The following is a 57671-nucleotide window of genomic DNA, read 5'->3' as shown; positions in this document are numbered from 1 at the left end:
GATCATATGCATATGCTGGGTAATACCCTTACAGAAATAGCAGGAGAAAAAGCAGGCATTATCAAAGCAGGAGTTCCCGTAGTTATTTCTGAGACACAGACAGAAGTACAATCTGTCTTCGCGGAAAAAGCTACTGCTATGAAAGCAGCCATACACTTTGCCGATAAGGAATGGCTGGTACAGGAGAATGAACTCTCCGGCAATCATCTGCAACTGGGGCTGGTACCTCATGGCTCGGGCGATAATGCAACGCTCAGGCGCATACGTACTGATCTTACCGGCGGTTATCAGACCAGGAATATCATGGGAGTGCTGAGTGCTGTGAAAGTAATGCAGAAAGCGGGATGGGAACTTCCTGAAGCGGCTGTCAATACAGCGTTACAGCATGTTAAAAAGCTGACAGGGCTGCGCGGGCGCTGGGAAACGATCGCTCATCATCCGCTTACCATAGCAGATGTGGGACATAATGAAGCAGGTATTACAGAGATCGTTGAACAGCTGCGGCATATGGTATACCGTCAGCTGCATATTGTAACCGGTTTTGTAAAGGATAAAGAGGTTGATAAAGTGCTGACGCTCTTCCCTCCTGCAGCAACATATTACTTTACCAAAGCGCCATTGCCAAGAGCTATGGATGAGAAAGAGCTGGCGGAAAAAGCGCATGCGAAGGGGTTAAAGGGGCATGATTATCCCACCGTGCAGCAGGCGTATATGGCTGCGAAGCAGCATGCGCATGAAGATGATCTTATATTGGTTTGTGGTAGTTTTTTTATAGTGGCTGAGATTCTATAAAGAAAATTAACCGGCCTTTGGCCGGTTAAGGTAATCTCAGTTCTTTCAGTTTCAGCAACGCATAAAACAGACATGTAACGTGCAGGCTCTGTAAGATCTTATTCTCCTTCAGCAACTGCTCCACATCTTCCAGCTCCATCAATACTATTTCAATTTCTTCATTTTCATCAAGGTCCTGTTCCTGTACTTTCTTACCACCTGTTGCCAGGAACATATGCGTAAGGTTATTACTGGATGCAGGATTAGGCGCCACGCTACCCAGGTTGATAAGCTTTTCGAAATCATAACCTGTTTCTTCCAGCAACTCCCTGCGCATAGCAAATTCCGGGGAAGGATCTGTATTATCCATAGTACCACCTGGTATCTCAAGAATAGTTTTACCTATTCCCTGGCGGTACTGGCGTACCATCACTATGCGGCCATCTTCCGCTATAGCAACACAGTTTACCCAATCGTTATATTCCAGTACATAGTAAGGCTCAACGATCTTTCCCTTAGGCGTCTGGCAGGTATCACGGCGTGCCGTCAGCCAGTTATCCCTGAACAGGTATTCAGAGCGCAGCAACTTCCAGTCTAATGATGACATATCAACAGTTTGATGATTATTTCCAGTTATTTCTTTCCTTGAGTCTCTCTATATGCGCAAGATGATGCTTACCATGCCAGGAGTAATTGGCAGCTACGGTACGCAATTCAAAGGTCTTTTTGGTTTCCGGATGAACGAAAGTACGTGTCCATTGCTGGTCTGTCAGGTTATCCATCAGGTTTACCCAGCGGGTGTGCAGGGCATGCAGTAGAGTGATGGAAACGTTGACAGGGGTATTGGCCACATCCGGCAATTCTGCCCAGGCAGCCTCGTCATAAGGCTTGATAACAGGATTGTCTTCTGTCAGCGCCAGTTTGAAACGTGTCAGCGCATTGGTATGGCTATCTACCAGGTGATGTACAACCTGGGTTATAGTCCAGCCATCAGGACGGTAAGGAGTTGCCAGTTGCGGGGCATCCAGCGTCTGTATGGCAATTTCTACCAGGGAAGGCAGGTAGCGGATATCGTTGATATATCCTTTCAGGGCCTCTGCCGGGATAGATGCCGGGGCTTCGAAACGCCCGATGGGATACTTAAGTTGTTCTAAGTCCATGTATAATGATGCTTGATTCTAATACCTAACTTTCTCTCAGCGCTTTTCCTGTCATATGGATGAATACATCTTCCAGGTTGGCTTTCTTCACTTCTTTTTTGCGCTCAAACCCACCAGCTACCAGCTGGTCTATCAATGTATCCGGCGATTCCAGGGCAATTATACGGCCGCTATCCACGATAGCACAGCGATCGCACAGGAACTCGGCTTCATCCATATAGTGTGTGGTGATCACAACCGTTGTTCCCTGGGCACGTACCTGCTGGATAAGGTCCCAGAGGTTACGTCTTGCCTGGGGGTCAAGACCGGTAGTAGGCTCATCCAGGAAAATGATCTTAGGTTTGTTGATGAGTGTAGTGGCTATGGAGAAACGCTGTTTCTGTCCGCCGGAGAGTTCCTTGAATTTAGCTTTCGCTTTATCTTCCAGGTTGAAGAGTTTCAGAAGCTCTTTTGGATCTGCTTCCTCGTTATAGAGGCCGCAGAAGAGGATGATCAGTTCTGTCAGGTTCAGACCGGGGTAATAACCGGAGCTTTGAAGCTGTACACCTATCACTTTCTTTATAGCGCCCGGATCTTTGTCAAGGTCTATACCGTCTACAAATACTTTACCGGAGGTCTTTTCCCTGAGCGTTTCGATGATTTCCAGCGTAGTAGATTTTCCGGCGCCATTGGGGCCTAACAGTCCGAATATTTCATTTTCGTATACATCAAAGCTGATGCCTTTCACTGCTGTAAAATCTCCATACTGCTTTACAAGGTCTTTTACTTCAATAATCTTCCTCTTTTCCATAGGACTAAATTAATGCAAGCGGGGAAAAACTGCTCAAAAAAATTGCTTTTGCCTCCGGCAAAAGCAATTTTTTTGAGCAGTGGCCTGCAGCCAGCAGAAAATCCTTTTTTATTTTTTGACAAAGAACTGGGTAAAGAAGGTGATTCTCCCTTTATCAGCAGTTCCTATACCTATCAGGTTATAGTCTCCCAGCATGTTCTTCCTATGGCCGGGGCTTTTGATCCAGCCATCTACCACTCCTTTTGCGTCCAGGGTACCATAGGCAACATTCTCTGCCGCAGCTTTTACGCCGCCCAGTTTCATTGAAGCGGCATCCATGCGTATTTCCATGTCTTCATGTCCGAAGCCGGTCCTTCCTGTAGCCATGTTCTTGCTGTGTTTGGCAGCCAGCATGCAGCAGTAGGATTCCAGTTTCAGTGGCGCAAGGCCATGTTTAGCACGGAACTGGTTGGTATAATAGAGAATGTCCTTCACCAGCTGGCTTTCACCATCCCCGTCCTCATCTCTTATAGAGGTGGTATGTGCCGCAGATGTACTGTCTGATGGTACGGTACTCCGGTGACAGGCAAATAAATGGAAGGTTAAAAAGGTCGAAAATACCAGTAATGTAAGCTTGCGTGTCATAATGTTTATAATAATGAATAAAAATTGGATATGGTCTCTGTTTAAATCATTAGACTCAAATAACCAGTGCTGGTTTAGCAATAGTTATACCAAAAACTTACACTTCAAATATTTCTGATAATGAACCTTTTAGCCAAGGCGTTATTTTCAACTATTAACTATCCGCTGCCACACGTCCATCATATTTTTGGAACCGAGGAATACAGGTACGCGCTGATGGAGTTTGGAAGGCTTCAGTTCCAGCAGTCGCTGTCTGCCGGTAGCCATTGCCAGTCCGCCGGCTTTTTCCATAATGAACGACATGGGATTGCACTCATAACATAAACGTAAACGTCCTCCTGCATATTTTCCAAAGGCAGGATACATAAAAATTCCTCCCTGGATAAGTGTACGGTGTACTTCTGCTACCATACAGCCCACAAAGCGGTGGCGATAGATCTTGCCGTGTGCATCTTTAGCCAGGAAATATTCAATGGCTTTGCGTATTTTCTCTTCATAGAGGTAGTAGTAGCCAATGTTGACAGAGAAGATGTCACTTTCCGGCGGGCATTTCAGGTTGGGATGTGACAGACAGAATTCCCCGATGGAAGGGTCCAGCGTGAAGCCCTGTACACTGCGGCGGGTAGCATATACCAGCATAGTGGAAGAACCATAGATGATATAGCCTGCTGCTATCTGTACATACCCGGGCTGCAGGAAATCTTCCAGCTCACACAGGCTGCCTGAAGGTGTGAGGCGGCGGTAAACAGAAAAGATAGTGCCGATAGACACGTTAACGTCAATATTACCCGAACCGTCCAGGGGGTCTATCAGTACTACATACTTGGAGTTGCGGGAATGCTCATCGTCAAAGGCGATGAAGTTCTCGTTCTCTTCCGATGCTACACCACAGCAATAGATGCTGCTGCGGAGGGACCCGATAAACTGGTCGTTCGCAAATTCGTCCAGCTTTTTGACCGATTCTCCCTGTACATTCACTTTACCGGCTTCACCCAGGATATCAGCAATACCTGCCTTGTTCACTTCTACATTCACCCGCTTTGCGGCGAGTCCTATATCTCTCAGTAATCCAGACAACTGTCCGGTGGCTCCGGGGTAGTTCCTCAACTCCTGGATGGTAAATTCATCCAGGGTCATTACTTTTCTGTTGTTACTCATGTATATTGGATTAGTTTACTCATAATTATACCTCCACAGTACCGGGCTAAAACATCTATCTAATTTAGCAAAATAGGGTTATTTTAATGGAATTGTCATTTTCACGTAAACAAATTTTTAAACAAATTTAAAGTTGTCTTACTTTGTCCCGTATTTTTTTAACGGAAGATTATATCACATATGAAGGTTTTCAAATTTGGTGGTGCAAGTTTAGAAAGTGTTGAACGTATACAGCAGGTAGCAGCAATTGTACAGTCATTCTCCGACCAGCAGCTGCTGATCGTTATTTCGGCCATGGGAAAAACCACCAATGAACTGGAAAAAGTGGCGCATAACTTCTATCTCCGTAAACGTGAAATTGCCGCCCAGCTCCTGTCTAACATTGAGCAGCAACACCTGGAAATAGCAGAAAAGCTACTGGGCAACAGGGAAAATCCCTTATTTGATCAGCTGCAGCAATTCTTTACGGAAGCGGAATGGACGCTGGGAGAAAAACCGGTCCGCTCTTATGACTATTATTATGACCAGCTGGTAAGCCTGGGTGAGTTGCTGAGCACAGCTATTGTAAGTGCTTATTTCAACCAGGCAGCGATAAATAACACCTGGGTAGATGTCAGGGATGTATTCCGTACAGATGATACCTTCCGCGAGGCTAATATCAACTGGGAAGTAACACAGCAACAGGTAAACGAAAGGATACTACCTCTTTTCAAACAAACCAATATTGTCATTACACAGGGTTTTATTGGCAGCACAGATCAGAATGAAAGTGTTACCCTGGGCCGCGAAGGCAGTGACTATTCTGCTGCAGTATTTGCCAATATGCTGAATGCAGAAAGCCAGACCATATGGAAAGATGTGGAAGGGCTGAAGAATGCCGATCCGAAGCTGTTTCCGAATACTATCAATATTCCTGAGATCAGTTTCAGTGAAGTAATAGAGATCTCTTATTATGGTGCACAGGTGATACATCCTAAAACTATTAAACCTCTGCAGAATAAACAGATCCCGTTATATGTCAAGAGTTTTCTGAATAAGGACCTGCCTGGCACAGTGATCCGTGAAGAAGTTGATAACAAACACCTCCCTCCTATTATTGTACTGAAAAAGAACCAGGTGTTGCTTACTATTACGTCCCGTAATTTTGATTTTATTACAGAAGACAGGATCAGTGATATCTATGAGATGTTTCACAAGCTGAAGATCAAGATAAATTTGATGCAGAATGCTGCTATCAGTTTTTCCTGTTGTATAGATCATAACTCTGAAAAGATTGAGCTGCTGATGAAGGCCCTGCATAATGACTTTAAGATATCTTATCATGAGGGGCTGGAGTTACTGACTGTACGGTATAACCAGGATGGGATGCTGGAAGAGTTGAGTAAAGGCAGGAATGTGTTGCTGGAGCAGCGTTCGCCGGTCACGATCCAGCGGGTTTTGAAATGAGGCTTAATACCCTGCCTGACCGGCATGCGGCCGGTTAAATTGTTTAAAAAGCGCTTTTGCCGAATTGGCAAAAGCGCTTTTTTGTTTTAGAAAAGGACAGCCCTGCGGTCAGCCAGGAATATTTGATGAGTGGCAATGTTAACCTGATTTATTAAAGCTAATTTTGAAACGGAATATGAACTGTAGCCTGATGAAATTATTCTTGCAAAAAGAGACGGGGAATAATTTTTTTCGTTTTCCTGCAACCTTTTTCCGCGTAGATCGTCTTTTAAAAAACAACCTGCATGAAAAAGGTATCCATATTTGCCATTATAACCCTGGGTATCCTTACCATTATTGCACTGGAGGGCAGGGCTTTACAATGTTACAAGCAGTGCGGGAAGAAATATTCTCCTGAGATGCTCACATTATACCTGCTCAGCCTTGGATTTGAGCCGGTAGTACAGACAGAGTATAAGCCTTTCCACCAAGCCGAGATTTAAGCTTATGAAACAACTAATCCTGATTGTATTGCTTGCTATTGCGAGCTATTCGACCTCTTTTGCCCAGCAGATTAATGGAAAGGTCACCATTAAGATAACGGAAACCAATGGGCAGCCCCTGCCTTTTACCAACGTATTGCTCCGTCAGGTAAAAGATTCCAGCCTTGTTAAAGGCGAACTTAGTACTGTAGATGGTACCACTACCTTCGAAAAGATAGAAGCAGGAAAATACTTTATCCAGGCTTCATTAATGGGTTATGCCACCGTTAACACTGCCTCCTTTTCCATAGATGCCTCTCACCGGCAGCTCAACCTGCCGGCCATTGCCCTACATCCATCTACACAGACATTACAGGGAGTAACAGTATCTGCCCAGAAACCTTTTATTGAAAGAAAAGACGGCGCTACCGTGCTGAACGTGGAAAGCAGCCTGGCCGCCTCCGGCGGATCAGCCCTGGACGTACTGAAAAGAGCTCCCGGTGTACAGATAGACAAAGACGATAACATCATTCTGAAAGGCAACCAGGGAGTAACTGTTATGCTGGATGGCAAACTTACTTACCTGTCTGGCGAACAGCTGGCCAACCTGCTGAAAAGCCTGCCTGCTGAAAGTATTTCACAGATAGAGATCATTACCAGTCCTTCCGCCAAATATGATGCCGCAGGTAAAAGCGGCATCATTAATATCAAGACGAAGAAAGGCGTTATTACAGGGATCAACGGATCTCTCAATGCGGGAGGCGGATTTGGCCGTTATGGCTTTTACAATGCTGGTGGCAACCTGAACTGGCGTACACAGAGATTCAACCTCTTCGGTACATATAATTATGCCAACCGCAAATTCTTTAACAGCCGTTTGCTTACACGTAACATTGAAGGAGATGAGCCACAATTCTTTTCTTCTTCAGTTTATGGTAACAGGAATTTCATCAACAACAGTTACAAAGCGGGGATGGATTACTTCATCACCCAAAAGCATACTGTAGGCGTACTGGTAAATGGCTACAGGAATTCTTTCTATGCCAATAACTGGAACAGGACAGATATCAGCAGCGGACGTTATCCTCACAGGGTACTGGACTCTATTCTGAATACTTTTTCTACCAGCAACAACCGTTTTAACAATACCACGGTGAACCTGAACTATAAGGGTCAGCTGGACACAGTAGGCACAGAGCTCAGCGTGGATGCCGACTATGCAGATTTTAAATATCAACGGCGCATACATCTGCGGGACAGCATGTACTATGTAGATCACCAGCAGAATGTCAATCCGCATGCTATCCGCAATTTTACAGTGACCGCTTTTACCATCAAGAGTATTAAGGCTGATCTTGTACTACCTGTCAATAAAACCACGAAGATAGAAGCCGGTTTCAAAGGCAGCTTTGTAAAAACAGATAATGACCTGTCTTACGATTCTCTGCAGAACGGTCATTATGAGCATGCAGTTACACAAAGTAACCGGTTCATCTATACTGAGGATGTGCTGGCAGCATATGGCATCATCAAAAAGAATTTTAAAAAGACCGATATGCAACTGGGGCTACGTATGGAACATACAAGCTCTGACGGGTATTCCGTTACATTACAGTCCCATGTAAAGCGCAATTACCTGAATCTCTTTCCCAGCCTGTCTGTCGATCATACCTTCAGTGAAACGCATAAACTTGGTCTGTCCTATTCAAAGCGTATTACACGCCCCTCCTACGATGATCTGAACCCTTTTGTATACTACCTGGACAAGTATACCTATTTCAGAGGGAACCCTTATCTGAATCCGGAATACATACATAAGGGAGAGATCACCTATACGCTGAAGCAGAAGTATATCTTAGCGGCCGCCTATACACTTACCAAAGATGTGATGCTGGAATATCTTGACCAGAACGACGAGACCAAGGTGACCACCAGCTATGACAAGAATTTTAAGCGTAGCTATGGATACAATGTTTCCATGACAGTACCGCTGGATCCCTTTAAATGGTGGAATATCACCAATAACGTGAACCTGAACTACAATAAATTTGATGTACAGGACAGCATGGTGAATACCGGCACCAGTGCGCTGGGAGTAAGTTATCAGAGTACACATACGTTTACTTTACCGGACAACTGGAAGCTGGAGCTGAACGGGTATTATGACAGCCCGTTCTCCTGGGGTATCTTTAAGTTCAAATCTTCTTATGCTGTAGGGTTTGGTGCGCAGAAATCACTTTTCAGCAAGAAGGTAACTGTGAAGCTGAATGTAACCGATTTCACTAATGGAGAGCAGTTCCGTGGTGTTGCCAGATACAACAACCTGGATATGAATATCCATAACCGCTGGCAGAACAGGCGCGCTAACCTGGCTGTTACATGGAACTTCGGCAACAGTGCGGTGAAAGCTGCGAGGGAAAGACAAACAGGAACTTCTGATGAGGAACGCAGAACGGGAAGCTGATCAGCGGGTCCCTTTTATATATCCTTCCAGATTATTGATGATATACTGCTGCTCATCTATTATATGCTTTACTACGTCGCCAATGGAGATCATACCTACCAGGCGGTTGTAGTTGTCTGTAACCGGTAAATGGCGGATATGTTTATCCGTCATTTTTACCATACAGCTTTCGATGGTATCATTTTCATTTACGGTAAAAGGATTTTCCGTCATGATCTCCCGGATCAGGGTTTCTTTGGAGGCTCTGCCTTTAACGATCACCCTTCGGGCATAATCACGTTCTGAAAAGATGCCCAGGACCTTCTCATTATCCTTTTCCAGAACAACAAGCGCACCTATGTTCTTGTCTACCAGCACACTAAGTGCTTCAAAAACAGTACAATCCGGCTGGATGGAATAAACTACATGCCCTTTTACCTGCAATATATCTCGCACTGTTCCCATAACGAGGTCTTTAGAATTGAACAAATGAAGGAATGTGGAATTAACGTATCTACCTAAGATACGGATTTCCACTACGTATTCCCAATAATTTTCCCCTTAATCCTTGCATGTAGGATTTTTATATATTACTTTACGCAATCGTTCGTCAAAAACTCATAACTACAACCCTGATAACAAGCATTATATGCACACAAAAAGAATACACCTGGCAATTTTAGTCTTAACGGGGCTTCTTACTCCGTTTACGGCCGTATTCGCACAGAAATCGTTCAAAGACTGGCCAATGGGGACAGAGCCAGCAGTAATCGGTCTTTTCGTAGCTAATCACTTTGTCGCTTCACCACACAGCAACTTCGGCCAGCCGGAGCCACCTGCCTCTATCACCTATCCTGAAGTATGTACATGGTATGGGGCATTAAAATTAGCCAAAGCTACCGGCAACAGGGAATTGCTGCAAAAGCTGGCGCTACGTTATGACCCGTTCTTTGCACAGTCAGAAAGCCTGGTGCCTAAGCCTGACCATGTAGATCACAGTGTTTTTGGCGCTATCCCGCTGGAGCTGTATCAGCAAACCAGTCAGACCAGGTACCTCACAACAGGAAAAGAATTTGCGGATAAACAATGGGAGCTGCCGGCCAGTCCGCGGGACGGTCAGCAGGAGCTGGCCAATAAAGGTCTTTCCTGGCAGTCGCGCATGTGGATTGACGACATGTACATGATCACTATCCTCCAGGTAGAGGCTTTCCGCGCCACCGGTAACAAAGATTACATCAACCGCGCGGCAAAGGAAATGGTAGTGTACCTTGATGCTATCCAGCAACCCAATGGCCTGTTCTATCATGCTACCGACGCTCCTTTCTTCTGGGGAAGAGGTAACGGCTGGATGGCTGCCGGTATGACTGAACTGCTCAGCGCCCTGCCGGCAGAAAATCCGGACAGAGCAAAGATCATGGATGGCTACAAAAAAATGATGGCAACACTCAAGCAGCTACAGGACAAAAACTATTTGTGGCACCAGCTGCTGGACGATCCTACCGCCTGGGCAGAAACATCCTGCAGCGGGATGTTCGCTTTTGCGCTTATCACAGGGGTGAAGAAAGGATGGCTGGAAGAAAAAGACTATGGTCTTACCGCCCGTAATGCGTGGACTGCGCTCGTTAAATATATCAATGAAAGCGGCGATATAAAAGATGTTTGCGAAGGCACTAATAAGAAAAATGATCAGCAATATTACCTGAACCGCCAGCGTATTACCGGCGATATGCATGGCCAGGCGCCTATACTCTGGGCTGCCGCAGCCTTGCTGGGCAACTAAAAAGAAAAGGGTTCGCCTCCTGCGAACCCTTTTCTTTTGAAGGGAATATTATCTTACTTTTATCCATTCAAGATCTTTTCTGCGATTCTTGTAAGTAACCAGCTTCGTTCTTTCGTCCTGCTTATAAATAACCAGTTTTAAGGGTGCTTCCTTAATATAAAGCTTCTCTCTTGTTTCCAGGTAGAGTTTAGCTCTTGGAAGATGGGCATCCGGGTTGGTGGCCCTGACGAAAAGCTCACCGTATTCCATATTGATAACTATCTGGTTCTCTTTATCGTATTCATACACACCTACATATTTCTGCAACTCATCCTCTGTCAGGTTAAGGTTTTCAGAAGGCTTGCCTATAACGGCCCTGGCTATATCATTTGTCAGCACTTCCCAATCCATATCCTGTTCATAGCAATTGAACATAGTGGCAATAAAAAGATCTTCTTCCGGTACATAAAGCATATCACACTGATACCCGTCTGTAGAGCCACTGCTTTCTATTGTCCAACTATCTTTCAGTGCTTTCAGGTACCATCCGTAACCATATGTGGATGTTGCTCCATCTGCCAGTATATAGGGAGTGAATGCTTTATAAAGCGCATCCTGTTTCAGCAATGTACCTGCATATAAAGCCTGGTGCCACTTAAAGAGATCATCTGCATTGGAAAGCAGTCCGCCGGCGGCATAGAGTGTTGTTACATCTTCCAGCACAGCGTTCTGTAAACGTTTGTTAAAGCGGGAGTATGGGCCTGCCTTATTAGGGACGATCTTTTCGGGGTCAATATAATGTGTATTGGTGAGTGAAGCTTTATCCAGTATCTGTTGCTGAATGTAATCTGCGTAACTCATACCCGTTACCTGTTCTATGATATATCCGAGCAGGCAATAGTTTGAAACACTATAGTTGAACTTTGTTCCCGGCTTAAACTCCAGTGGTTCATCCCTGAAATATTCAACCAGTTCTGCCGGTTTATAGACAGGCTTTTCCTTGGCGGGATTGGAAAACTCATAAAAGCTTCTTATACCCGATGTTTGAGAAAGCAGGTGTTCTATAGTAATAGTATGATCTTTTACAGGGAAGTCTTTGATGTATTGCTGAATGCTGTCCTGCAGATGAATACGCCCCTGTTCAACCAGCTGTAACACAGCTACTGCTGTGAATTGCTGGGTGATAGCGCCAATGCGGAAGAGCATTTCAGGCTGCATGGGTACGTTGAGCAACTGGTTTGTTTTACCAAATGCTTTTCTGTAGATGATCTCCCCACGTTTAGCTATTAATACAACGCTGCCTGGCGCAATGGAAGGCAGCTGATTCTCTACCAGCAGGTCTATCCGGGTTTCCAGTGGTTCTTCTCTTTTTTGTCCATAGGCGGCCGTAAGTGTTATTACGGCTATCAGTAAAGGGAATAAAGGCTTACACATGTTCAAATAAGGATTTCCGATCAAAATCGCATGATAAATATACTTAATTTATTATTTGGGGGTAAAAAAAGCCCCGGAAATTGCCTGAGGCAATTTCCGGGGAAAGAATTTCCGGCCATAGGCCGGTTGATCATTACAAACTATTCCAAAGCCTTTTCACCTTGTATGGTAGCTGCCTCCAGCTGGTGCTGATCAAAAACCACAATTTCATTCTCTCCTTTTTTCAGCCATGGTGCAGGGCAGTACAGGCGTTTCTGCGGACCAATCTCCCAGTAACGTCCCAGGTTATGTCCGTTTACCCATATCATACCTTTTTTAAAGTTGGACAGGTCCAGGTAAGTATCACCGGTACTGGTCAGTGTGAAAGTACCCTTGAAGAACTGCCCCGGCCTTGCTTCACTTTCTTTTTTAGCAGGCAGCTTTTCTATGAAACCGTTCTCCATAGGTAAACCGTAAACGTCCCAGTTCATGAGGGTCATACCGTTCAGTGTAACGCGGTCGGTAATACCTTTACGATCTATCAGGCCCTGTGCAAAGTTGATACGTCCCATACCTTCTACCAGGATTTCCAGTACAGGATTCTTTACATCTGACTTTGGAAGTTCTATGCTGCGTTCTCCCAGCCGGCGGTCTATCTTGCCAACATATTTACCGTTCAGGAATACAGTGGCATAATCATGCAGTTCTGTGATCTCCAGTTTACCGCTTTTATGTCCCACCAGTGTTGTTTTATATACCATGAAACCATAGTCCTGTCCATAGGCTTCAAATGTTTTAGGCTGTATGGAATGTACTGCTGCCGGCAGGTTGCTCCATACGTCGGTAAATGGAGTGAGTTGTATTGCCGGAATGGTAATAGCAGGAATTGCAGCGGGAATAGCAGGCAGTTTCTTTTTGCTGTAGGAACCTATCAGTTCACGCAATGCCATATATTTTTCTGTAGCTGCGCCCTGCTCGTTGATGGGAGCGTCATAGTCGTACGAGGTCAGATCAGGTTCATATCCTTTGCCACCGGAGTTAGCGCCGGCAGTGAAGCCGAAGTTTGTACCGCCATGGATCACATAAAGGTTCAGGGAGCGTTTGGTGTCCAGCAGGAATTTCACTTCTTTGAGGATACCTGCTTTATCAGGACGAGCCCATTTCTCGCCCCAGTGGGTCAGCCAGCCGGGATAAGATTCACTGCTGAACGAAGGTACATCCGGATTCTGCCTGGCCGCAGCGGCAAAATCGGCTTCTGAGCCGCCGGAATCCAGCCCTACAGCTGCTCCGGGTACAACGCCTGCTTCCAGCAGCGGGTCTGCCGGACCGTCTGCCGTATAGAATGGTACATCGATGCCATTCTGTTCCCAGAGCTCTTTTAATTTATAGAGGTATTGTTTGTCGTTTCCGAAGCTGCCATATTCATTTTCCACCTGCACCATGAGGATTGGTCCGTCATTGGAGACCTGCAGCTGTTTTACCTGTTCTGACAGTGCTTTTACGTAACGTTCAGCAGCTGCCATATAACGGGGGTCCATGCAGCGTACTTTAATGTCAGGGATACGCAGCAGATAGGGAGGTAATCCTCCGAATTCCCATTCTGCACAAACATAAGGGCCGGGGCGGAGTAATACCCACATTCCTTCTGCCTGTGCCAGTTTAATAAATTCAGCGATATTCCTGTTCTCAGACGAGAAATCAAATTTTCCTTCTTCCTGCTCATGATAGTTCCAGAATACGTAAGCGGCAATGGTATTGCAACCCATTGCTTTTGCCATCTGGATCCTGTGCTTCCAGTACTCTTTCGGGATACGGGCAGGATGCATCTCTCCGCTGATGATCTGGTAGGGTTTGCCATCCAGCAGAAATTCCTTCTTCCCCAGTGTGAAAGTATGTTTGGATTGGGCCTGTATCGTAGCTGTATAGCCGAACAGTGCCAATGCACTCATTAAGACAATCTTTTTCATTAAACCTGTAACGTTGATTCAGCAGGTAAATTAAGCAATGCAGCGGGGAATGGGAAGGGGTTGACAAGAAAGTACGCTGATGAAGGAAAATAATATCAGAGGGCCAAAGGCCCTCTTTCAGTTCTTATATGAAGGGATATATTCCCCTAAAATATTGGTTACCCAGGTGTTTTCTGCCAGCGTACGGTTTACCATGAATACAGAGGATTTAGCTACTCCCCATTCAAACTCAGAGACGATCACAGCATCTTTGTTATGCCCCTGCTGGAAAGTAGTGCGAAGGCCTTCCAGTCCTTTGCTGACATCTACTTTCAGGTCTCTGGTAATGCTTGCCGGCATCCAGGCATTGCCGGTCTGTTCGTATACATAGAGTACCGCCTGGTCTGCATTGGTGACGTCAAGTATAAGGGCCATATTGGCTTTTATCTCGCCGTCTGTGGTTGTTTCCACGATAAAGTATTTCCCGAAAAGGTCTGGGTAGAAGAGTTTCATGGCATAAAAAAGCTCGCATCTGGCGGCTCTTCTCTGCTCACGGAGAGTGGTTGTGTCTCCGGGACCGGAAAGTAGTCCCTGGAAATATTCTTTTTCTTGATTCCCGGTATGTTGCAACTGGTACTTAATATCGGATACTGTTGATTTTTCCCAATCCAGGCAAGTAGAGTCGTTTACGGATAATGACATTGCCAGGAGGCAGATGTTTAGAAAGCTCATAGGTATCAGGGTTTTAGTATAAAGATAGGGATTCTTGTAATATGTTGGATCACTGGAAGAAAGAGAGTGACAGATCATAATTTCTGTTTTCCGGAATCATGATCTGTTAGATCTCAGGTATTATTTTTTTCCTTCAAGCCGCTGCAAGCGCTTATCCATTGCTTCATTCTCTTTTTTCAGTTCAATGATGTACAATGTCAGCTCTTCTATCTTTTGCAACAATACTTTATTCATTTCTCCAACATCTATCCCATTTTCTTTTACCTCTTTGGCAGAGGGAACTTCCGGCAAATGTTTGTTTGTTTTTACATAGCTCTCCACTTCCTGTAAGGAAGGTAATTTATAAGCAGAGTCAAATACGAAGTCTGCCCATGTAGACGATGTTGTTACTTTTATCCTGCGGGCAGCGACAGATCCTTCAACAGCCAGCCTATGCTCACCAGGGTTGGTAGTGCCGATGCCTATCTTTCCTCCAAAAAAGTTAACGCCAGGATCATTGAAGTAAGCGGTATTCTGGTAGCTCATACCCTGGGGATTAACGTATTCATCAGGAGTTGTTTTAAACGTAAGAACCGGACCGTTTACTTCCTGATACGTAACCGGGTTGGCAACACCATCATATACAACAGGATTAACTGCATAATCAGATTTATAATAATAGGGAGTACTACCACGCAACCAGATCATTATCTGATGACCACCATTACCCGCAGTTATATCTCTCCAACCTCCTACCAGGGCAATATTCGGGTTACCGAATTTCTGACGGATATCTGCATCAATGAAGTTGGACCCATGTCCCCAGGCAGTTACGTGATACCTGAACTTTGCAATGATAGTTCCCCACCAATCGTTAGGGTTCTTGTGAATAATAGAACGGCCTATTTCCAGTTCGGAGGCGATGTTATTATCCCATCCACCATCATAAAATATAACCGGATAAAATTTCGTTCCATCACCCTGTACTGTGAATGTACCTGTAACCTGGGCAAAAGTTGACTGGCTGGCGCAAAGAGCTAACAAAATGATAGCATAGCTTAAAAATCTCTTCATAGTATGTACATGTTACTTAAAATCCAAAAGAAGTCGTTAAAAGGTATATCCCATTCTCAGTTTAAGAGCGTTTGTAGCCGGGACATTCCGTCCCGCAAGGAAGTCGTACAGCAACATAATGTTTCCTTTCATTTTACCACTGATCTTATACTTCTTGCTGATACCCAGCAAGGCACTCCCCTGCCAGCCGCTCCAGTTCTTCAGATCACTGGCCTGTGCAAAGGCAGACATATAGTTCTGTTCAAAACCTCCGTTGGCATAAAAGGTCCCTTTCAGTTTCCAATCCATAAATGAACGAACTCCTACTCCCCTATGACTGAACGCAATATGGTCCCAACCGGTACCCATGCCCAGCTTATAGGCAATGCCTATACCTATACTGCCATTCTTATGGAATTTGTAAGCTACCTGTCCTGCAATATCTGTTGTGGTAGGATAATAACGGCTGGATTTCTGGAACTGTATGTTACCCCCGAATTCCAGCCTTTGCAGGAAGCTTTTGGTTTTCATTTCATTGGGTTTGAAGTCGGGCATATCTCCTGCATTATCCAGGTCGGGGAATTTACTTTTCAGTTCATTGAACTGAGAACGCGCCTGCTCCATCTGCTGACTTACCGCCTGCTGTGCCGCAGGATTATTTCCCAGGCGCTGCTGTACCAGCTGTTCTACCTGTGAACGGGTCTGTAATCCCTCCAGGCTCTGTGCACTGCTGCTGCCAGCCAGGTTAAACAAGCTTGCCAGCTGGGAGTTCTTTTTGATAAAATCATTATAGGCAGGGACTTTTTTCAGCATCTCCATTGCTTTTGCCTCTGCCTTCTTTTTATCTTTCAGGACTGCTTTATATTCATTTATCTGCTGACCGTAGTAATAAGCTTCCTTATTGTATTTCTGCAGGTCTTTTGTGAAACCTGTATATTGGGATAACTGCTGTTTCAGCTCCTGTTTATGTTCACGGATATAAGCCTTGATCTGGTCTGCCTGCTGTAGTTTCCCCTGCAGGTCCTGCACGCTTTGTGAAGCCCGTCCCAGCTTATCTTTCGATACCCCTAGTTTGCTATCGGCACCATTCAGGAATTTCAGTGAGTTCTGCAGGGTATCCAGGTAAGCGCCACCAGCGCCACTGCCTAAAGGTAATTTACCCATCACTTTATTTTTCAGCCCTGCTTTCAGACTTCCCATACTATCAATGGAGCGGGTGAAAATATTCTTTGCTGCTACGGAATCTACCTTCCATAATCTGGCCTTCATCTTCTTCTCCTGACGGATCATGCGATCAAGGGCCTTTGCAGAGCGCCTGTTCACCTGCTCTTCTACACGTTGTGATTTATTAGTGACCTGCGACAGATATTTATCCGGCACCTGTACTGTTTTCTGCACAGTGCTGTCCCCATTAAAACAGGTTGCTAAAGACACACACGGTGTCATCAAAAATAAAAAGCCAATAATGTAATGGTACATATAGGGTTGATTACAATGCAAAAAAACTATACTGTTTCTGAATTATAGCCGGAACAAGGTAGGTATAGAAACGTTTACAATGATAGGGCTATAAGCTTTTCTCGTACATCTGCTTACGTTATCGCAAAAGTATAAATCATTTGGCCGCCGCTTGATAACACAATCGTGCTATATATCAGTCATTAATGCTTAAAAAAATGCTTTTGCCAGCTGGCAAAAGCATTTTTTAAGAGGAGGGCCCGGCCAGAGGCCGGATAAAAGAAGTTCAGCAAAAGGATTACAGATTTCCCTTTTTCAATTCGCTTACTGCATGATCACAAGCTCTTGCTGTCAGCGCCATATAAGTGATAGACGGGTTCTGGCAGGCAGAGGAAGCCATACATGCTCCGTCTGTAACGAATACATTCTTTGCAGCATGTACCTGGTTCCAGCCGTTCAGTACCGATGTTTTAGGATCGCGTCCCATGCGGGCTGTACCCATTTCATGGATACAGTGGCCCGGAGGCGGCATTCCATCGTATGTCTGTACATTCTTCAGTCCGCCGGCTTCCAGTATTTCTTTCGCACTTTCCGCCATATCCTTACGCATAGCCAGTTCATTTTCTTTGAATGAGCAATCTATATCCAGGGTTGGCAGTCCATACTTGTCTTTTTTATTCTTATTCAGTGTCACCTTGTTTTCGTAATAAGGCAGGTGCTCTCCCCAGGAGCCAATTCCCATGCTCCATTTGCCTGGTACAGAGAGCGCATCTTTAAGCCCGGCGCCTATACCTTCATATGGTAATCCACGGTCACGGTCTGCTCCACCCTGGTAACCGAAACCACGTACATAATCTTTACGTTTAGTGGCTTCACTGATGTTACGGAAACGGGGAATGTAAATCCCGTTGGGCCGGCGGCCGCTGCTGTAATACTGGTCTTCAAACCCTTCAAACTCTCCCCAGGCGCCTACACCGTAGTGGTGGTCCATCAGGTTATGCCCAACCTGTTCACTATCGTTACCAAAGCCGTTAGGGAAACGGTTGGATACGGAATTCAACAGTATGTGCGCGGTACCTAACGTAGAGGCGTTCAGGAAAATGATATTAGCATAATAATCAACAGTCTGGTTGGTATGTGCATCCAGGATGCGTACCCCGCTGGCTTTACCTTTCTGTTCATCATACAGGACTTCCAGTACAATGGAATCAGGACGCAGAGTGAGGTTGCCTGTTTTAGCTGCTGCCGGCAATGTTACTCCATTACTGCTGAAATACCCGGTGAAAGGGCATCCTCTGGCGCAGAGATTACGGAACTGGCAGGGCCCTCTGTCATTATGTTTTTCGGTGACATGCGCCGCCCGGCCGATAGTTATAATGCGATCGTTAAAGCGTTCTTTTATCCTGGCGGCAACATGCTTTTCCACGCAGTTCATTTCCATTGCTTTCAGGAACTTACCGTCCGGTAGCTGTGGTAGTCCTTCCGCCTGTCCGCTGATGCCAATATATGTTTCCACATAATCATACCAGGGAGCAATGTCTTTATAACGTATTGGCCAGTCTGTACCGAATCCGTCTTTAGCATTGGCTTCAAAGTCGATATCGCTCCAGCGGTATACCTGCCGGCCCCACATCAGGGAACGGCCTCCTACCTGGTATCCTCTGAGCCAGTTAAAGGGCTTCACCTGGTTGTAGGGGTTTTCCTTATCGTTTACCCAGAATTGCTGGGTAGCTTCGTCAAATGCGTAGCACTGACTCTGAATGGGATAGTCTTCCCGGACTTCCAGCGTATTCCGTAAACGGTGTGGAAACTCCCAGGGAGCAAGCATTGCGGTGGTGTAGTCTTTTATATGTTCTACATTCCTGCCGCGTTCAAGCACCAATGTTTTAAGGCCTTTCTCACACAGCTCTTTCGCTGCCCATCCTCCACTTATGCCCGATCCTACAACAATAGCGTCGTAGGTATTTTCTTTTTCTGCTCTGATGTTGAGATGCATAGGATCTGCTTAAAATGAAAAATGACGAATGATGGGGCTGCGAATAAAAAATATCCTGACAGCTTTCATCATCCGTCATTTTGTTATGGAAGAGAATCAGATATTTCCTTTTTTCAGTTCTTTTACGGCATAGTCTGCTGCCCTGGCGGTCATGGCCATATAGGTCAGAGACGGGTTCACACAGGCGGCTGAAGTCATGGACGCGCCATCTGTAACAAACACGTTCTTCACTGAATGTACCTGGTTCCAGCCATTGAGGATAGATGTTTTAGGGTCACGGCCCATACGTGCGGTACCCATTTCATGGATAGCCATACCCGGATAAGAACCGCCATCATAAGTGTGTACATCTTTCAGACCTGCTGCTTCCAGCATTTCGGCAGCATCGTTCATCATATCCTTACGCATCTTCATTTCGTTCTCCTTGAACTCTGCATCGAACTTCAGGATTGGTTGTCCCCAGGCGTCTTTCACGGAATTATCCAGTGTTACCTTGTTATCTTCATAAGGCAGACATTCTCCGAAGCCTCCCAGTCCCATTGACCAGGTACCTGGTTCTGACAGCATATCTTTAAAGTCTTTACCAACACCCATTTCTGCGATACCGCGGGACCATCCGCTTCTGCTTGCGCCCCCCTGGTAACCGAAACCACGCAGGTAATCGCGCTTATCACCGCCAATGTTGCGGTAACGGGGAATATAGATACCGTTGGCACGGCGACCGAAGAAATATTTGTCATCAAAGCCTTCCATACGACCGGAAGCACCTGTACGGAAGTGGTGGTCCATCAGGTATTTACCCAGTACGCCGCTGTCATTGCCCAGACCGTTAGGGAAACGGCTGGAGGTGGAGTTCATCAGCACGAAGGTGGTACCCAGGGTAGAGCCGTTCACGAAGATGATCTTCGCGTAGTATTCTACCATCTGCTTGGTATGCTTATCGATTACGCGAACGCCGGTGGCTTTGCTTTGTTTTTCATCATAGATGATGGAGTTCACGATGCTGTCAGGTCTGAGGGTCAGGTTGCCGGTAGCTACTGCTGCGGGCAGTGTGGATGACTGGGTGCTGAAATATGCACCGAAGGGACATCCGCGGCTGCACAGGTTGCGGTACTGGCAGTTGGTACGGCCAGGCAGCGGCTGGGTAATGTTGGCAACACGGCCCATCGTGATCCTGCGTTCCTTGAATTGCGCTTCTACGCGTTTCTTCACTTCTTTCTCCACGCAGTTCATTTCCATGGCCGGCATGAAATGTCCGTCCGGCAGCTGAGGCAGACCTTCTGCCTGTCCGCTGATACCGGCAAATTTCTCAACATAATCATACCATGGCGCCAGGTCCTTATAACGGATAGGCCAGTCAACAGCAATCCCGTCTTTCAGGTTGGCTTCAAAGTCTATATCGCTCAAACGGTAAGACTGGCGGCCCCACATGATGGATTTACCACCCACAATGTCCGGACGGTACCAGTCAAAGCGTTTTACTTCATTATATGGGCTCTGGGAATCGTTGATCCAGAATTTCTCGTTATGTTCACTATATGGATAGTCACGGCTCAGTTTAGGGTGGGTTTCACGCTGATCTACCGTGATCCTGCCGCGATGAGGGAATTCCCATGGGTCTTTTGTTGCGGTATCGTAATCCTTAACGTGTTCCAGTGGTTTACCCCTGTCCAGCATTAATACTTTCAGTCCCTTTTCTGTGAGCTCCTTTGCTGCCCATCCGCCGCTTACACCAGAGCCTATAACGATTGCATCGTAGGTATTCTGGTCCTGCGCTTTGATATTCAAATTCATGGAATTTTGATTTAATTGATACACACTAATACTTCCTTCATAACGGGGGCATTATACAGCCCATGCTTTTTCCCCCTTTGTATAAGGGATACAGCCTTCAAACTTGCCCGGAACAGGTACATAGCGAAGCGCCTTGGTAGCACCTGGTTCGGAAGTGAAATAACCTGTGAGGGTCAGTTCTTTCAGGATCTGGAAGTAATGTGCAGGATCTCCTTCCTTTTTGTTCTCCCGTTTATTGTAGTCCACTCTTTCCTTATCTACAGCGGTAAGCAGTTCTGTTTTCTGTTCTGCTGTCAGGTCAACGAATGGTTTTTTGTACTGTTTATCACTTGCTTCGTTAAGCTTCTTGAGCCCGTCCAGTACAAGCTGCTGATCTTCCGGTTTATAGCAGTCGTTCAGCATCAACACAATAAACTCGTCCACTTTGGCAGCTTTTGCGCCGGGAGTGGTTGTTTCCGGAATGATGGTCTCCGCAATTTCGGCCAGGATCTTCTTCGTTTCGGGCGCCTTCAGGGCATAGTTGTCAGGGCCCTTTGGGTTACAGCCTTCCAGGGCTGATAACGTGGACGCGGAAATGGCGGTGCCGAGCAAAATGGCAACGTTCCGGATGGCATCTCTTCTGTTCATAATAGTAAATTGATTTGACCTTTAGCCCAAGTTTCGAAAAAAAATTGACTTTTCATAAAAAAAATAATTAAATGGAAGAAAAAGAAGGAGCAAAGGGGAAAAATGTGAAAGGGCGTTTCGCAATAAACGAAACGCCCTTTCTATCCATTTTGTTGAGATTGATCAGAGAATGTATTTGCCTTTGCTGTCTACAGTTACTACAGGGAGCTTATGATTCTTTTCGAAATATTCATAAGCGCCTTTCAGATCAGCCCATAGGCTCTGGGAGGAGCTGTCAGCATTCGGGAAGTTGTTGAGATACTCCATAGAGCGGAAGTTGCCGAATTTTACCGGGAATACATGTACGGGAATAAAGTCCTGTCCTGCATTCTTAGCGTTTACCGCCAGGATATATACTTCTTCAATAAACTCGTCTGTCAGCGGAATACAACCTATGGTCAGGCAACTGCCATGAATATAGATTTCACCTCCGGGCTTTTTGGCATCGCTGAGTATCTTATCGGCAAAGTTGGGATAATTGATTCCCAATGATAAATGATAGTTGCTGTTGGGATTGAAGTCGTTAATGTAATAGAATCCTTCCGGTACCTGTCTGTCCCCCTCTTTACGTTTAGGCCCCATTTTTCCGGAAAGCGTGCATACACGGTAGGATTTAAACAGGCGGAAAGTGTCGGTGACACTGTTCTTTACCCAGATCTCCAGTTCACTGTCCAGCTTAAAGGAACGCAGGAAAATATATTTTGCCGGGTAGGTTAATCCTTTCTTTTCAAATTCTTTCTTCAGTTGTTCCTCTTTTTCACGGTAGGCAACGCCTACCTTTGGAAACATCTTCTGATTATCCAGGAACGATTGCTGAGGCTGAGCATGCAAACTGCCTACTCCCACCAGCATGAGTATGGCTAAAACGACCTGCTTCATAGATATTTTAACACAATTTTACAATTTCACATTACTGTTAAGCCGCTCTTACGGGAACACTTTGCGAAGGTTGCGCATTAAATGTTGTATAAGCAAGGAAGAACAGTAATAGTGCAAAAATAATATATATAACCATACCAACCTTCCTGTTTGCGAACCTTAAAATATAATGACGATGGCCCTGGTAGATCAATATAGCTGTTATGCACTGAAATATCCCGCCTAATGCAAATAAAACGCCCAACAATGTTTGTACTCTCATAGAAAACGAACTCTTATGCAAATTATTTTAAATTCCTGAAGAATTGCATACCCTTAAAGTGGGAGAAAATAAAAAAAACGGCTTTAGCCAGTAGCTAAAGCCGTTTTAATGATATGTTAAAATATAGCGAGTGAGAGGTTTTTACAGGTTGCCTCGCAGCGCCTGCTCTCTTTCAATGGATTCAAACAGTGCTCTGAAATTACCTTTACCAAAAGACTTAGCGCCTTTACGCTGAATGATCTCAAAGAAAACTGTAGGTCTGTCCTGCACCGGTTTAGTGAAGATCTGTAACAGATAGCCTTCATCATCCCTATCTACCAGGATACCCAGTTCCTTTAAAGGCAGAAGGTCTTCATCAATATGTCCTACCCTGTCCAGCAGAGTATCATAATAAGAACCCGGTACTTTCAGGAACTCTACTCCCCTGTTCTGCAGGTCTGTTACGGTCTGTATAATATTGTTGGTAGCAATGGCCACGTGCTGTACACCAGGACCACCATAAAAATCAAGGTATTCTTCGATCTGGGATTTCTTTTTGCCTTCAGCCGGCTCATTGATCGGGAATTTCACCCGGCCGTTTCCATTGCTCATCACTTTACTCATCAGGGCAGAATACTCAGTTGAAATGTCTTTATCATCAAAAGACAGCAGGTTGCGGAACCCCATCACATCTTCGTAGAATTTTACCCATGTGTTCATTTCATTCCAACCCACATTACCTACGCAGTGATCTACATACAGCAGGCCGGTTTCTGAAGGATTGTAAGTGGTTTTCCATTCCTTATATCCAGGCAGGAAAGGGCCATTGTAGTTCTTTCTCTCCACGAACAGGTGCACAGTATCACCGTACACATGAATACCGCTGCGTACTACAGTACCGAACTCGTCTTTCTCTTCTACCGGCTCCATATATGGTTTGGCGCCTCTTTTAACGGTCTCTTCAAAAGCGGAGCGGGCGTCATCTACCCAGAGGGCCAGTACTTTTACACCGTCTCCATGGGCCTGGATATGACGGGCCACGTCACTATTGCCATTTAAGGGAGTAGTTAATACAAAACGGAGTTTGTTCTGCACCAGTACATAGGAAGCGCGATCTTTCACACCGGTTTCAGGACCTGCATAGGCGAGCGACTGAAAACCAAAAGCGGTTTTGTAATAGTGGGCAGCCTGTTTGGCATTGCCTACATAGAATTCTACATAATCAGTACCATTTAATGGTAGAAAGTCCTGCGCATTGGCAGTAGCGGCCAACCCGGCAGCATCTGTAATAGTATGCATAATAATGGAGGATTTTAGAAAGTTTTGGTGTATGAGATTGGTTTATGACAATTGATTAATACGCACGTATTGAGGTAATGGCAGGTAAATCCACTGGATCCGGACGTAAAAAGATATAAATATGGGAAGAGAATACGCCCGAAGGCAATATCATACCTGCGCCTAAGCCCGGGCAGCATCCATGGCCAGCGTAGCCATCAGGAAATAGTATTTACTGTGGCGCTGATCAGATTTTATATGATATGTATGCAGAAGATGCATGAAATAGTTACTAATGCAATATTAGGATTTAGGGTTGCAATAAACAAATTTAAATTGCTCAGGAAACCGGCCCTGCCTTCGGCAGGGCCGGTTTCCTGAGAGGTTATTTCTTAATAAACTCTCCAAAATACTTTATAAACTCAGCATTGCTGTAATCTGCAGCTCCCTCATGACGAAAAGCGATCTGCCCTTTTTTATTCAGGATCACGGTAGTAGGAATAGACCTTTCCAGCAACTCTCCCGGTATCCGGCTGGTAGCCACATACAGCGGCAGTGAATACTTATGCTTCTGCATGAAAGCTTTCGCTTTTTTATAATTGCCATCAGTATCTACCGTGAGGAATATAACATTCTTATCATTCCTGTACTTCTCATATAAAGTATTCAGGGAAGGCATTTCCGCCCTGCAGGGCGGGCACCATGTAGCCCAGAAATTCAGGAACACCACTTTCCCTTTTAAAGAAGACAGCAATATCTCTTTTCCAGATCCGTCATCAAAAGAAACATCTGCAGCCAATGGTGCCGATTCCGTTGTTTTGGGAAGTGAAGGTCTGAAAAATCCTATTTTCATTAACCCCTGCATCATGGTAGCTTTCACGGAGGGATTGACAAACATCAGTATAACCAGAAGCAGGAGCAACCCGGAAAAAATATTTGAAAAAAAGGACTTCAGTTTCATGAGCCAAAGATAACGCTGAATAGTAAGTTTATACTAATTCGACTTTATATAACCTGTCATTAATAAACTTAATCTCTTCTGCACTCAGTTTTACATTGATTGCCCTTGCATTCTGTATGGCCTGTTCTGCATTACGGGCACCTACCAGCGCTACGGTAATACCCGGACGGTCTATAGTCCAGCGGATCACCAGCTGAGCCAGGGAAACGCTTTTACTTTCAGCCATCGGCCGGATCTCATCCAGGAAAGCATTGATGCGTTTCAGGTTTTCTGGCTGGTAGAATTTAGTAGCAGGCCGATGATCGCCCTCTCCAAATTTATGTCCCGGCGCTATCTTACCTGTCAGTATACCTCTCTGTAAAGGGCTGTAAGCCAGGATACCTTTTTTATTAGCTACAGTATAAGGCACCAGCTCTTCTTCTATAGCCCTTTCCACCATACTGAAAGGCACCTGGTTGGATGCCAGTTTTACAACGCTGTCAGCTTCCTTCATCAGGGACACATTATAATTACAAACGCCCACCTCACGTACCTTACCTTGTTCTTTCAGGCGTAATACCGCTTCAAAAGTTTCATCAACAGGTGTAGTTACATCCGGCCAGTGGATCTGGTAAAGGTCAATATAATCTGTACCCAGGCGTTTCAGGCTGTTCTCACATTCCAGGATCACACTCTCTTTTCCGGAGTATTTATAGATATCTATGTCCTTACCATCATTATCCTTGCTTTTAAACGCCAGCGTACCTTTGGCAAGGTCCCAGCGCATACCGAATTTGGTGAGGACCTGTACCTTACTACGGTCAATTCCTTTCAGTGCTTCGCCGGTGATCTCTTCGCTCAGCCCCTGTCCGTAGATAGGAGCAGTATCTATTGATGTAACACCTTCTTCTACTGAGGCACGGATCGCCGCAACAGCATCCTTACGCTCACTGCCGCCCCACATCCAGCCTCCGATAGCCCATGCGCCGAAAGTGATGGCTGAAACCTTCAGTTCACTTTCACCTAATTGCCTGTACTCCATAATTATTTGCTTTTATGTTATAATTCGTACTAATGTAGAGAATTATTACTTTTCAGCAAACCGGCCAGGTCTCCCTGGATACTACAAATTTAGATAGTCCGTGCCCGGTCGAAAAGTGAATGGAAAAAGTCATATCAGACATTGTCCAGCTGTGTCTTATTTATCTCAATGAGCTGCCCATACTCCATTTTCATAAGCTTATCTCCCAGGTGGAAATACCTGTCGTCATGTGTGATGGCAATAATTGTTTTATCTTCTTCCCGGGAGATCATAGGAAGGATCTCTTTATAGAATTTTCTTCTGAAGTGGGGGTCCTGGTCAGCCGCCCATTCATCCAGCACAATGATAGGCCTGTTCTCCAGCAATGCATTGATCAGGGCCAGGCGCTTACGTTGACCAGTAGAAAGGTCTATGGTTGAGAAACGGCCATTCCGTATGAGCACTTTCTCGTCCAGTTCAAATATCCTGATATAGCGTGCGGCTTTCTCCAGGTTTACATCTTTAATGCCATAGAAATTATCAAAGAGAAAGAAATCACTGAAGACGGGAGAAAACATGGATTTCAAACAATCCATTTCATCCTGAGGGACCTGCTGACCATCAACATATACCTTACCATCCTCTATATCATACAGCTTAAGAATAGTATTGATAAATGTTGTTTTGCCGGCACCGTTGCCACCGTGTATAAATACTATCTCATTCCTGTTAATGTTCATATTGACTGGTCCTACAGAGAATTTCTCTTCACCGAAAGAGAATGAGTAATCCTTTATTTCCAGGCTCCTGAAACCGTGATATTTTTCCGTACCGGCCATTTCGGTATCATATCCTTCTGTAGAGCTGCGGAGCGCTGTACGGAGCTCAGACATTTTCTTCAACGATACCGTGGCCCTGTTCATGGCCGGCATAATGGTCATGACGCTTACAATGGGCCCCATCAGGTATAGCAGGACAAATACAAAGTTGACAATAGTACCCAATGGAATATGAAAAATATTCCCGGAATAAATAAGAATGAATGTGATCAGGGAATAAAACAGCATCTCAGAGATCAGCTCACTGTTCAGGTATTTCAGGAATGCTTTAGTATTGGTCTTTTCTCCACGGTCCATAATATCCGACAGGTATCCTTCATAGATATCCGTACCTTTCTTCGGATTTACACTGATCTCTTTGGCGCCACCCAGAATGGTATTGAAGCCGTTAATAAAATTACGCTCCAGTTCTCTCACCACTTTAAACTGTTCATTGCTTTTCCTTGACCGGAGCAGGTATAATGCAATACCAGCTACAATTACACAACAACTAATACCAAATAATATGAGTGACAGGAAAGCCATATAGATCAGGCAGGAAATGATCAGGATAATAGCGGAGAAAAATGTGATCACCATAAAAGAAGCATTGGTTACATTGGCCACATCTGCGGTGAGTGTAGAATAGACCTCTCCTTTATATTCCTGCAGCTTTCTGTAAGGCGCTTTTAATACCAGATTTATGACATCCCGCCTTATTCCCCAGTAAATGTTCTGGGAAAGATAGATGATACCAGCCGACAGCCACCTGCGGGTTATAAAAAAGATAATAGTAGCTCCTATAAAAATGGCCAGGTAAAAATTCAGTTGACGGGAAATATCAGTGCTGATAGACATGCTGATCACTTTGTTGACTGTTGAAATAAAGGCAAAGCCTGACAGCCCTGAAATAACAGCCAGTACAGTATATCCCACCATGAGCCTGACAGGGACCATACGCGTATTTTTGCCTTTAAAGGCATTATTTTTCATTGTGATAGTTTTTTGGGAGATTGGGTAATTCTTTCCGGGCAGTTCCAACTGCTACCGGCAAAATGCAATAAGAACAATCGTGTTCCGGGTTTATGCTGCATTACTGTCTTTTTTATTAACAAACATTATTAAACCTAATGAGGGTCGGGTCAAACTTTATGTCTTATGAATTTCCATCAGGACCTCTGCTCAATATACATGCTTTTAACCATATTCTTAATAAAATACTTATGCCTTCCTGCGGCAGGTACACAATAGGAATTGAACAACAGAAACTAAATAAGAAGACAATTTTTAAGCTTTGATAAAGTGTTTTTTAAACAGAAATTTATTTCATAACAATTCCGTAAAAGACGAACCCTGAAAGTACGTGTTTCACGCAGCTTTCAGGGTTATATATTATACGGCTATTATTCGGCCCAGCTCATCACATACCCTTCATCTTCTATACCCAGCGCATCTTCGGTGATCTGCAAAGGGTGAAAAGTATCTACCATTACGGCAAGCTCTTTTGTTTCCTTTGCACCAATACTTTTTTCTACAGCGCCGGGATGAGGGCCGTGCGGAATGCCTCCGGGATGCAGTGTGATCATCCCCCTTGTAACATGTTTACGACTCATGAAATCACCATCAACATAATAGAGTACTTCATCACTGTCAATGTTACTATGATTATATGGAGCAGGAATTGATTCCGGGTGATAATCGAACAGTCTTGGACAGAAAGAGCATACTACAAAATTATGTCCTTCAAATGTCTGGTGCACCGGAGGCGGTTGATGCACCCTGCCTGTAATGGGTTCAAAGTCATGAATGGAAAAAGCAAAAGGATACTCGCATCCATCCCATCCAACCACATCGAAAGGATGATGAGCATAGTGTATCGGATACATAACGCCTTTCTTTTTGATACGGATGAGAAAATCTCCCGCTTCATCAATTGTTTCCAGGTTTTGTGGCTGCCTGATATCTCTTTCACAATAAGGCGCATGTTCCAGTAACTGTCCGTACTGGCTGAGATAGCGTTTCGGATAACGGATAGGGCTAAAGGACTCTACGATGAACAGGCGATTCTCAGTACCCGTGAATTTGATCTGGTAGATGGTACCACGGGGCACCAGCAGGTAATCCCCATAACCGAAGGGCAGCTGACCATATTGTGTATGCAGTACGCCGGAACCTTCATGAATAAAGATCAACTCATCTGCATCCGCATTTTTATAGAAGTAGTCTGTCATGCTTTGACTGGGCGCAGCCAGCACAATATGACAATCACTGTTAACCAGCACCGGTTTACGGCTTTTCAGGAAATCATTTACCGGCTGGATATTGAAACCCTGGAAACTACGGTGCTTCAACATCTTTTCTTCCGCTATCCGCGGTGCAACACTATAAGGTTTATCTACTTTCAGTATCTCTGTAGGCGGATGACAGTGGTAAAGTAAAGTAGAATTGGAAGAAAAGCCTTCTGTAGAAAAGAGCTGTTCTGAATACAATGAACCATCCGGTTTACGGAATTGCGTATGACGTTTGTGGGGGATATTTCCCAGTTTATGATAATGAGGCATAATGTAGGATTTTATCAGGCCGGGGAGATTATTCGCAAACCTGAACTTGTATGACAATTCAATGACAATACTTCTGTAAAGGAATTATTTCTACCGGCTGACTATACCTTCCACCAGGAAACAATACTTCCACCGGCGTTTGTCTATATGGTACGTGAAATTGCGGAAATAAGGCATGGATAACGTGGTTACAAACAAATATAAGGGAATTCGGGGTGATTTGACCTGCAGCCTGTTGAAAAAGCTTAAATTCAACTACTTGTCCACTGTCTCTTTTTACCCGGAAATTATCACAATTTTCCCTGTCTTATTTTAAATAATTTCAAAACTTTGACAATTCATTTGCTAATTCAAAAGTAATTCCCGACTTTTGTTTGCGAAAAGTAAATTAACAATAGTGCTAACATTTGCTACATACTTCACTTCTGTATCCCGCACCATCCCCGGTGCAGGCATCAGCACTATTACAATTACATCTATTACAACCCCACTGCGGGGTTAATTTTCACATATCATCCAACGACCACAAAAGTGGTAACCACCGGTAAAAGGAAAGGACCAGGATTATTACGTATTAACATCAAAGACATGCAAGTATTAAAATTTGGCGGTACTTCCATGGGAAGCGCCCAGGCAATAGATCAGGTTTGTAATATCATACAACATAAAAAACCCCAGGGTCGTTTTATCATCGTTGCCTCTGCCATGAGCGGCATTACCGATAAGCTGATCCAATGCGGACAGCTGGCCGGACAAGGACAGGAACAATATAAAGACGTTTTACAGGAAATTGAGAACAAACACCTGGAAACCATCCGTACCTTATTCCCTATTACAGCTCAAAGTGGCCTCATAAGCCAGGTAAAGAAAAGACTGAATACCCTGGATACTCTCTGCGACGGCATCTTCCAGGTAGGGGAATTAAGTAGCAGGTCGCTGGATAAGATCATGAGCTTCGGAGAACTGGTATCTTCCTATCTCCTGGCAGAAAAACTAAGATCAAACGGATTGAATGCCGTTTGGAAAGACAGCCGCGAGCTCATTGTGACTGATAATGTCTTCGGCAACGCTGCCGTGAACTTCATTGCCACCAATCACCAGGCTAACCAGTATTTTCAGCAGGAAACAGCCGATTACTTCGTATTACCAGGCTTTGTGGCCGCCACTTCAGAAGGAGAAACCACTACCCTGGGCCGCGGAGGTTCCGATTATACCGCCGCTATCGTAGCCGCAGCCGTAAATGCTGAAGTACTGGATATATGGACTGACGTAAGCGGTATGATGACCGCCGATCCAAGACTGGTATCGCAGGCCATTCCCATTGCACATATCAGCTATGAGGAAGCAATGGAACTTTCCCACTTCGGGGCCAAAGTGATCTACCCCCCAACCATACAACCGGTCATGAACAAACGTATTCCTATCTGGATCAAAAATACCTTTGCACCGGACGATTATGGAACCTTAATACATACACAGGACGGAAATAACCGCAGCTACCCCGTTACCGGTATCAGTGGCATTCAGAAAATAGCCCTGCTTACCCTTGAAGGTAGCGGCATGGTGGGTATCCCGGGTTTTTCCAAACGCCTGTTCGAAGCCCTGCTCCTGGAAAAGATCAACGTCATCCTGATCACCCAAAGCTCTTCAGAACACTCAATCACTGTAGGTATACATGAAGCAGATATGCTGAAAGCCAAAACCGCAGTAGATAGCGAATTCTCACAGGAGATCCTGGAGAAACGCATAGAACCGCTCTCCGTAGAAAGAGATATGGCTATTGTGGCAGTAGTAGGCGATAAGATGAAGAACCACCACGGCACCAGCGGTAAAGTGTTTGCCGCACTGGGACGCAACGCGGTGAACATCCGCGCTATAGCACAGGGTTCTACAGAAAAGAACATCTCTGTGGTGATCAATAAAAATGATGTAAAGAAAGCGCTCAACGTTATACATGAAGCCTTCTTTGAAACGCCATTGAAACAGGTGAACGTATTCATTGCCGGCGTGGGTAATGTAGGCGGAAAACTGATAGAACAGCTGAACCAGCAGCACAGCTACCTGATGAATGAGCTGGGACTGCATATACGTGTGGCAGGTATTGCCAACAGCCGCAAAATGGCCTTCGGACATGAATCCATTAACCTGCCGGAATGGAAAGTATTACTGGAAAACGGAGAGGCTACAGACATGAAAGCCTTCGTTCAGAAAATAAAATCACTCAACCTTCGTAACAGCGTATTTGTTGATAATACAGCAAGTGCAGAAGTCGCAGCTGTCTACGGAGAATTCCTGCAGCATGGTATTTCCGTGGTAACCTGTAACAAGATTGCCTGCTCTTCAGATTATAGTTACTATAAGAGCCTGAAGGACCTGGCCAGGAAGTTCAATGCTTCCTTCCTCTTTGAAACGAATGTAGGCGCAGGCTTACCAGTGATCAACACACTGAATGACCTGATCCGCAGTGGTGACAAAGTGAACAGCATAGAAGCAGTACTGAGCGGCAGCCTGAACTTCGTGTTCAACAACTTCGTAAATGGCGCGAGCTTCCGTGAAGTGGTAAAAGCAGCACAGGACGAAGGTTATACAGAGCCGGATCCACGAATAGATCTGAGTGGTGTGGACGTAATGCGCAAGATCCTGATCCTGGCCCGTGAAAGCGGCGTCGTAATGGAGCTGGATGATATTACCAACCATTCATTCCTCCCCGCTGAAGCGCTGAATGCTCCATCTGTGGATGCTTTCTATGAACAGCTGGACGTACATGCCGATCATTTCCTGCAACTTCGCAAACAGGCCGATGCCGAAGGCAAACGCCTGAAGTTCGTCGCAAAGTATGAGAATGGCAAAGCTTCCGTTGGCCTGCAATCCATCGCTCCTGACCATCCTTTCTTCAATCTGCTGGGGAAAGACAACATCGTTCTTTATACCACCAACCGTTATTCACAGCAACCGCTTATCGTCAAAGGCGCCGGTGCGGGAGCAGATGTAACGGCATCAGGTATATTTGCCGATATCATCAGGTCTGCGAGATAATTGAATTGTAGTAAAACATTTTAAAACTGAACTCCCGATGGGAAATGACTGTATAAAAGTATTCGCCCCGGCTACCGTTGCCAACGTAGCCTGCGGTTTTGATGTAATAGGGCTGGCTATGGATGCTCCCGGCGATGAGTTCATCATGCGCCTCAGCGATAAACCAGGAGTGACTATCACCGCTGTACACGGCGCCAACCTGTCTACAGATCCTGCACAGAACGTATGCGGCGTAGCCATACAGGCACTGCTGCAGAAGTTAGGTCAGCCGGAAGCAGGTATTGAGCTTGAGCTTTTCAAGAATATCCCTCCCGGCAGCGGTATTGGTTCCAGTGCCGCCAGCTCTGCCGGAGCAGTAGCAGGTGCCAACCACCTGCTGGGCAATCCCTTTACACAGAAACAACTGGTACGTTTCGCCATGGAAGGTGAAAGGCTGGCCAGTGGCGCTGCACATGCAGACAACGTAGCTCCTGCCATCATGGGAGGCTTTACCCTGGTAAGAAGCTATAAACCACTGGATATAACAGCGCTGCATACACCGTCTGAGCTCTGGGTAACTGTGATCCATCCGCAGATAGAAGTAAAAACCTCCGATGCCCGCGAGATACTGAAACAGAAAGTACTGATGACAGACGCTATCCGCCAGTGGGGCAACGTAGGCGCCCTCGTAGCAGGTCTTTACCAGGAAAACTATGAACTGATCAGCCGCGCATTGGAAGATGTGATCGTTGAACCGGTACGCGCTATCCTCATCCCTGCGTTTTATGAACTGAAAGTAAAATGCAAGGAAGCAGGAGCATTGGGCGGAGGTATCTCCGGTTCCGGCCCTTCCGTATTTATGCTGAGCAGAGGCGAAGAGAATGCCCGCAAGGTAGCAGCCATGATGGACACCGTGTATGCACCACTGGGAGTGGATTATAAAATACACGTATCTCAAATAAACACGCAGGGAGTGAAAATAACAAAAGCCTAAAGACTAATGAAATACTTCAGTTTACAGAATAAAGAGCATGTAGTTTCGTTCGAAGATGCAGTTGTACAGGGATTAGCACCGGATAAAGGACTCTACTTTCCTGAACGCATCCCGGCTTTTGATCAGCACTTTTTAGATGCTATTGAAAAACAGAATGACCTGGACATCGCCTACACCGCAATACAACCTTTTGTAGGTAATGAGATACCCGAAGCTGAACTGCGCCGCATTATTGCGGACACACTGAGCTTCCCCTTCCCGGTAGAGAAAGTAGCAGGTAATATCTATTCTCTTGAGCTCTTCCATGGCCCCACACTGGCCTTCAAAGACGTAGGCGCACGCTTCATGGCAGGCTGCCTGGGTTATTTCCGCAGGAATGATACCCGCCCGGTAACAGTGCTGGTAGCCACTTCCGGCGATACCGGCGGCGCTGTGGCACATGGCTTTTATAATGTGCCCGGAGTAAGGGTGGTGATCCTCTACCCTTCCGGTAAAGTAAGCACTTTACAGGAAAAACAACTGACCACCCTGAACGGTAACATCACCGCGCTGGAAATAGCAGGTACTTTTGACGATTGTCAACGGATGGTGAAAACCGCCTTCCTGGATGCAGAACTGCAGGCCCATTGCCTGCTCACCAGCGCCAACTCCATCAACGTAGCCCGCTGGCTGCCACAGATGTTTTACTACCTGCTGGCATATAAACAACTGAAAGCAACTCATCCGGATGTAGTGTTCTCCGTACCAAGCGGTAATTTCGGGAATATCTGCGCCGGTATGATGGCTGCCGCTATGGGCCTGCCCATAGCGCATTTCATAGCCAGCACCAACGTAAATGATACCGTGCCAAGGTTCATGCAATCAGGCAAATATGAGCCTCATCAGGCGCTGCCTACACTTTCCAATGCAATGGACGTAGCCGATCCCAGTAACTTTGTAAGGATACTGCAGCTGTTTGCCAATAGCCTGCCTGCCTTACAGCAGAAACTGACCTCCTATAGCTTCAATGATAAAGAGACTGCTGCTACAATGGAAAAAGTATGGCAGGAACATGGATATATGCTGGACCCTCACGGAGCAGTAGGCTACCTCGGCTTACAACAATATCTGCAGCAATCACAGCAGACCGGTGTTGCAGGCGTATTCCTGGAAACAGCTCACCCGGTAAAATTTGCAGATACCGCACCCGCTTCACTTCAGGATAAGATAGTTACACCTGACAGGGTAAAGTCCCTCTACAACCTGGAAAAAAAGGCAGTACAGCTGCCTGACGATTATAACGCACTGAAAAGCTGGCTGACTGCCAACTGATCCGGCATGCAATAATGAACATCATAAAATGGCTGACCCAAAAGGTCAGCCATTTTATATAATATTGCCTTATGAAATACCTGATCCTCATTTTATCATTACCTGTCCTTTTCTCCTGCCAGTCCGATCCTACAAAGCAACAGGACACCAAAGGAGCAGATTCATCCCTGTATACCGAAATGGTATTGCCCTTAACAGATTCTATCAGGCAGTTCCCCAATAACGAGGGACTATACTTCCGCCGGGCGCTGATGCTCTTTAATACAGATCCCGCCCTCGCACAAAAAGATTTTGAAAAAGCCGCACAACTAAAACCCGCTGTGACAGACTTCTGGGCCGGCGCTGGAGAAGCTGCGCTGATACTGGAAAGATATCCGCAGGCAATAGCTCATTTTCAGAAAGCGCTGGAAATTGCGCCAGGATATCCTTACCTCCAATACAGGCTGGCGGCAGCTATGATAGATAATAAACAATATACTTCTGCAGATAGCCTGGCAACAGTACTGGCCGCATCCGCAGGTACACGCGATAAAGCCTTCTACCTGAAAGCCCGTATTGCGGAAGATAATAAAGATACCAGCCAGGCCATTCAGCATCTGACCACTGCTATCGCCGCCGGTGGCATGCAGAGCGATTATGACGCCGTTATGGAACTGGGAGATCTCCTGCAAAGTAGACGCTCAGCAGAAGCTATCACCTATTACAAACTGGCAGCAAAGCTGGATTCCGTCAATGCCGATCCGCTGCTGGCCATGGCAGAAAGCTATATACTGGCAGGTAAACAAGCTGATGCTATTGTCGCCTATAAGAACAGCATCCTTGCCGATCCCGATAATGAGAGCGCTTACATGGCGCTTGGCAGGATCAATTTCAAACAACAGCAATGGCAGGAAGCCTTCAGGTATTTTAATATGGCTGCTAAAGTATCTCCGGCCAATGCAGAAGCATATTATTACCGCGCACAATGCCACGAGAAACTGGGACGTAAAGATGAAGCATTTGACGATTATGTAAAGGCAATGAGTTTCCGCAAAGATTATCCTGAGGCAAAGGCTGCATTGGATAAGCTGAAGAAATGATTTTTTGAGCAGTTTTTCGCGTTTAAACTTATATTTATACCCTTTAAATGACTGGCTTTGGAAAAGAGAAATACATTGATTGCCCCTTCCCTCCTGGCCTCCAATTTCCTGGAGCTGGGCAAGGAAGTAGATATGCTCAACCGCAGTTCGGCTGACTGGTTGCACCTGGATGTAATGGACGGACGCTTTGTACCCAATATCAGTTTTGGACTACCCGTGATCTCACATATCAGGAAAGCAACAAAGAAGATATGCGACGTGCATCTCATGATAGAAGAGCCGGAGAAATATGCAGAAGACTTTAAAAAAGCAGGCGCTGATATTCTGACCGTTCACTATGAAGCCTGTACCCACCTGCACAGGAACATACAACAGATCAAAGGTCTGGGCATGAAAGCCGGTGTAGCGCTGAACCCGCATACTCCCGTCCACCTGCTTGAAAATGTGATCAATGACCTGGACCTGGTGCTCATTATGAGCGTGAACCCCGGTTTTGGCGGACAACACTTCATTCCCAAAAGCCTGGAAAAGATCAGGCAACTAAGAGAACTGATCGCATCCAGTACAGCACATGCCGTAATAGAAGTAGACGGAGGTATTACAACAGAAAATGCCGGAGCCATCCTGGACGCTGGAGCAAATGTACTGGTAGCAGGCAGTACGGTATTTTCATCAAAAGATCCTGAAGCAACAATACTTGCGTTAAAGAACGCCTGAGATAAAAGGGAACGATATTGCCCCAAAAGCCTGTTTATTACCGGCTTTTGGGGCAATCTCATTTTCAGACGGAAAGTAGTCAGCTTTCCTGCAGTTTGGTAATGATCTCGTTAGAAAGTGGTTTGGTGAGATAGCCCTTCACAAAGGAATAATTGTCTACTTTCTTCCTGTCTTTATCATCAATAGAAGAAGTAAGTACGAAAATACCTATTTGCTTGGACAGGTTCTGGTAGAATCCGGCATAGTCATTCAGGAACTCCCAGCCGTCCATTACGGGCATGTTCAGGTCAAGAAGGATCAGGTCCGGCAGAAGATCGGGCTCGTAATGGTATTGGCGGAGATAATCCAGGACATCCTGGGCATCGGAAAATGCCCGAACGTTTTCGCCTATGCCCTGACGGCGTATCATAATGTTGGCGATCTGCTGATGTATCGGATCATCATCTACTATGAAGATCATTTTAAGCAATTGCATACAGGGACCTATTCAGTTTTAAAGGTAATAATAAATTTTGTACCCTGGCCGGGCGTACTTTCTGCACGGATACTTCCCCCCATTGCCTCTACCTGTGTTTTGGTGATAAAAAGCCCCAGGCCCTTGGCGTCTTTATTCTTATGAAAAGTCTTCCGGAAGCCAAAAAGCTTACTGCCAAAGCGTTCCATATCTATGCCCACGCCATTATCTTCCGCAGTGAGTATGATGAGGCTGCCTTCCCTGCGGCTTTCCAGGTGAAGGCAGGGTATACGTTCATCCGTACGGTAACGGATAGCGTTGGTAATAAGGTTTTGAAAGATACTGTCCAGGTATACGCGTGGGAACATCAATACAGGAGCTGCTTCAAAACTGGTAGTAAGCCGGATACCGCTTTTTTCAATATCTACCAGCAATACATCTTTCACATGCTGCAACCGTTCAGTAAACCGGAGCTCTTCCCTTTCTACGTTGAAATCTTTCCGGATCTGTACTACATCTACCAGGTCATTAAGTGTTTCATCTATCTTTAGTATTACTTCCTGGAGAAGTGACAGGTATTGTTCTTTCTCATCAGTTATTACAGAATCCATATACATCTGCATTAACGCTTTCAGGTTGGCGATAGGCGCCCGCAGGTTATGGGAAGTGATATGCGCAAATTCCTCCAGCTGCTGATTCTGGTTAACCAGGCTGCGGTTCAGCTTATTCAGCTCACGGTTTACCCTCGAGAGGTCTCTCTGCATGTTACGGCTATCCGTGATATCATGAACAAAAACGGATACACTGCCGTCTTTCATGGGAGAGATCATAAAGTCATACCATTTCTCCCAGTTAGGGAAATACTCACTGAAAGATTCTGACAACCCGCTTGTCAGGGCGGCTGTAAAACGGAGTTCAAAAGCGGCTTCCAGCCCCAGCTCCGGTATCAGCTGGTGAATATTACTGCCAGGTTCAATACTGCGGCCGGCCATTTCCTCCGCTTTGCGGTTCACAAAGCTAAAGGTACCATCCTGTTCCATCCTGGCATATCCCATGTCTACTGCATCAAAGAACAGGCGTAACTGTTCGGTATTTCGTTGCAGCTGGTTACGCATCTGGCTTTCCAGCTTGCTGTCGGTAATATCGTTTACCAGCATTACCACTATCTGCTCTTTATCTACCGGGTCCTGCAGGGGGAAAATGGTAAGATCTAGCCAGATCTCCCTGTCCTGCCCGGTCCATTGCATATCCCTGGAAAAATCTACCAGCTTCTCCAGCCGTAGCACCTCATTATTGAGCATTACCTGCTGGAATATTTCATCCAGTCCATAAAGCCGGGCAAAAGGATCGTTCATGATATTGTAGTGCGTCTCCTCCAGTCCGCCACGGTACTGGAAAAATTCACGCTGTGCCTGGTTAATCCTGCGTATAAAGCCGAAGTGGTCAAACTGTATATAGCCTACGGGAAGATGCTCAATGATCAGATCAAGCAGCCTGGCGCTTTTTTCCAGCTGCATGGTAGAGAGCTGCTGCGTAGTGATATCCCGCAGCATCAGGAATAATTGCCGTTCTTCCTGAACAGCAAAGGTAAAGGTTATGGCTTCGTACCAGGCAGGAAGGATACGGGTGATATTATTACCCGTATGACTACGGTAGCCCAGCAGAATATTCCTACAGGTTGTCTGCCCGGTATTCAGGGTATCCTCAAGTATAGCGGTGAGGCCTGTTTCAAGGAACAGCGGCTCATCAAAGAAATTATATCCCGGTTGGGCCGGCGCAAGATCTAACCCATTCCATATGCCGTCCTGGAACCGGTTACTCCGTATATGTATGCCGTTATCTGTGAACTGTTGTAAACCAAAAGGCAGGTGGTCGAAGAGATTGGTACCTTCAATATAAACGGTTTCACTTCCCGTAAGCAGGTAGTGTTTGTCTGCCCTGGTAAGCTGCCATTGGATCCGGCGTTCACCACAACGCATGTTTACACAGGCCGGAAGGCCCATGGCAGGTAAACGGGATATTACAGGCCAGTACATACCTGTCCTGCTTCCTATAATATGATCATAATGAGTTGGTTCACTGTACCTGTCAGGCGGATCGTCCCTTTCCCGCAAATTTAGCAGCTTGGAGGCATTCTCGTTTACGTACAACAGGTTACCGTGCAGATCCAGCAAAAGCGCGGGCATAAAGGCTGCCAGCACATTGCCTAAGATTCCATCATTCATAAATTCCTGTACGATAATCCCTTAAAAATAATCAATATATTATCAAAAATAACTATTCTGTCCTTTTTAGTGCGTACAGAATTATAATTCTTTAAAATAAAAGCATACTGCTTAGCTTCAAAGCATGTAATTTTGCGTTTTCCACGAATGTGGATTTCCCGTTTTCAGGAAGTCTGAAAGGATGAATATCTTTGAGACACAGGTACATGTTTAAACAAAAATCTAGCATAGCAATGAAAGTATTAATCTTAATGGGATCAGAAAGCGACAAACCTGTAATGCAGGAAGCACTGAATTTTTTACAGTTCTTTAATATTGAAGGCGAAATGATCGTCGCATCTGCCCATCGTAACCCTGACAAAGTAAGAGAACTGTGTATCACTGCACAGGAAAAAGGCTTTGGCGTGGTTATTGCCGCAGCTGGTATGGCGGCAGCGCTGCCTGGTGTAGTATCTGCCTATACTTCCCTTCCTGTACTCGGAGTACCTCTGGAAGGCGGTTTACCTGGCGGCGTTGATGCACTTTACTCCATCGTACAGATGCCGGCAGGTCTGCCTGTAGGTACACTAGCAGTAGGTAAAGCCGGTGCAAGAAATGCAGCTGTACTCGCAGCGCGTATCCTGGCCCTGGGCAATCCTGCAATAGCAGAAAGAGTGGAAGCCTTCAAACAACAAGGTTACAAACTATAGGATACTTATACCGGAGTTTGAAGCCTTGCTTCAGGCTCCGGTTCACAGTAACCTCAAACGTTTAAAACAACAAATCACTTGACAGAATCAATTATCAGCTTAGACAGCATTAACCCAATCGAGTTCTTTGGGGTCAATAATGGCAAACTCGACCTGCTGAAAAAAAAATTCCCCCTTCTGAAGATACTTTCCAGAGGCACTCAGCTCAAACTCTCAGGTGCTCCGGAAGAAGTGGCCACCGCCCAGGAAAAAATAGGGCAGATAATATCCTATCTGGAGCGTAATGGCAATCTGAGCGAAAACTACTTTGAACAGATTCTCGGAGATGAAGAAAAAGTAGACAACTTCAAAGACCGTAACTCCGGTGAGATACTGGTATTTGGCCCTAACGGCCGCAACGTAAAAGCAAGGACAGCCAATCAAAAGAAAATGGTGGCCCTGGCCGATAAAAATGACATCATCTTTGCCATAGGCCCTGCCGGTACAGGTAAAACCTATACTGCAGTAGCTCTGGCCGTACGTGCCCTTAAAAATAAAGCTGTCAGGAAGATCATCCTGACCCGTCCTGCCGTGGAAGCCGGTGAAAACCTTGGTTTCCTGCCCGGCGACCTGAAAGAAAAGATCGATCCCTACCTGCGCCCATTGTATGACGCGCTGGACGATATGATCCCCGCTGATAAGCTCAGCTATTTCATGACCAATCGTGTGATAGAGATCGCCCCACTGGCATATATGCGCGGACGTACCCTCGATAATGCATTCATTATCCTGGACGAAGCCCAGAACGCCACGGAACTGCAGCTCAAAATGTTCCTGACACGTATAGGCGCATCCGCCAAAGCGATCATTACCGGTGACCTTACCCAGATAGACCTTCCGAAAAATCAGAAGTCCGGCCTGGAAAAAGCCACCCGTATCCTTAAACATATTGATGGTATCGGTTACCTGCAACTCGATGAAGAAGACGTAGTAAGGCACCGTCTGGTAAAAGCTATCATACGGGCTTACGATGCAGCCAAGGAAAAGGAAGATCACTAAATTAACACTTCTTTAACAGCGTTTTGAGTATGTTCACCGCTCAAAAGTAAACTGTTAATAGTGTTTCCTTGCCTATACCGGTTTACAATAAGGGAAACCAACAATTTTCAAAAACAGGTGCGGATCCCGGGAACTACATAAGTGCGTGCAGCAGCTTTTTGTAAATTTCTACATTCCACCTATTTTTGTTAATCTGTATTATAATGAACATTTGCATGACCAAATATCTGCGCATTCTCATCCTGGCATTCTTATCCGGTCTTGTATTGAGTGGTTGCAAAAAACGCGCTTCCCCACAGGAAGTAGCACTCAACTTTATGCACGCTATACAGGAATCCAACTTCGATCTTGCCAGAGATTACGCCACCAGGGAATCGCAACAGGTAATACAGCTTTATTCCTTTTTTGACGCCCGCCGTAACGATACGGAAAGAGACAAGATCAAAAAAGCCGGGATCCAGGTAGTGGAAACCGAAGAGAATGGGGATAAAGCCACCGTAACAGTACTGAACTCTTCTTCAAAACAGAAAGAAAGACTACAACTGGTAAAGGAAAACGGGCAATGGAAGATATCTCTCACTTTTGAAAGCATCATTCCAAATTATGTACCTCCTGCCAGTCCGCTGGATTCTGCCAGCATGCTGCCCCAGGATACTACTACCGCCACCCACGTTCCTGATGTCAGGTAACTGTTGCACCAAACTGAAACAATAAGAATTTTACAGCTATTGTAATTTTACCGCCGAGTTCCTTATTTTTGCCTCGCGCCAGCAGAAACTAAAAATTCCACACATTGCATTGCTAAAGAATTGCCGGTCCTTCCCATGGAAAGACGCCGGTCGTTTTGTTTTTACAGTGCTATTGTGTTGCAGGCGCTCACCAAAATAAATACTAAACAAAAAAAAGTAGAAATGACGATGAACAATCCCTGGCATAATGTCAGCACAGGAGAAGACGCGCCAAAGATAGTTAACGCTATTATTGAAATTCCTAAAGGTTGCCGGGCCAAATACGAACTGGATAAAGAAAGCGGCCTCCTTAAACTTGACCGCGTACTCTATTCATCAGTATATTACCCTGCCAACTACGGTTTCATTCCTAAAACATACTGTGATGACCATGACCCGCTGGATATCCTCATCTTATCCCAGGTAGATGTTGTTCCAATGTGTATCATGGAAGCCAAAGTGATAGGTGTTATGCAAATGGTTGACAGTGGAGAAGCTGATGACAAGATCATCGCAGTTGCAGCTAACGATATGAGTGTGAACCACATCAACGATATTACCGAGCTGCCACCTCACTTTACAGCTGAAATGCGCCACTTCTTTGAAGAATATAAAAGACTGGAACATAAAACCGTAAAAGTTGCTGAGTTTCAGAACAGGGAAGTTGCTGAACGTATTATCCTTGAAAGCGTTGAGCTGTACAATAAAACCTTCGGCAATAAAGCTTAAGCTGAAAAATATTCACGCGGCCCCGGTCGCATAAAAAAACTTCCGCTAAAAGGCGGAAGTTTTTTTATGTCTGATATTAACTTAATCTGCGGATAATCCTTAGCTGATGCGTCCTTATCCCGGTGTCAGCATTAATAATCCCCTGATTATCTATCGGATCTATCCTCACCCTACCCGAAGAATGTATGATCTCATGGTCATTCAACAGTATCCCCACATGGGTGATCCTTCCCTCAGGATTATCAAAGAAAGCCAGATCTCCCAGCTTTGCTTCCTGGAGAAAATCTACCGTCTTTCCCTGCGTAGCCTGCTGATAGGCATCTCTCAGCAAAGACACCCCCAATGTCCTGAAAACCGTCTGCGTAAAACCGGAACAATCCACGCCAAACACAGATTTGCCTCCCCACAGATAAGCCGTATTCAGGTACAGGAATACAGCAGCTGTCAGACCTTCCTGATCAAGCTGCCCACCATTGCCAGCTTCCTTCAACTTTTCCTCAAATTGTACCTCTGCCCTTCCCCAGGTTGTAACAGCGCCATTATCCTTCTTTACCAGGCACCCAAAAGGTATATGCATTGGTTGACCATTCACCTTCACCAGGTTTACCCAGGAAGGCGTATAATGCGTATAGGGAGCGTTATACAATCTTTCGTCTATGATTTCCAGATGATTAACAGTTCCCCATCCTTCATACCCATCAAACTGGCATTTTATCCTTACCCATCCGTCAGTACCTGTTTCAATGATCTCCGCACATTCTCCCCACAATGCCTGTGAAACAATTTCGCTTCTATGGGACGGTTCAGCCCGTAATGGCATCACCGGTACTATTGTAATTACGTATGGCATACTAATTGTCTAAAATACTTATATGTCAAAAGAGAAAAAAACCGGATAGAGCCTCAAATCGATCCACTATCCAAATCGAACTTTTTTAACTTTTAGATGTAAATATAGGTAAGACTATGCTACAGCAGTTAACTAATTTATCAGATAAGGAACTGATCTCCCGGGCAAGGAAACTCAAGGACCAGGAAGCAGAAGGAGTACTCATGGAAAGATACAGCCATCTCATCGTTGCTGTTTGTTTACCTTACCTCAACAATGGTCCCGGTACAGCTCCGGAAGAACTATACCCTACTCTGCTCCAACGCCTGAGCAGCAGTTTAAAGACCCAGACCATCTCCAGGACAAATGAGTGGATCCATTACACTATCAGGGCCCAGCAGGCTAAAACAGATCGTAATATCCCCTATTTTCCTACTACAGAATCAAGAGAGCAGCAACTGGTAGAAGGCCAGGTTGAAAAGGCCGCCTCTAATCTCAAAGAACAGGAATTGCTGATCAACAAGATGCAAAAGGCATTGAAAGAATTACCGGCAGAAGACAAATACTTTCTGCAAAAATTCTACATGGAACAGAGAACATTTGCTGATCTGGCTGAGGCTAAAAAGATCTCTATAGAAAAAGCAAGACAACGGCTGCAACAGGCAAAACAAAAAATGGCTTCCTTATTGATGAATGAAACCTATGAGTAATTTGGAAAACAACGAAAAAATACTGAAGATCTTCAGTAATATCCGCTGCCTCAACAGGGACCAGCTTCCACGTTACCTTGACGGGAGGCTTACCGATGTTGAGAAACACCTGGTGGAACAACACCTGGTCGATTGTGACCTGTGCTTTGACGCGCTGCAGGTATTACAACAGCAGCAACACCGCGAAAAATACCTCCCTATGTCTGCCGGGATGTTACAATTCATCCGCAACAGCATTAAAAAGGTATCACATATACATAAAGCAGAACGCTACCACAGGCAGGAACAGAAGAGAGAAAGTTTCCTCATCTACTTCTGGGGAGTAGCCACAATTCTTATCATTGCCGGCGGCGTCTATCTTGTTCAGCAACAAAGTAAGTACAAGGCTACTGCTATGCCCAGGCAACTGGCACAGGCAGATGGAGCAACCGTTCATTCCGCCAGTACAGAGACCATTCCCGTACAGGCCGCAGTAGTAACACCTGTACCTCCGGCCAGGCATGATTCTGCAGTGGCACAGCCAAAGACAGAAGCTGCTCCTCCTGTTACAGTACCGGCAGCCCAAAAGCCTGCTCCTAAAAAGGATTCCTTGAAAGCAGCTCCGGCTAAACCAGCAGCTTTGGTCACAAAAGACAGCATGAAACAGCCTCCTGCGGCTAAACCTGTTGAACCCAAAATAGCACCTGCTGCTCCTGTACAGAAAGATACCCCTGCTGCCATTACCAAACCGGCTCCTAAAACAGAAGTAGCAGCAAAGAAAGATGCAGATGATGAGAAGGAAAAACCTGCCCCAAAACCCGCAACTACCGATATCAACAGTACAGATGAATTCCTTTATAAAGCTGCAATGGTCTATCACCAGCAGGGCGACCTGAACGAGGCTATTTCAAGATATAAACACCTGTCCGGCAGTCCTGGCCGTTACGGAGAGCTTTCCCGGTATCAGCTGGCTGTTTGCTACCGTAGTAAGGGACAGACAGGTAAGGCGCGCCGTATGTTTAAAGAAGTGGTGCGTATGAATGGTACCATGAAAGAAAAAGCACAACAGGCACTGGATAATCTGTAATATTGACCTGCTTAAATTCTTAGCTGGCCATAGGCCTCCCAACCTCAAAAAATCGGTTCCGCAAGAGGTGAAATCGATTTTTTGAGCACCTTTCTCATAAAAATGCCAACCGGCACACGCCCCTTTCAGCTTGCGAATAAGTTCCCTGAGTTTTATGGAATAATGATTTTCCTGCATCTTTATATTACAAGTTTCTATCTTTATCCAGTGAATTATAAGAATAGCCAGGAATTAACAGACGAAACACTGCTCCAGCGGTTTAAAGCCGATGGTAACAGTCATTGGATCGGCATCCTGTTTGACAGGTATGCCATACTTTTGTTAGGTATGTGCATGAAATACCTTAAAAATGAAGAGGATGCAAGAGACAGTGTACAACAGATCTTTTTAAAAGTATTGGCAGATATCAATAAACATGAAGTGCAGTTCTTCCGGGCCTGGATCTACCAGGTAACAAGGAATCATTGCCTGATGCAGCTACGGCAAAAGCAGCAGGTACGCCAGGAAGAAGTGAATGAAACCCTGCTGGGCGCCCCGGCAGGCCCCGAGGAAGATAAGAACACCTTCGTGGAGAAAGATAAGATGCTGGAAAATATGCAGGAGGCGCTTGAGCAGCTGAATGAAGAGCAGCGAAGTTGTGTGAAATTATTCTACCTTCAGAAAATGTCTTACCAGGATATTGTAACTGCTACAGGCTATAACCTGCAACAGGTTAAAAGCTACATTCAGAATGGTAAAAGGAACCTGAAACTGATATTAAGCAAACAGGGTTAGATATAAGATTTTCAATTATGGACGACTTTATGAATGATGAATATAAAGACCTTTTCACGGCAACACAATGTCCTACACAGCAACAGCTGCTGGACTATGTGCAGGGAAGGCTATCGCCGGAACAGCAGCATGAAGTGGAATTGCATCTGATGGATTGTGAGATGTGCAGTGAAGCTATTGAGGGACTAAGCGCTTTTGAACAGAAGGAAATGATCCCTGTATGGCTACGGCAAATGAAATGGCAGATGCTTCGTAAACTTCGTACCCGCAAGCGCCGTAAAGACCAGGTAGCCTATTTTACTCAACTGGCTATCATCGTGATAGTGATCCTGTTTATACTGCTGGCTGCATTCTGGGCCTTTCATTTTGTAAGACACAGATAGCTAAATAATAATGCTCAAAAAAAAACGCTTTTGTCTTCCGGCAAAAGCGTTTTTTTTGTATTGAATTACACTATTAATTCAAACCTTCCAGTTTCTTTTTAATAGCTTCTACTTTTGCAGTTTCGTTTTTGATCGCATAGATCTTCTGCAGAGCATATAAGCAGCTCTCGAAAGTCTGTTTGTCACTTGGTTCCAGGCTGGCCTGCTTAGCAGTAAAGTTCTCATCGGCTTTCTCGAAGAAAGGCAATGCCTGGTTCATCAGGTCTGTTACTTTAGCCTGCAGCTCTTTCGCTTTAGGTGTGTTCTGGGATTTGCTATCCATGTTGTTAAGCTCTTTGTTGAAACCAACAGCACGGTTGAAATACAGCGCACCTAACTGGAAATTGGCAGTAGCATCATCAGCTTTCAGTTCGATAGCTTTTTTGTAAGCCGCTTCTGCTTTACCCATCAGCTCATCGTAGTTAGCAGGTTTTGGCGCGTCGCCGGAACCTTCTGCACGTGGATTAGCCAGGTTATCTACACGGATACCGTAATCCAATACAGTATTGAAGTCGCTAGGGTTTTCAGCCATCTTTTTCTCCAGCATGGTCAGCAGTTCAGCTGATTTACCTGTTTTGGAGTAATAGATCATCTCCATGTCATTGAAGCGTTTATCTTTCGGAAAGATAGTCTTTGCTTCTTCGATAGTTTTGATCCAGTTAGCGTTATCTCCTTTTTCTTCGTAAGTCTGAGCAAGGATCACATACAGTGCAGGTTCTGATTTGAACTGCAGCTGTGCAGCTTTCTGCAGGAAAGTCAGTGCTTCGTCTTTTTTGCCGGCCTGGTTAGCAGCGTAACCTGCATAGAAAGTCATAGAAGTATCTGTAGGAATAGTACCACCCAGATTCTTACTGTTATAGAAGTCAGCAATGCTGAAAGCATCTCTGAAATGCAGGTAAGCTGAATCCCATTTCTGGTCGTTCAGGTTACCATAACCAGCGTTACCTACAGTAGCATACAGGTTAAACATACGCTGATTCATTTCCAGCAGGGCCTCTTTCATTTTAGGATCGATTTCGAGCGCCTTTTTGTATGCTTCGAAAGCTTCCAGCGCTTCTGCCGGGTTTTTCTTCTCGGTAGCTTCTGCTTCTAACACTTTTCCCTTAACATACCAGGTCTTGGCATCGTTCTTTGTTTTCTCGTTTTCCAGTGCAGCCTGAATGTCAGCCTTGGCTTTTTCGTAGTCTTTTTTACCTAGTGCTTCTTCAGCACTGGTAACCTTTGCACGTTGCGCCACAGCAACAAATCCTGCACTGCAAAAGATAAATGATACCAATAGTTTTTTCATGTTGCTCAATATTTTGTTGTTTTCTATAAGTATGGCGTTGATTTTTTATGCCCTTTTGATCATAATAAATACAAACAACCGTTGGGTAACCATTAGTTGGCTGGTAAATTTAACGGTCCTTTAGCATTTATTCAACAGGATTCTCGTCATCTCCGGCAGGAGCATCTGCTGCACCGGGATCCTGAGTATCATTCTGCGGTGCCTGCTCTCCATCAACACCTTCCGCCCCTTCCACTGCTTCTGCCGCTTCTTCTTCCTGCTCATCCAGGCGTGCTACAGCTGCTATTTCATCAGTGTCGTCCAGTCTTATAAGGCGCACACCCTGTGTAGCCCTTCCTGCCTCACGGATGTCTGCCACTGCCATACGGATAGTTATACCGGATTTACAGGTGATCATCAGGTCATCCTTTTCAGTTACGTCCAGGATAGCGATCAGACTGCCGGTTTTCTCGGTAATATTGATCGTCTTCACACCTTTACCACCACGGTTGGTGATCCTATATTCCTCAATATCAGTACGTTTGCCAAATCCTTTCTCAGAAACTACCAGTACTGTACGGGCGGCATCCTCCTTATTTACACAAATCATACCAACCACTTCGTCCTTATCATTATCTACCTCTATACCCCTTACGCCGATAGCGCCACGACCAGTGTCACGCACGGTATTTTCAGGGAAGCGGATAGCACGGCCACTTTTGATGGCCATCATGATCTCGCTGTTGCCATTGGTCAGTTTGGCTTCCAGCAGCTGGTCGCCTTCATTGATAGTGATAGCGTTCACACCATTCTGGCGCGGACGGGAGAATTCTTCCAGCAACGTCTTCTTAATGATACCATTGGCAGTACACAATACAATGTAATGATTGCTGATAAAATCTTTATCGCTCAGGTCCTTAATGTCTATAATAGCCCTGATCTTATCATCTGTAGGGAGGTTGATCAGGTTCTGGATAGCACGGCCTTTACCACTCTTCTCTCCTTCCGGTATTTCATATACTTTCAGCCAGTAACAACGTCCCTTTTCAGTAAAGAACAACATTGTATGGTGAGTGGAAGCAACGAACAGATGTTCTATATAATCTTCCTCACGGGTCTTTCCACCCAGGGCGCCACGGCCGCCGCGTTTCTGCTGACGGTAATCGTATGCAGAGGTACGTTTGATATAACCCAGGTGAGAAATGGTGATCACCACATCTTCCTCTGCAATGATATCTTCCATACGCATCTCGCTGGCCAGATACTGGATCTCGGTTTTACGCTCGTCACCGAAACGTTTCTTCACGTCTTCCAGTTCATCCTTGATGATCTTGAAGCGCAGACCTTCGTCAGAGAGTATGTCTTTCAGGTGGCCAATGAGTTTCATTACTTCGTCATATTCTTCCTTGATCTTATCACGCTCCATGCCTGTCAGACGTTGCAGACGCAGTTCAAGGATTGCTTTTGCCTGGATATCTGTGAGTTCGAAGCTGCTCATCAATCCTTCCTTCGCTTCTTCCGGTGTACGGGAATTGCGGATCAAAGCTATCACCTCGTCCAGGTGGTCCAGCGCTATCAGGTAGCCTTGCAGGATATGCGCTTTTTCTTCTGCTTTACGCAGGTCAAAACGGGTTCTGCGTACAACTACCTCATGACGGAAGTCAACAAATTCCGCCAGTAGGTCTTTCAGGTTCAGTACACGCGGACGGCCTTTTACAAGCGCCACGTTATTGATACCGTAAGAGGTCTGCAGTTCAGAATATTTATACAACTGGTTGATCACAACGTTGGCAATAGCTTCACGTTTCAGATCAATTACCAGTCGCATACCATCGCGGTCACTTTCGTCACGCGCTTCGGATATACCTTCTATTATCTTATCATCCGCCAGCTGTGCTATCTTCTGGTGTAATGCCGCCTTGTTGATCTGGTAAGGCAGCTCATAGATCACCAGGCGTTCACGGCCTGCTTTGGTAGTCTCTACATTTATTTTACCACGTACCACTACTCTTCCGCGTCCGGTCTCAAAACCCTGCTTAACACCTTCATAACCATAAATAATACCACCGGTAGGGAAATCAGGAGCTTTAACATGTTTGATCAGCTCTTCGATAGTGATATCACGGTTATCGATATACGCAATAGCACCGTCTACCACCTCACTGAGGTTGTGAGGCATAATGTTGGTAGCCATACCAACCGCAATACCGGAAGCCCCGTTCACCAGCAGATTGGGAATACGGGTAGGCAATACCGTTGGCTCTTCCAGCGTATCGTCAAAGTTCAGCGTAAAATCCACTGTTTCCTTGTCGATATCTTCCAGCATTGCTTCCGCCACCTTCTGTAAACGGATCTCCGTATAACGCATTGCCGCAGGCATGTCGCCATCTACAGAACCGAAGTTACCCTGGCCGTCTACCAGGATGTAACGAAGGCTCCAGGGCTGTGCCATACGTACAATCGTATCGTAAATGGAAGCGTCACCGTGGGGGTGGAATTTACCCATTACCTCCCCTACAATACGGGCAGATTTTTTGTAAGGTTTATTACTGTTATTACCCAGTTCATTCATCCCGAACAACACGCGGCGATGTACAGGTTTTAAACCGTCTCTTACATCGGGAAGCGCACGCCCAACGATCACTGACATAGAATAATCTATGTAGGCCGTCTTCATCTGCTCTTCAATGTTGATCTGGACTATCCTGCCATCCTGCTGATTTTCCGTATTCTCTGACATATTGTTGGTTTACAAGTTTTTACCTTTAAAAACAAATAAGCGCAAAGATAGCCATTTCAGGCCGGATTCCGGCCTTTTTGTCAGAGAATGTGAATAAAAAAGGATTTGTCATATTTTAAAAATAAACTATACCTAAACACTAAAACCCGGCGAATATCGAAAATGTGCCCACTCCTGCAAGAAATACACGATATAACAAAAAACAGGAATATAGAGGAAATGAAATATTGGCAAACATTTTGTTTTTAAAGCTATGAAAATCAGGGTCTCAGGAAGATTTATTTATAAAAAAGGCGAAATTTGTGGAAATTTCGAACATTAATATTGCAACTGATGTTAAATCCCTGTTCCGTAACCATAATAAAGATGAACGAATTAATATGAAGAACATACTCTTGTTTGGCGCCGGCAAATCAGCGACAAGCCTGATAGAATACCTGCTGACGAACGCACCCCGGCAGAAATGGCACATTACAGTGGCGGACCATGATATCATGCTTATCAAATCCAAAACAGGCAAATCTTATTATGTTACACCTGCCGCACTGGACATAAGAGACCAGGCGGCAAGGCAGAAACTTATACAGGAAACAGACCTCGTCATCTCTCTGCTCCCTCCTGCCTTACATATCACTGTAGCAAAGGACTGCCTTGAATTTGGCAAGAACCTGCTCACCGCATCATACATAGATCCCGAAGTACGTAAACTGGAAAAGGATATCGAAAAAGCAGGCCTCCTGTTCATGTATGAAATGGGACTGGACCCAGGTATAGATCATATGAGTGCAATGAAGCTCATTCACTCTATCGAAAAGAAAGGCGGCCAGATCTCCGCTTTCCGTTCTTATTGCGGCGGACTGATATCCCCTGAAAGCAATGATAATCCCTGGCAGTACAAAATATCCTGGAATGCCCGCAACATAGTACTGGCAGGTAATTCCGGTGCCGTATACAGGGAAAAGGGAAAGGTGAAGGAAGTCTCCTATCAGCAGTTGTTTGATCAGTCCAAAACCATACAGATACCCAGCCTGGGTAAACTGGCGTATTACCCCAACCGTGATTCACTCGGGTATATGTCCGCCTATAAACTGGAAGACATTCCCACTTTCATGCGTGCTACCCTCCGTTACCCCGATTTCTGCGAAGGCTGGAGCACACTGCTGAAACTCGGACTCACAGACGATACTACCAAACTCCAGACAGATAATCTTTCCTACTTCGACTGGACATGCCAGCAGTTCAAACCTGATCCCCGCCTGAGCCATGAAGAGAACATCGCACAACACCTGAGCATCAGCGCCAAATCAAAGATCATCAGGCAGCTGAAATTCCTGGGCTTACTCAGCAACGATCCCGTTCACCTCGGAGAACAGACCAATGCAAACGTCTTACAACATGTAGTGGAAACACGCCTGGGCATGCAGTCGTCTGACAAGGATATGATCGTGATGACACATGAAATAGAGTTTGAAAGAAGAGGCATGACCACTAAACTACATAGCTACATGGTTGCCCTGGGTGATGATAACATACATACCGCTATGGCCAAAACTGTAGGCCTGCCATTGGGTATTATGGCAAAGCTGCTGCTACAGCAGAAGGTCAGCCTTACAGGTTTACAGATACCCATCATGCCTGATATTTATAACCCGGTACTGAAAGAACTGGAAGAATACAATATCAGGTTCGAAGAAAGCTTTGAATAAAACGTTCATCTGCATATAAACTCTTAATAAAAAACGCTTTCGTCTTCGACGAAAGCGTTTTTTATTAAAGTCATTTTAGCCTGCGGCCAGGCCCCAAATTTAAACTCTCTGCTTATAATTTTTCCAGCGCCTCCTGCAGATCAATGATCCCCAGCGTTGCCGGCTTCTCTATCATATGCAGCTTAGGCCTCGGTGCAACCGGCGGCAGCTTTCTGTCAATCACAAAAATAGGAACATGCGGCGCCACCACATCCAGCAATCCGGCCGCCGGATATACCACCAGCGAAGTACCTATTACCACAACAATATCAGCAGACCTTACGATAGTCGCAGCTGTATGGATCTTTGGCACATCTTCCCCAAACCATACAATATCCGGGCGCAGCTGCCCGCCATCATCTGCTTTATCTCCCAGCATAATATCTCCTTCTATCGGATAACTGCGTGTCTTATTCCTTACACTGCGCATCTTCAGTATTTCCCCGTGCAGATGCAATACTTTCTCTGAACCGGCACGTTCATGCAGATCGTCAATATTCTGTGTTACAATATCTACGTCAAATTTATCCTGGAGCTTAGCCAGCCCGATATGCGCAGCATTAGGCAGTGCTGCCCTGATGTCCCTGCGGCGTATGTTATAAAAGTCCAGCACCAGCTGCGGATTACGCTGCCATCCCTGCGGACTGGCCACTTCCTGTACGTCATAGCCTTCCCATAACCCATCACTGTCACGGAACGTCTTCAATCCGCTTTCAGCACTGATGCCAGCCCCCGTTAAAACAACCAGACTAGGTTTCATAAATACAAGAGATTTTTTAATAATAGCAATATACGTGTTTTAACATTTATGTAACTTTACCGCTTTAAAATAACAGCATTGAAGATTTCCCATATCCTATTGCTGTGTGGCGGCCTGTTAAGCCAGCTCCATAGCATAGCCCAGACAGATACCACAGCATCGGCCAACAGTGACAGTACCATTATCACAACTCCGCCTTTAACTGCTGCGGATACCACTATACGTTACCGCATAAACGGCACTTATCTTTTAAGCGCCTGGCAGGACCTGAAATACTCAGTATCAAGACCTGTACACTGGAAAGGAAAGGATTTTGTCCGGCTGGGCATCGTTGTAGGCGGAGCAGGCGCCCTGATGGCGGCCGATTATGAGATCAAGCAGGCCTTCCTCTCCAACAGGCAAACATTCTGGACCAGCGTTACCAACGAAATAGAACCTTTTGGCAATACCTACTCTCCTTTCCTGGTAGGTGGTATGTACCTGACCGGGGTAGTGACAAAGAACAGGCAACTTGAGCATACATCCCTTATGACAGCCAAGTCCCTCCTGATCTCTACCATGATCTATACATTTGCGAAGTCTATCATACGCCGCGGACGTCCTACTTACTTCGATGATCCCTTCGTCTACCAACGCCCGTATTTAATGGATAAAAAATACACCTCCTTTCCTTCAGGCCATATGCTGACAGTAACCTCTGTTGCCACTGCGCTTGCAGAAGCCTATGGAGAAGAACATCCATGGGTTCCATATGTCAGCTATGGAATAGCCATCCTTACAGGTACTACTCGTTTATACCAGGTAAGACACTGGAGCAGCGATGTATGGGTAGGCGCCTCTCTGGGCTATTTTGTAACGAAAGGTATATTCAAACGTCATAAGGCACTGGAGCATAAAAAGGCTATGGCTGCCATGGCGGCAGCTGCAGGCCGGTAATGACTGCCGTACCGCATAAAAAAAACGCTTTCACACCAGGCGTGAAAGCGTTTTTTTATGCGGTGAATAATTTATTTCATTCCACCCATTTCCAGGATGGTATCAAATTCTTCCGGAGTCACTGCGCAAACGGACAAACGTCCCTGACGGATCAGGGAGAGGTTCTCCAGGCGTTTCTCAACTTTCATTTGCGCCAATGTTACAGGTTGCTTAAATGGTTTTACAGGCTGCAAATCTACTACTACCCAGTTTGGGTCCGGTGTGGTAGGGTCCTGGTAATGTTCCTTTGCTACTTTAGCAATACCTACTACTGCCAGTCCCTCGTTACTATGATAGAACAATACCTGGTCACCCTTTTTCATACCTTTCAGGTTATTGCGTGCCTGGTAGTTGCGAACGCCGTCCCAGAAGGTTTTTCCATCTTTTACAAACTGGTCCCAGGAGTACTTAAATGGTTCTGATTTAACAAGCCAGTAATTCATTCCTCGATAAAATTTAACTGCAGATCACCAGCCGCTGGCCAGTACATCTGCGATATGCATAGTTTTAATATTCAGCTCATGTTTCCTGATATACCCATCCAGGTGCATCAGGCAGGAAAGATCTGTTGAAATAAGATAATCAGCACCGCTGGCAACAGCATTATTTACTTTTTGTTCTCCCATGCCAATGGATATAGGTTCGAACTTAACAGCGAAAGTACCTCCAAATCCACAACAGACTTCACAATCGTTCATTTCCTTTAATTCCAGCCCTTTTACTTTAGATAGCAGGCTGCGGGGCCCATCTTTGATCCCGCATTCCCGTAGGGCGCCGCAGGCATCATGATAGGTAGCTACTCCGTTCAGTGTTGCACCAAGATCTGTTACATGCAGTACATCTGTAAGGAATTCAGTGAACTCATACAGGTGTTTTCGCAACATCTTAACATCATTATGTGCAGCTGAATTATCAAACAGTTTACCGTAGTAATTCCGTACAAACCCGGTACAGGAGCCACTGGGAGCTACTATATAATCTACTGTATGAAAGTCTTTGACAAATTTATTGGCAACAGAGCGGGCTTCATCCCAATAACCGGCATTGAATGCCGGTTGTCCGCAGCATGTCTGGTTGGGGTTATAGTTTACGGTACAACCCAGCTTTTCCAGGACTTTCACCATGTTGAAACCTGTTTCCGGAAACAACTGATCTACAAAGCAGGGAATAAAAAGCTGTACGTTCATCGAGTTAGTCTTTAAGTATTTGCTTGCTATGCAGGTTCAGGCAGTGATGTATCTGCTTTGGGGTTACGTGAAGCGGCTCTTTTATAATCCACGCATCATAGCGATCATTTTGAGCGCTGTGATGGCTGCTTCCTCTCCTTTGTGCCCATGAATGCCCCCCAGTCTTTCTTCTGCCTGTTGCATGTTATCTACTGTCAGGATACCGAATATAACAGGTACGGGCAGTTCAAGGTTTAATTGCATAATACCTTCTGTTACGCCTTTGCATACATAGTCAAAATGAGGGGTCTCTCCCCTGATCACACATCCGAAAGCAATAATAGCGCCAGGTTGCTTTCCTGTTCCTTTTGTACGTTCCCAGTATTGCTTGCAGGCAAAGGGCAGTTCAAATGCACCAGGCACCTGTACTTTGGTTACTCTTGATACTTTATACTGGGCCAGAGAGCGTTCGCAGCCGGCTACCAGCTCGTTGATAACAGTATCATTCCATTCGGTATACACCATAACAACACTGGCATCCTCTAAGTTGAGAATGCCAGTATCGTTCAATAAACTTTGATTATGTATTGACATGACCAGATTAAAATAGCTATTAATTCCTCACATCACCCAGGCGTGCCAGGTATTTATCCATTTCACGACCTTCTGTGGATTGTGGGTATTTATCACGGATCTCTTTGTAGAGGGAGATCGCATCTGCAGGTTTTCCTGCTTTTTCCAGTGCCAGTCCTGCACGGAACAGGTAAGTTGGCGCTGTCAGCTCATTATCGCTGTAATGACCAGCTTTTTTATAGTAGCTGATACCATCTTCGGTTTTACCGAGTTCCATGTAAGCGTCTCCGGCAAGACCATAAGCCATAGCCTGAACTACCTGGTCTCCTGCATTGAAGGAGGTCAGCAGGTCTATTCCTTTCTGGAACTCACCTAATCTTACGTAAGAAACACCAGCATAATATTTTGCTAACTGACCTGTTTTGGTGCTGCCGTATTTATCGATCACCTGGAGGAAACCGTAATTGTTACCGTCACCATTGAGGGCCAGTTTAAAGGAGTCTTGTTCAAAATACTGTTGTGCGTGGAATACCATGTCCTGGGCTTTTCTTTCATTGGGGCCCTTGATGAACCTGTTGTAGGCAAAAGTACCGCCAACCACCACTACTATTACCAGCACGGCAATGAGGATGGTATTTTTGTGCTTGTAAAAGAAGTCCTCTGCCTTGTGTAAGGAGTCTTCCAGTTGAAAATCCTTGTTTACAGGAGCATTAGCGGCTTTATTTGTTGTTTCGGTCATTGTGAATGTAATCGTTAAATTGTTATTTCTTTAAGCGGTATGGGTGTATGCCTTTTATACATTTCCGCAAATATAAAAAAGGTTAGCGAATCTTACACCGTGATCAACGGCCGGGATCGCTAACCTCTATAGTATTACATTAGTCAACAATGAAAGGATAATCCTGCTGAACATAAACGTCTTTCAGCAGTTCGTCATCAGAAGGCCATGGCGAATTTTCAGCAAATTCCACGCACTGCTCTACCTGTTGTTTCACTTTCTCGTTGATCGCTTCGATCTCTTCTTCCGTAGCCCATTTGTTCTTCTGGATAGTTTTGAGCACCTGGTTGACAGGATCTTTCTCCTTGTACTCCTCTACTTCCTCTTTGGTACGGTATTTAGCCGGATCACTCATAGAGTGGCCACGGTAACGGTAAGTCTTGATTTCCAGTAAGGTTGGCCCCTCACCGGCGCGGGCACGTTTAACGGCCCTCTCAACACCTTCGTGTACAGCTTCAGCGCTCATACCATCGATAGTTGCGCTCGGCATATCGTAGGCATTAGCTAACTTATAGATATCCAGTACGTTAGAGGTACGTTCTACTGAGGTTCCCATTGCGTACATATTGTTCTCGCAAATAAATATCACAGGCAGTTTCCACAGCATGGCCATGTTAAAGGTTTCATGCAGCATACCCTGGCGGGCAGCACCATCACCGAAGAAGCAAAGCGCCACATTATCAGTGCCTTTGTACTGTTCAGCGAAAGCCAGGCCAGCGCCGGTACCGATCTGGGCACCTACTATACCGTGACCGCCAAAGAAGCCCTTATCCGGAGCAAAGAAGTGCATACTACCACCTTTACCTTTAGAGCAACCTGTAGCTTTACCATACAGTTCAGCCATACATTCATCCGCAGTCATTCCTTTAGCTATTGCCAGCGCGTGATCACGATAAGCAGTAATAAACTTATCTTCCGGTTTTGTCGCTGTCATCGCACCTGCAGCAATTGCTTCCTGTCCTATGTACAGGTGGCAAAAACCACGAATCTTCTGCATTCCATACAATTGGCCGGCTTTTTCTTCAAAGCGGCGCAGCAAGAGCATCAATTCATACCAGTACAAATATGTCTCTTTGGTGAATTTCGTCTTTACGTCTGTTTTTGTAGCCACTGTTTCTTAATTTGTCCGCAAATATAACAGGAAAATCCTAAAAACTAAATACTTTGCAACTTTGCAACAACTAACCTCTATATAATTATATATATGAAAGGCCCATATACAGTATATGTGGGGGTTTGCGATAATTTTTTTCTTAATTTATAACTGATAATTTAACCGTTAATTTGCTGTTGCTCAGAAAGATATCACTGGTTCAGTTCAAAAACTACACTGCAGAACGTTTCGAATTCAACAAACGCATTACAGGCATCACCGGGCGTAATGGCTCCGGCAAGACCAACCTGCTGGATGCTATATATTATATCTGCTTCACAAAAAGCTACTTTACCAGCAGTGAAGCACAAAACACTCAGTATCAGACAAATGGCTTCCGCCTGGAG

52 protein-coding genes (2 of these 52 running past the window's edge) are annotated in these 57671 nt (G+C 45.4%); 21 read left to right on the top strand and 31 right to left on the bottom strand.

Going from position 1 to position 57671, the window contains the following annotated elements; genetic code table 11:
* Nucleotides 1-792: the 3' portion of a bifunctional folylpolyglutamate synthase/dihydrofolate synthase gene (locus GO493_RS10570; RefSeq protein WP_157306116.1), read on the top strand. The gene continues 504 nt to the left of window position 1, outside the view; the window shows 792 of its 1296 coding nt (coding positions 505-1296); the start codon falls outside the window, past its left edge; it ends in the stop codon at nt 790-792.
* Nucleotides 793-817: 25 nt separating this feature from the next.
* Here the strand turns inward: GO493_RS10570 and GO493_RS10565 are convergent, their stop codons facing one another.
* The 5 genes from GO493_RS10565 to fbp form a co-directional block, all read right to left on the bottom strand.
* Nucleotides 818-1378, bottom strand: a complete 561-nt coding sequence (locus tag GO493_RS10565) for an NUDIX hydrolase (protein ID WP_157306115.1) — start codon at nt 1376-1378, stop codon at nt 818-820.
* 16 nt (nt 1379-1394) lie between these two features.
* Nucleotides 1395-1931 (bottom strand): YfiT family bacillithiol transferase, encoded by a 537-nt coding sequence (locus GO493_RS10560; protein ID WP_157306114.1) that lies wholly within the window; start codon nt 1929-1931, stop codon nt 1395-1397.
* A gap of 25 nt (nt 1932-1956) precedes the next feature.
* A complete protein-coding gene (locus tag GO493_RS10555; RefSeq protein WP_157306113.1) occupies nt 1957-2721 on the bottom strand; it encodes an ABC transporter ATP-binding protein in 765 nt (254 codons plus the stop codon).
* A 108-nt stretch (nt 2722-2829) separates the two neighbouring features.
* Nucleotides 2830-3345 (bottom strand): CAP domain-containing protein, encoded by a 516-nt coding sequence (locus tag GO493_RS10550; protein WP_157306112.1) that lies wholly within the window; start codon nt 3343-3345, stop codon nt 2830-2832.
* A gap of 147 nt (nt 3346-3492) precedes the next feature.
* Nucleotides 3493-4503, bottom strand: a complete 1011-nt coding sequence (gene fbp / locus GO493_RS10545; RefSeq protein WP_157306111.1) for a class 1 fructose-bisphosphatase — start codon at nt 4501-4503, stop codon at nt 3493-3495.
* 180 nt (nt 4504-4683) lie between these two features.
* On the opposite strand from fbp, the gene GO493_RS10540 reads away from it, so the two are divergent.
* The 3 genes from GO493_RS10540 to GO493_RS10530 all read left to right on the top strand — a co-directional run bounded on the left by GO493_RS10540 (nt 4684) and on the right by GO493_RS10530 (nt 8874).
* Nucleotides 4684-5949, top strand: coding sequence for an aspartate kinase (locus GO493_RS10540; protein ID WP_157306110.1), 1266 nt, complete (start codon nt 4684-4686; stop codon nt 5947-5949).
* Nucleotides 5950-6233: 284 nt separating this feature from the next.
* Nucleotides 6234-6431, top strand: a complete 198-nt coding sequence (locus tag GO493_RS10535) for a hypothetical protein (RefSeq protein ID WP_157306109.1) — start codon at nt 6234-6236, stop codon at nt 6429-6431.
* A 4-nt stretch (nt 6432-6435) separates the two neighbouring features.
* The gene (locus GO493_RS10530; protein WP_157306108.1) at nt 6436-8874 is read left to right on the top strand and encodes an outer membrane beta-barrel protein; all 2439 of its coding nucleotides are present in this window, start codon (nt 6436-6438) and stop codon (nt 8872-8874) included.
* Here GO493_RS10530 and GO493_RS10525 read toward each other — a convergent pair whose 3' ends face one another.
* Nucleotides 8875-9318: a CBS domain-containing protein gene (locus tag GO493_RS10525; protein WP_157306107.1), complete on the bottom strand. Its 444-nt coding sequence runs from the start codon at nt 9316-9318 to the stop codon at nt 8875-8877.
* A 184-nt stretch (nt 9319-9502) separates the two neighbouring features.
* Here GO493_RS10525 and GO493_RS10520 point away from each other — a divergent pair, with 184 nt between their 5' ends.
* A complete protein-coding gene (locus tag GO493_RS10520; protein ID WP_157306106.1) occupies nt 9503-10633 on the top strand; it encodes a glycoside hydrolase family 88/105 protein in 1131 nt (376 codons plus the stop codon).
* 48 nt (nt 10634-10681) lie between these two features.
* On the opposite strand, the gene GO493_RS10515 is transcribed toward GO493_RS10520, so the two are convergent.
* The 14 genes from GO493_RS10515 to GO493_RS10450 form a co-directional block, all read right to left on the bottom strand.
* Nucleotides 10682-12046: a serine hydrolase domain-containing protein gene (locus tag GO493_RS10515; protein ID WP_157306105.1), complete on the bottom strand. Its 1365-nt coding sequence runs from the start codon at nt 12044-12046 to the stop codon at nt 10682-10684.
* Nucleotides 12047-12186: 140 nt separating this feature from the next.
* Nucleotides 12187-13974, bottom strand: coding sequence for a glycoside hydrolase family 35 protein (locus GO493_RS10510; RefSeq protein ID WP_198315674.1), 1788 nt, complete (start codon nt 13972-13974; stop codon nt 12187-12189).
* Nucleotides 13975-14109: 135 nt separating this feature from the next.
* Nucleotides 14110-14703: a hypothetical protein gene (locus GO493_RS10505; protein WP_157306103.1), complete on the bottom strand. Its 594-nt coding sequence runs from the start codon at nt 14701-14703 to the stop codon at nt 14110-14112.
* A 120-nt stretch (nt 14704-14823) separates the two neighbouring features.
* A complete protein-coding gene (locus GO493_RS10500; RefSeq protein WP_157306102.1) occupies nt 14824-15756 on the bottom strand; it encodes a hypothetical protein in 933 nt (310 codons plus the stop codon).
* 36 nt (nt 15757-15792) lie between these two features.
* Complete coding sequence (locus tag GO493_RS10495) at nt 15793-17133, bottom strand: hypothetical protein (RefSeq protein WP_317165417.1); 1341 nt, start codon at nt 17131-17133, stop codon at nt 15793-15795.
* A gap of 358 nt (nt 17134-17491) precedes the next feature.
* Nucleotides 17492-19189 carry a GMC oxidoreductase gene (locus GO493_RS10490; RefSeq protein WP_157306100.1) on the bottom strand — a complete coding sequence of 566 codons (1698 nt, stop codon included), beginning with the start codon at nt 19187-19189 and terminating at the stop codon, nt 17492-17494.
* A 96-nt stretch (nt 19190-19285) separates the two neighbouring features.
* On the bottom strand, nt 19286-20983 hold the full coding sequence (locus GO493_RS10485) for a GMC oxidoreductase (protein ID WP_157306099.1): 1698 nt from the start codon (nt 20981-20983) through the stop codon (nt 19286-19288).
* A 51-nt stretch (nt 20984-21034) separates the two neighbouring features.
* On the bottom strand, nt 21035-21610 hold the full coding sequence (locus GO493_RS10480) for a gluconate 2-dehydrogenase subunit 3 family protein (protein ID WP_157306098.1): 576 nt from the start codon (nt 21608-21610) through the stop codon (nt 21035-21037).
* Nucleotides 21611-21772: 162 nt separating this feature from the next.
* The gene (locus GO493_RS10475; protein WP_157306097.1) at nt 21773-22528 is read right to left on the bottom strand and encodes a L,D-transpeptidase family protein; all 756 of its coding nucleotides are present in this window, start codon (nt 22526-22528) and stop codon (nt 21773-21775) included.
* A 403-nt stretch (nt 22529-22931) separates the two neighbouring features.
* Nucleotides 22932-24068: a 4-hydroxyphenylpyruvate dioxygenase gene (gene hppD / locus GO493_RS10470; RefSeq protein WP_157306096.1), complete on the bottom strand. Its 1137-nt coding sequence runs from the start codon at nt 24066-24068 to the stop codon at nt 22932-22934.
* Nucleotides 24069-24432: 364 nt separating this feature from the next.
* Nucleotides 24433-25008, bottom strand: a complete 576-nt coding sequence (locus GO493_RS10465; RefSeq protein WP_157306095.1) for a TlpA family protein disulfide reductase — start codon at nt 25006-25008, stop codon at nt 24433-24435.
* A 28-nt stretch (nt 25009-25036) separates the two neighbouring features.
* On the bottom strand, nt 25037-26029 hold the full coding sequence (locus tag GO493_RS10460) for an aldo/keto reductase (RefSeq protein ID WP_157306094.1): 993 nt from the start codon (nt 26027-26029) through the stop codon (nt 25037-25039).
* Between the two features lie 134 nt (nt 26030-26163).
* A complete protein-coding gene (locus GO493_RS10455; protein WP_157306093.1) occupies nt 26164-27819 on the bottom strand; it encodes a cyclic peptide export ABC transporter in 1656 nt (551 codons plus the stop codon).
* A gap of 410 nt (nt 27820-28229) precedes the next feature.
* Nucleotides 28230-29387: a homogentisate 1,2-dioxygenase gene (locus tag GO493_RS10450; protein ID WP_157306092.1), complete on the bottom strand. Its 1158-nt coding sequence runs from the start codon at nt 29385-29387 to the stop codon at nt 28230-28232.
* Between the two features lie 588 nt (nt 29388-29975).
* Between GO493_RS10450 and thrA the strand changes: the two genes are divergently transcribed.
* From thrA to rpe, 5 genes are all read left to right on the top strand, one after another.
* Nucleotides 29976-32423, top strand: coding sequence for a bifunctional aspartate kinase/homoserine dehydrogenase I (thrA, locus tag GO493_RS10445; RefSeq protein WP_157306091.1), 2448 nt, complete (start codon nt 29976-29978; stop codon nt 32421-32423).
* Nucleotides 32424-32460: 37 nt separating this feature from the next.
* Nucleotides 32461-33396 carry a homoserine kinase gene (locus GO493_RS10440; RefSeq protein ID WP_157306090.1) on the top strand — a complete coding sequence of 312 codons (936 nt, stop codon included), beginning with the start codon at nt 32461-32463 and terminating at the stop codon, nt 33394-33396.
* A gap of 6 nt (nt 33397-33402) precedes the next feature.
* A complete protein-coding gene (thrC, locus tag GO493_RS10435; RefSeq protein WP_157306089.1) occupies nt 33403-34707 on the top strand; it encodes a threonine synthase in 1305 nt (434 codons plus the stop codon).
* A 71-nt stretch (nt 34708-34778) separates the two neighbouring features.
* Nucleotides 34779-35786: a tetratricopeptide repeat protein gene (locus GO493_RS10430; protein ID WP_157306088.1), complete on the top strand. Its 1008-nt coding sequence runs from the start codon at nt 34779-34781 to the stop codon at nt 35784-35786.
* Nucleotides 35787-35843: 57 nt separating this feature from the next.
* Entirely contained in the window at nt 35844-36503 is a 660-nt protein-coding gene (rpe, locus tag GO493_RS10425; protein ID WP_157306087.1) for a ribulose-phosphate 3-epimerase, read from the top strand.
* 79 nt (nt 36504-36582) lie between these two features.
* Here rpe and GO493_RS10420 read toward each other — a convergent pair whose 3' ends face one another.
* Nucleotides 36583-36978, bottom strand: a complete 396-nt coding sequence (locus GO493_RS10420; RefSeq protein WP_157306086.1) for a response regulator — start codon at nt 36976-36978, stop codon at nt 36583-36585.
* An 8-nt stretch (nt 36979-36986) separates the two neighbouring features.
* Nucleotides 36987-39182, bottom strand: coding sequence for a sensor histidine kinase (locus tag GO493_RS10415; RefSeq protein WP_157306085.1), 2196 nt, complete (start codon nt 39180-39182; stop codon nt 36987-36989).
* Nucleotides 39183-39415: 233 nt separating this feature from the next.
* On the opposite strand from GO493_RS10415, the gene purE reads away from it, so the two are divergent.
* The 4 genes from purE to GO493_RS10395 all read left to right on the top strand — a co-directional run bounded on the left by purE (nt 39416) and on the right by GO493_RS10395 (nt 42366).
* Nucleotides 39416-39871 (top strand): 5-(carboxyamino)imidazole ribonucleotide mutase, encoded by a 456-nt coding sequence (gene purE, locus GO493_RS10410; protein WP_157306084.1) that lies wholly within the window; start codon nt 39416-39418, stop codon nt 39869-39871.
* Nucleotides 39872-39949: 78 nt separating this feature from the next.
* The gene (locus tag GO493_RS10405; protein ID WP_157306083.1) at nt 39950-40909 is read left to right on the top strand and encodes a PhoH family protein; all 960 of its coding nucleotides are present in this window, start codon (nt 39950-39952) and stop codon (nt 40907-40909) included.
* Nucleotides 40910-41124: 215 nt separating this feature from the next.
* Nucleotides 41125-41598, top strand: coding sequence for a DUF4878 domain-containing protein (locus GO493_RS10400; RefSeq protein WP_157306082.1), 474 nt, complete (start codon nt 41125-41127; stop codon nt 41596-41598).
* A gap of 222 nt (nt 41599-41820) precedes the next feature.
* Nucleotides 41821-42366, top strand: a complete 546-nt coding sequence (locus tag GO493_RS10395) for an inorganic diphosphatase (RefSeq protein WP_198315673.1) — start codon at nt 41821-41823, stop codon at nt 42364-42366.
* A 76-nt stretch (nt 42367-42442) separates the two neighbouring features.
* Here GO493_RS10395 and GO493_RS10390 read toward each other — a convergent pair whose 3' ends face one another.
* Nucleotides 42443-43216 carry a C40 family peptidase gene (locus GO493_RS10390; protein ID WP_157306081.1) on the bottom strand — a complete coding sequence of 258 codons (774 nt, stop codon included), beginning with the start codon at nt 43214-43216 and terminating at the stop codon, nt 42443-42445.
* 116 nt (nt 43217-43332) lie between these two features.
* Between GO493_RS10390 and GO493_RS10385 the strand changes: the two genes are divergently transcribed.
* From GO493_RS10385 to GO493_RS10370, 4 genes are all read left to right on the top strand, one after another.
* Entirely contained in the window at nt 43333-43905 is a 573-nt protein-coding gene (locus GO493_RS10385) for a sigma-70 RNA polymerase sigma factor region 4 domain-containing protein (RefSeq protein ID WP_157306080.1), read from the top strand.
* Nucleotides 43898-44971, top strand: a complete 1074-nt coding sequence (locus tag GO493_RS31235; protein WP_198315672.1) for a tetratricopeptide repeat protein — start codon at nt 43898-43900, stop codon at nt 44969-44971. Before GO493_RS10385 ends, GO493_RS31235 begins: the two co-directional genes overlap by 8 nt.
* Nucleotides 44972-45178: 207 nt before the next feature.
* Nucleotides 45179-45745 (top strand): RNA polymerase sigma factor, encoded by a 567-nt coding sequence (locus tag GO493_RS10375; RefSeq protein WP_317165416.1) that lies wholly within the window; start codon nt 45179-45181, stop codon nt 45743-45745.
* Between the two features lie 17 nt (nt 45746-45762).
* Nucleotides 45763-46128: a zf-HC2 domain-containing protein gene (locus GO493_RS10370; RefSeq protein WP_157306078.1), complete on the top strand. Its 366-nt coding sequence runs from the start codon at nt 45763-45765 to the stop codon at nt 46126-46128.
* A 73-nt stretch (nt 46129-46201) separates the two neighbouring features.
* On the opposite strand, the gene GO493_RS10365 is transcribed toward GO493_RS10370, so the two are convergent.
* Both GO493_RS10365 and gyrA read right to left on the bottom strand, forming a co-directional pair.
* Nucleotides 46202-47455: a tetratricopeptide repeat protein gene (locus tag GO493_RS10365; RefSeq protein ID WP_157306077.1), complete on the bottom strand. Its 1254-nt coding sequence runs from the start codon at nt 47453-47455 to the stop codon at nt 46202-46204.
* Nucleotides 47456-47582: 127 nt separating this feature from the next.
* Complete coding sequence (gyrA, locus tag GO493_RS10360; protein ID WP_157306076.1) at nt 47583-50174, bottom strand: DNA gyrase subunit A; 2592 nt, start codon at nt 50172-50174, stop codon at nt 47583-47585.
* Between the two features lie 380 nt (nt 50175-50554).
* Between gyrA and GO493_RS10355 the strand changes: the two genes are divergently transcribed.
* Complete coding sequence (locus GO493_RS10355; protein ID WP_157306075.1) at nt 50555-51880, top strand: saccharopine dehydrogenase C-terminal domain-containing protein; 1326 nt, start codon at nt 50555-50557, stop codon at nt 51878-51880.
* A gap of 112 nt (nt 51881-51992) precedes the next feature.
* Here GO493_RS10355 and GO493_RS10350 read toward each other — a convergent pair whose 3' ends face one another.
* Nucleotides 51993-52679: a Sir2 family NAD-dependent protein deacetylase gene (locus GO493_RS10350; RefSeq protein WP_157306074.1), complete on the bottom strand. Its 687-nt coding sequence runs from the start codon at nt 52677-52679 to the stop codon at nt 51993-51995.
* 78 nt (nt 52680-52757) lie between these two features.
* On the opposite strand from GO493_RS10350, the gene GO493_RS10345 reads away from it, so the two are divergent.
* Nucleotides 52758-53615, top strand: coding sequence for a phosphatase PAP2 family protein (locus tag GO493_RS10345; RefSeq protein ID WP_157306073.1), 858 nt, complete (start codon nt 52758-52760; stop codon nt 53613-53615).
* 71 nt (nt 53616-53686) lie between these two features.
* Here GO493_RS10345 and GO493_RS10340 read toward each other — a convergent pair whose 3' ends face one another.
* From GO493_RS10340 to pdhA, 5 genes are all read right to left on the bottom strand, one after another.
* Nucleotides 53687-54097: an EVE domain-containing protein gene (locus GO493_RS10340; RefSeq protein WP_157306072.1), complete on the bottom strand. Its 411-nt coding sequence runs from the start codon at nt 54095-54097 to the stop codon at nt 53687-53689.
* Between the two features lie 24 nt (nt 54098-54121).
* Nucleotides 54122-54841: a (Fe-S)-binding protein gene (locus GO493_RS10335; protein ID WP_157306071.1), complete on the bottom strand. Its 720-nt coding sequence runs from the start codon at nt 54839-54841 to the stop codon at nt 54122-54124.
* An 81-nt stretch (nt 54842-54922) separates the two neighbouring features.
* The gene (gene ribH, locus GO493_RS10330) at nt 54923-55414 is read right to left on the bottom strand and encodes a 6,7-dimethyl-8-ribityllumazine synthase (protein ID WP_157306070.1); all 492 of its coding nucleotides are present in this window, start codon (nt 55412-55414) and stop codon (nt 54923-54925) included.
* A gap of 19 nt (nt 55415-55433) precedes the next feature.
* Nucleotides 55434-56132, bottom strand: coding sequence for a tetratricopeptide repeat protein (locus GO493_RS10325; protein WP_157306069.1), 699 nt, complete (start codon nt 56130-56132; stop codon nt 55434-55436).
* A gap of 139 nt (nt 56133-56271) precedes the next feature.
* Nucleotides 56272-57282 carry a pyruvate dehydrogenase (acetyl-transferring) E1 component subunit alpha gene (gene pdhA, locus GO493_RS10320; RefSeq protein ID WP_317165415.1) on the bottom strand — a complete coding sequence of 337 codons (1011 nt, stop codon included), beginning with the start codon at nt 57280-57282 and terminating at the stop codon, nt 56272-56274.
* Between the two features lie 179 nt (nt 57283-57461).
* Between pdhA and recF the strand changes: the two genes are divergently transcribed.
* Nucleotides 57462-57671, top strand: partial view of a DNA replication/repair protein RecF gene (gene recF, locus GO493_RS10315; RefSeq protein ID WP_232538803.1) — the 5' portion only. 867 nt of this gene lie beyond the right edge of the window; only the first 210 of its 1077 coding nucleotides appear in the window; its start codon is at nt 57462-57464; its stop codon lies beyond the right edge, outside the window.

The sequence above is a fragment of the Chitinophaga tropicalis genome, from assembly GCF_009758205.1.
GTDB lineage: Bacteria > Bacteroidota > Bacteroidia > Chitinophagales > Chitinophagaceae > Chitinophaga > Chitinophaga tropicalis.
Note: the sequence above shows the minus strand (reverse complement) of the source record. Positions and strands in the feature narration are given on the sequence as shown.

Bases quoted from the DNA above. Each gene is read 5' to 3' on its own strand.
- hppD (WP_157306096.1), bottom strand. From the start codon at position 24,068: ATGCATACTATTACAGATGCTGCCGGGTTGGCCGCTACTGCCAATGCG.
- GO493_RS31235 (WP_198315672.1), top strand. From the start codon at position 43,898: ATGAGTAATTTGGAAAACAACGAAAAAATACTGAAGATCTTCAGTAAT.
- GO493_RS10415 (WP_157306085.1), bottom strand. From the start codon at position 39,182: ATGAATGATGGAATCTTAGGCAATGTGCTGGCAGCCTTTATGCCCGCG.
- thrC (WP_157306089.1), top strand. From the start codon at position 33,403: ATGAAATACTTCAGTTTACAGAATAAAGAGCATGTAGTTTCGTTCGAA.
- GO493_RS10350 (WP_157306074.1), bottom strand. From the start codon at position 52,679: ATGAAACCTAGTCTGGTTGTTTTAACGGGGGCTGGCATCAGTGCTGAA.
- GO493_RS10395 (WP_198315673.1), top strand. From the start codon at position 41,821: ATGACGATGAACAATCCCTGGCATAATGTCAGCACAGGAGAAGACGCG.
- GO493_RS10340 (WP_157306072.1), bottom strand. From the start codon at position 54,097: ATGAATTACTGGCTTGTTAAATCAGAACCATTTAAGTACTCCTGGGAC.
- GO493_RS10525 (WP_157306107.1), bottom strand. From the start codon at position 9,318: ATGGGAACAGTGCGAGATATATTGCAGGTAAAAGGGCATGTAGTTTAT.
- GO493_RS10480 (WP_157306098.1), bottom strand. From the start codon at position 21,610: ATGAACAGAAGAGATGCCATCCGGAACGTTGCCATTTTGCTCGGCACC.
- GO493_RS10440 (WP_157306090.1), top strand. From the start codon at position 32,461: ATGGGAAATGACTGTATAAAAGTATTCGCCCCGGCTACCGTTGCCAAC.
- GO493_RS10455 (WP_157306093.1), bottom strand. From the start codon at position 27,819: ATGAAAAATAATGCCTTTAAAGGCAAAAATACGCGTATGGTCCCTGTC.
- GO493_RS10475 (WP_157306097.1), bottom strand. From the start codon at position 22,528: ATGAAGCAGGTCGTTTTAGCCATACTCATGCTGGTGGGAGTAGGCAGT.
- GO493_RS10505 (WP_157306103.1), bottom strand. From the start codon at position 14,703: ATGAGCTTTCTAAACATCTGCCTCCTGGCAATGTCATTATCCGTAAAC.
- GO493_RS10530 (WP_157306108.1), top strand. From the start codon at position 6,436: ATGAAACAACTAATCCTGATTGTATTGCTTGCTATTGCGAGCTATTCG.
- GO493_RS10485 (WP_157306099.1), bottom strand. From the start codon at position 20,983: ATGAATTTGAATATCAAAGCGCAGGACCAGAATACCTACGATGCAATC.
- ribH (WP_157306070.1), bottom strand. From the start codon at position 55,414: ATGTCAATACATAATCAAAGTTTATTGAACGATACTGGCATTCTCAAC.
- GO493_RS10390 (WP_157306081.1), bottom strand. From the start codon at position 43,216: ATGCCATACGTAATTACAATAGTACCGGTGATGCCATTACGGGCTGAA.
- GO493_RS10420 (WP_157306086.1), bottom strand. From the start codon at position 36,978: ATGCAATTGCTTAAAATGATCTTCATAGTAGATGATGATCCGATACAT.
- GO493_RS10560 (WP_157306114.1), bottom strand. From the start codon at position 1,931: ATGGACTTAGAACAACTTAAGTATCCCATCGGGCGTTTCGAAGCCCCG.
- GO493_RS10490 (WP_157306100.1), bottom strand. From the start codon at position 19,189: ATGCATCTCAACATCAGAGCAGAAAAAGAAAATACCTACGACGCTATT.
- GO493_RS10400 (WP_157306082.1), top strand. From the start codon at position 41,125: ATGACCAAATATCTGCGCATTCTCATCCTGGCATTCTTATCCGGTCTT.
- GO493_RS10370 (WP_157306078.1), top strand. From the start codon at position 45,763: ATGGACGACTTTATGAATGATGAATATAAAGACCTTTTCACGGCAACA.
- GO493_RS10565 (WP_157306115.1), bottom strand. From the start codon at position 1,378: ATGTCATCATTAGACTGGAAGTTGCTGCGCTCTGAATACCTGTTCAGG.
- thrA (WP_157306091.1), top strand. From the start codon at position 29,976: ATGCAAGTATTAAAATTTGGCGGTACTTCCATGGGAAGCGCCCAGGCA.
- GO493_RS10355 (WP_157306075.1), top strand. From the start codon at position 50,555: ATGAAGAACATACTCTTGTTTGGCGCCGGCAAATCAGCGACAAGCCTG.
- GO493_RS10520 (WP_157306106.1), top strand. From the start codon at position 9,503: ATGCACACAAAAAGAATACACCTGGCAATTTTAGTCTTAACGGGGCTT.
- gyrA (WP_157306076.1), bottom strand. From the start codon at position 50,174: ATGTCAGAGAATACGGAAAATCAGCAGGATGGCAGGATAGTCCAGATC.
- GO493_RS10460 (WP_157306094.1), bottom strand. From the start codon at position 26,029: ATGGAGTACAGGCAATTAGGTGAAAGTGAACTGAAGGTTTCAGCCATC.
- GO493_RS10385 (WP_157306080.1), top strand. From the start codon at position 43,333: ATGCTACAGCAGTTAACTAATTTATCAGATAAGGAACTGATCTCCCGG.
- GO493_RS10365 (WP_157306077.1), bottom strand. From the start codon at position 47,455: ATGAAAAAACTATTGGTATCATTTATCTTTTGCAGTGCAGGATTTGTT.
- GO493_RS10540 (WP_157306110.1), top strand. From the start codon at position 4,684: ATGAAGGTTTTCAAATTTGGTGGTGCAAGTTTAGAAAGTGTTGAACGT.
- GO493_RS10555 (WP_157306113.1), bottom strand. From the start codon at position 2,721: ATGGAAAAGAGGAAGATTATTGAAGTAAAAGACCTTGTAAAGCAGTAT.
- fbp (WP_157306111.1), bottom strand. From the start codon at position 4,503: ATGAGTAACAACAGAAAAGTAATGACCCTGGATGAATTTACCATCCAG.
- purE (WP_157306084.1), top strand. From the start codon at position 39,416: ATGAAAGTATTAATCTTAATGGGATCAGAAAGCGACAAACCTGTAATG.
- GO493_RS10465 (WP_157306095.1), bottom strand. From the start codon at position 25,008: ATGAAACTGAAGTCCTTTTTTTCAAATATTTTTTCCGGGTTGCTCCTG.
- GO493_RS10430 (WP_157306088.1), top strand. From the start codon at position 34,779: ATGAAATACCTGATCCTCATTTTATCATTACCTGTCCTTTTCTCCTGC.
- GO493_RS10450 (WP_157306092.1), bottom strand. From the start codon at position 29,387: ATGCCTCATTATCATAAACTGGGAAATATCCCCCACAAACGTCATACG.
- GO493_RS10515 (WP_157306105.1), bottom strand. From the start codon at position 12,046: ATGTGTAAGCCTTTATTCCCTTTACTGATAGCCGTAATAACACTTACG.
- GO493_RS10550 (WP_157306112.1), bottom strand. From the start codon at position 3,345: ATGACACGCAAGCTTACATTACTGGTATTTTCGACCTTTTTAACCTTC.
- GO493_RS10325 (WP_157306069.1), bottom strand. From the start codon at position 56,132: ATGACCGAAACAACAAATAAAGCCGCTAATGCTCCTGTAAACAAGGAT.
- GO493_RS10535 (WP_157306109.1), top strand. From the start codon at position 6,234: ATGAAAAAGGTATCCATATTTGCCATTATAACCCTGGGTATCCTTACC.
- GO493_RS10500 (WP_157306102.1), bottom strand. From the start codon at position 15,756: ATGAAGAGATTTTTAAGCTATGCTATCATTTTGTTAGCTCTTTGCGCC.
- GO493_RS10510 (WP_198315674.1), bottom strand. From the start codon at position 13,974: ATGAGTGCATTGGCACTGTTCGGCTATACAGCTACGATACAGGCCCAA.
- GO493_RS10335 (WP_157306071.1), bottom strand. From the start codon at position 54,841: ATGAACGTACAGCTTTTTATTCCCTGCTTTGTAGATCAGTTGTTTCCG.